This window comes from Fundicoccus ignavus, assembly GCF_009659375.1.
Taxonomy (GTDB): domain Bacteria; phylum Bacillota; class Bacilli; order Lactobacillales; family Aerococcaceae; genus Fundicoccus; species Fundicoccus ignavus.
The window spans coordinates 1-46,511 of record NZ_WJQT01000019.1 but is presented as its reverse complement, the minus strand read 5'-3'; the positions used below and the strand labels follow the sequence as shown (position 1 = coordinate 46,511).

General features: G+C 36.0%; 40 protein-coding genes, 1 riboswitch and 1 other annotated feature. Of the genes, 9 read left to right on the top strand and 31 right to left on the bottom strand.

The features are described from left to right. Positions 1-294: 294 nt before the first annotated feature. The 6 genes from GF867_RS10945 to rimM form a co-directional block, all read right to left on the bottom strand. A complete protein-coding gene (locus GF867_RS10945; RefSeq protein ID WP_153833151.1) occupies positions 295-3,576 on the bottom strand; it encodes a G5 domain-containing protein in 3,282 nt (1,093 codons plus the stop codon). Between the two features lie 295 nt (positions 3,577-3,871). Continuing rightward, the gene (locus tag GF867_RS10940; RefSeq protein ID WP_153833150.1) at positions 3,872-4,732 is read right to left on the bottom strand and encodes an Rgg/GadR/MutR family transcriptional regulator; all 861 of its coding nucleotides are present in this window, start codon (positions 4,730-4,732) and stop codon (positions 3,872-3,874) included. Next, the gene (locus GF867_RS10935) at positions 4,725-5,603 is read right to left on the bottom strand and encodes a helix-turn-helix domain-containing protein (RefSeq protein WP_153833149.1); all 879 of its coding nucleotides are present in this window, start codon (positions 5,601-5,603) and stop codon (positions 4,725-4,727) included. Before GF867_RS10935 ends, GF867_RS10940 begins: the two co-directional genes overlap by 8 nt. A 692-nt stretch (positions 5,604-6,295) precedes the next feature. After that, positions 6,296-6,643 (bottom strand): 50S ribosomal protein L19, encoded by a 348-nt coding sequence (gene rplS, locus GF867_RS10930; RefSeq protein ID WP_153833148.1) that lies wholly within the window; start codon positions 6,641-6,643, stop codon positions 6,296-6,298. Positions 6,644-6,796: 153 nt separating this feature from the next. Then, positions 6,797-7,525, bottom strand: coding sequence for a tRNA (guanosine(37)-N1)-methyltransferase TrmD (gene trmD / locus GF867_RS10925; protein ID WP_153833147.1), 729 nt, complete (start codon positions 7,523-7,525; stop codon positions 6,797-6,799). Continuing rightward, on the bottom strand, positions 7,515-8,042 hold the full coding sequence (gene rimM, locus GF867_RS10920) for a ribosome maturation factor RimM (RefSeq protein ID WP_153833146.1): 528 nt from the start codon (positions 8,040-8,042) through the stop codon (positions 7,515-7,517). The genes trmD and rimM overlap by 11 nt, the downstream gene beginning before the upstream one ends. Positions 8,043-8,210: 168 nt before the next feature. On the opposite strand from rimM, the gene GF867_RS10915 reads away from it, so the two are divergent. Continuing rightward, positions 8,211-9,236, top strand: coding sequence for a superoxide dismutase family protein (locus GF867_RS10915; protein ID WP_153833145.1), 1,026 nt, complete (start codon positions 8,211-8,213; stop codon positions 9,234-9,236). An 869-nt stretch (positions 9,237-10,105) separates the two neighbouring features. On the opposite strand, the gene GF867_RS10910 is transcribed toward GF867_RS10915, so the two are convergent. The 5 genes from GF867_RS10910 to GF867_RS10890 form a co-directional block, all read right to left on the bottom strand. Then, positions 10,106-10,279: a tautomerase family protein gene (locus GF867_RS10910; protein ID WP_153833144.1), complete on the bottom strand. Its 174-nt coding sequence runs from the start codon at positions 10,277-10,279 to the stop codon at positions 10,106-10,108. 11 nt (positions 10,280-10,290) lie between these two features. Continuing rightward, the gene (locus GF867_RS10905) at positions 10,291-11,073 is read right to left on the bottom strand and encodes a 2-keto-4-pentenoate hydratase (protein ID WP_153833143.1); all 783 of its coding nucleotides are present in this window, start codon (positions 11,071-11,073) and stop codon (positions 10,291-10,293) included. A gap of 138 nt (positions 11,074-11,211) precedes the next feature. Next, positions 11,212-12,600, bottom strand: a complete 1,389-nt coding sequence (locus GF867_RS10900; protein WP_153833142.1) for a L,D-transpeptidase family protein — start codon at positions 12,598-12,600, stop codon at positions 11,212-11,214. A gap of 138 nt (positions 12,601-12,738) precedes the next feature. After that, positions 12,739-13,461, bottom strand: coding sequence for an ABC transporter permease (locus GF867_RS10895; protein WP_153833141.1), 723 nt, complete (start codon positions 13,459-13,461; stop codon positions 12,739-12,741). Further along, on the bottom strand, positions 13,448-14,179 hold the full coding sequence (locus GF867_RS10890) for an ABC transporter ATP-binding protein (RefSeq protein WP_153833140.1): 732 nt from the start codon (positions 14,177-14,179) through the stop codon (positions 13,448-13,450). The genes GF867_RS10895 and GF867_RS10890 overlap by 14 nt, the downstream gene beginning before the upstream one ends. Before the next feature lie 260 nt (positions 14,180-14,439). Here GF867_RS10890 and GF867_RS10885 point away from each other — a divergent pair, with 260 nt between their 5' ends. Then, positions 14,440-15,384, top strand: coding sequence for an ABC transporter substrate-binding protein (locus tag GF867_RS10885; protein ID WP_153833139.1), 945 nt, complete (start codon positions 14,440-14,442; stop codon positions 15,382-15,384). A 65-nt stretch (positions 15,385-15,449) separates the two neighbouring features. On the opposite strand, the gene GF867_RS10880 is transcribed toward GF867_RS10885, so the two are convergent. From GF867_RS10880 to GF867_RS10840, 9 genes are all read right to left on the bottom strand, one after another. Next, positions 15,450-16,634, bottom strand: a complete 1,185-nt coding sequence (locus GF867_RS10880; protein WP_153833138.1) for a MalY/PatB family protein — start codon at positions 16,632-16,634, stop codon at positions 15,450-15,452. A gap of 128 nt (positions 16,635-16,762) precedes the next feature. Next, positions 16,763-17,848: a PLP-dependent transferase gene (locus GF867_RS10875; RefSeq protein ID WP_153833137.1), complete on the bottom strand. Its 1,086-nt coding sequence runs from the start codon at positions 17,846-17,848 to the stop codon at positions 16,763-16,765. A 17-nt stretch (positions 17,849-17,865) separates the two neighbouring features. Then, entirely contained in the window at positions 17,866-18,792 is a 927-nt protein-coding gene (locus tag GF867_RS10870) for a homoserine O-succinyltransferase (protein ID WP_153833136.1), read from the bottom strand. 56 nt (positions 18,793-18,848) lie between these two features. Further along, positions 18,849-19,082 (bottom strand) — a binding site (T-box leader). Positions 19,083-19,254: 172 nt separating this feature from the next. Continuing rightward, positions 19,255-19,629 carry a hypothetical protein gene (locus tag GF867_RS10865; protein ID WP_153833135.1) on the bottom strand — a complete coding sequence of 125 codons (375 nt, stop codon included), beginning with the start codon at positions 19,627-19,629 and terminating at the stop codon, positions 19,255-19,257. A 681-nt stretch (positions 19,630-20,310) separates the two neighbouring features. Continuing rightward, positions 20,311-21,420, bottom strand: a complete 1,110-nt coding sequence (locus GF867_RS10860; RefSeq protein WP_153833134.1) for a 5-methyltetrahydropteroyltriglutamate--homocysteine S-methyltransferase — start codon at positions 21,418-21,420, stop codon at positions 20,311-20,313. Between the two features lie 1,199 nt (positions 21,421-22,619). Beyond that, positions 22,620-22,892 carry a KH domain-containing protein gene (locus GF867_RS10855; RefSeq protein WP_153833133.1) on the bottom strand — a complete coding sequence of 91 codons (273 nt, stop codon included), beginning with the start codon at positions 22,890-22,892 and terminating at the stop codon, positions 22,620-22,622. A gap of 52 nt (positions 22,893-22,944) precedes the next feature. Then, positions 22,945-23,217, bottom strand: a complete 273-nt coding sequence (gene rpsP / locus GF867_RS10850) for a 30S ribosomal protein S16 (protein WP_153833132.1) — start codon at positions 23,215-23,217, stop codon at positions 22,945-22,947. 206 nt (positions 23,218-23,423) lie between these two features. Further along, positions 23,424-26,075: a magnesium-translocating P-type ATPase gene (mgtA, locus tag GF867_RS10845; RefSeq protein WP_153833131.1), complete on the bottom strand. Its 2,652-nt coding sequence runs from the start codon at positions 26,073-26,075 to the stop codon at positions 23,424-23,426. 417 nt (positions 26,076-26,492) lie between these two features. After that, positions 26,493-26,671, bottom strand: a riboswitch (M-box (ykoK) riboswitch). 182 nt (positions 26,672-26,853) lie between these two features. Further along, on the bottom strand, positions 26,854-27,624 hold the full coding sequence (locus GF867_RS10840; protein WP_153833130.1) for a MerR family transcriptional regulator: 771 nt from the start codon (positions 27,622-27,624) through the stop codon (positions 26,854-26,856). A gap of 166 nt (positions 27,625-27,790) precedes the next feature. Between GF867_RS10840 and GF867_RS10835 the strand changes: the two genes are divergently transcribed. Next, positions 27,791-28,678: an acetamidase/formamidase family protein gene (locus GF867_RS10835; protein WP_153833129.1), complete on the top strand. Its 888-nt coding sequence runs from the start codon at positions 27,791-27,793 to the stop codon at positions 28,676-28,678. A gap of 297 nt (positions 28,679-28,975) precedes the next feature. Here the strand turns inward: GF867_RS10835 and ffh are convergent, their stop codons facing one another. The 3 genes from ffh to GF867_RS10820 are packed head-to-tail and all read right to left on the bottom strand — an operon-like array spanning position 28,976 to position 31,222. Next, positions 28,976-30,460, bottom strand: a complete 1,485-nt coding sequence (ffh, locus tag GF867_RS10830) for a signal recognition particle protein (protein WP_153833128.1) — start codon at positions 30,458-30,460, stop codon at positions 28,976-28,978. A 41-nt stretch (positions 30,461-30,501) separates the two neighbouring features. Continuing rightward, positions 30,502-30,831: a YlxM family DNA-binding protein gene (gene ylxM / locus GF867_RS10825; RefSeq protein WP_153833127.1), complete on the bottom strand. Its 330-nt coding sequence runs from the start codon at positions 30,829-30,831 to the stop codon at positions 30,502-30,504. 28 nt (positions 30,832-30,859) lie between these two features. Next, entirely contained in the window at positions 30,860-31,222 is a 363-nt protein-coding gene (locus GF867_RS10820) for a metal-dependent transcriptional regulator (RefSeq protein WP_153833126.1), read from the bottom strand. Between the two features lie 177 nt (positions 31,223-31,399). Between GF867_RS10820 and GF867_RS10815 the strand changes: the two genes are divergently transcribed. The 5 genes from GF867_RS10815 (at position 31,400) to GF867_RS10795 (ending at position 35,739) form a co-directional block, all read left to right on the top strand. Next, a complete protein-coding gene (locus GF867_RS10815; protein WP_153833125.1) occupies positions 31,400-32,317 on the top strand; it encodes a metal ABC transporter solute-binding protein, Zn/Mn family in 918 nt (305 codons plus the stop codon). Between the two features lie 24 nt (positions 32,318-32,341). After that, entirely contained in the window at positions 32,342-33,094 is a 753-nt protein-coding gene (locus GF867_RS10810; protein WP_153833124.1) for a metal ABC transporter ATP-binding protein, read from the top strand. Then, positions 33,095-33,982 (top strand): metal ABC transporter permease, encoded by an 888-nt coding sequence (locus GF867_RS10805; RefSeq protein WP_153833123.1) that lies wholly within the window; start codon positions 33,095-33,097, stop codon positions 33,980-33,982. After that, positions 33,979-34,830, top strand: coding sequence for a metal ABC transporter permease (locus tag GF867_RS10800; protein WP_153833122.1), 852 nt, complete (start codon positions 33,979-33,981; stop codon positions 34,828-34,830). Before GF867_RS10805 ends, GF867_RS10800 begins: the two co-directional genes overlap by 4 nt. Before the next feature lie 429 nt (positions 34,831-35,259). Beyond that, complete coding sequence (locus GF867_RS10795) at positions 35,260-35,739, top strand: DUF2798 domain-containing protein (RefSeq protein ID WP_253940808.1); 480 nt, start codon at positions 35,260-35,262, stop codon at positions 35,737-35,739. A gap of 44 nt (positions 35,740-35,783) precedes the next feature. Here GF867_RS10795 and GF867_RS10790 read toward each other — a convergent pair whose 3' ends face one another. After that, positions 35,784-36,101, bottom strand: a complete 318-nt coding sequence (locus GF867_RS10790) for a MazG nucleotide pyrophosphohydrolase domain-containing protein (protein ID WP_153833120.1) — start codon at positions 36,099-36,101, stop codon at positions 35,784-35,786. Beyond that, positions 36,102-36,326, bottom strand: coding sequence for a YdbC family protein (locus GF867_RS10785; protein ID WP_153833119.1), 225 nt, complete (start codon positions 36,324-36,326; stop codon positions 36,102-36,104). A 226-nt stretch (positions 36,327-36,552) separates the two neighbouring features. Between GF867_RS10785 and GF867_RS10780 the strand changes: the two genes are divergently transcribed. Continuing rightward, positions 36,553-36,705, top strand: coding sequence for a hypothetical protein (locus GF867_RS10780; RefSeq protein ID WP_153833118.1), 153 nt, complete (start codon positions 36,553-36,555; stop codon positions 36,703-36,705). Between the two features lie 51 nt (positions 36,706-36,756). On the opposite strand, the gene ftsY is transcribed toward GF867_RS10780, so the two are convergent. The 6 genes from ftsY to GF867_RS10750 form a co-directional block, all read right to left on the bottom strand. Continuing rightward, positions 36,757-37,779 (bottom strand): signal recognition particle-docking protein FtsY, encoded by a 1,023-nt coding sequence (gene ftsY, locus GF867_RS10775; protein ID WP_153833117.1) that lies wholly within the window; start codon positions 37,777-37,779, stop codon positions 36,757-36,759. A gap of 21 nt (positions 37,780-37,800) precedes the next feature. After that, positions 37,801-38,610 carry a Cof-type HAD-IIB family hydrolase gene (locus GF867_RS10770; RefSeq protein WP_153833116.1) on the bottom strand — a complete coding sequence of 270 codons (810 nt, stop codon included), beginning with the start codon at positions 38,608-38,610 and terminating at the stop codon, positions 37,801-37,803. Positions 38,611-38,706: 96 nt separating this feature from the next. Next, entirely contained in the window at positions 38,707-42,249 is a 3,543-nt protein-coding gene (smc, locus tag GF867_RS10765) for a chromosome segregation protein SMC (protein ID WP_153833115.1), read from the bottom strand. Further along, complete coding sequence (gene rnc, locus GF867_RS10760; RefSeq protein WP_153833114.1) at positions 42,240-42,953, bottom strand: ribonuclease III; 714 nt, start codon at positions 42,951-42,953, stop codon at positions 42,240-42,242. The genes smc and rnc overlap by 10 nt, the downstream gene beginning before the upstream one ends. A gap of 244 nt (positions 42,954-43,197) precedes the next feature. Beyond that, on the bottom strand, positions 43,198-43,476 hold the full coding sequence (locus tag GF867_RS10755; RefSeq protein ID WP_153833113.1) for a hypothetical protein: 279 nt from the start codon (positions 43,474-43,476) through the stop codon (positions 43,198-43,200). A 236-nt stretch (positions 43,477-43,712) separates the two neighbouring features. Then, entirely contained in the window at positions 43,713-45,491 is a 1,779-nt protein-coding gene (locus GF867_RS10750) for an oligopeptide ABC transporter substrate-binding protein (protein ID WP_153833112.1), read from the bottom strand. Between the last annotated feature and the right edge of the window lie 1,020 nt (positions 45,492-46,511).

Sequence of the window (46,511 nt, the reverse complement as noted above, 5' to 3'; positions counted from 1 at the left end):
ATCCTCTAATACAATATTTGGGTCTTTAATTTCGAACAATTTTGCGATACTATGTATATATGCCAAGTGAATTCTCCTTTTGATGGTTGTGGTGACTATATTATAAAGGAAATCACTGGCTTTTTTTGTACAAAAAATTAAAAAGAGTGTCAGTGAGGATTTCCTCACCAACACTCAAAATTTTAGAACCTCTTTTTGTGTTTATATGATTCGATTTTTACTCATACCATAGACCTTAGCAACAAACCGCTCCGTAATTTTCTGAGTCACATTGTTTGTATTCATTTTATGTGATTAGTATTTCCAATAAACACCTTCACGAGCACCAACATTTGATATTGTAGGTGTACTTTGTTTCAGGTCGTAGTTAAATAATTTTTTATCTGTAACAACGCCATTTGTTTTAGTAACATGGTAAATTCGTTTTAAGATTCCATTTTCTCCTTCAAAGAACTCATTTAATTCTTCCGAAAATCTTGACATATCTAATTTCCCGATGTATCCCGCTTGAATTATATCTTCTTGAATCACCTCAAAGACTTCTATCAAATCATTTTTTTCTAAAATACTATTTAAGAGTTTTTCTTCTGGAATAAAGCCATCATTATAAATATACGGTTCGTAAATATTTCCCGATTTTATATTGTGCCACAATATTGAGCCTTCAGTAGGGATTACTTCAAATTCATAATCTTTTTCGTTAAATGTAATTTTATTGTTATCATGTAGTTCACCCGAAAAAGTTTCAGTATTTATATTATCAATCATAAATTGAATTACATAAAATTGTTGTTTTGTAAGTAAAGAATATAAATATTCTCCTTTAATACGCTTTCTAGCATCTGGTTTCTGATTTTGTTCACTACTATAATAAAAATCATTGTCTAAACTATAAGTCGAACTTTCACCAGAGATAATTTCTAATATTGCATTAATTTGTTGTCTATCAAATTCAATTAAACTGAATTTTTTTGAATTATCTTTGAAATATTTATTTAGATTGGGAATTTTCACTTCAGTAATAACATTTGCTTCATCATCCGATACTCCGTGTTCAAAACGATAAGTTATCCATTCAATATTATCTGAATCAACAAAATCATTCGATACTTTATCCGTGTTACTGCCAAAAGCGACTACATGTTTTGTAGGTTTAGAGATCTGGTCTGTACTCACAAAGTTTTCTCCGATAAGCACATCTTTATAATAAATTCTCTCATATGTATCTACCGTTCTACCTAATGTTCCTTTTTCAACAACTCTGAACTCTCCAACTGCCAAATTGGGATCATCTACAATTGTTATGAAGTTTGAAAGATAATTTTCAGCTTGACCAACTGTTAGTACTGAATCTGGCTGAATGCGAGAACCAAAAATATTTACGGTGCCGTTGCTGTATTCGAGTGATTCTATTTGTTTTTCTAGTAACAACGGACTTAATTCCACCACTCTCGTTTCACCGTAAACTATAGTTTCAGAACCAATTAATTGCTTAGAAAGTACACTGTCAATATTATTATATGAAATTTCATAAACTTTGTTTAACACAGTGTGTTTTCCTTGGTTTAAGACTATTGGTGTTGCGCTTGTAGAATCATAATTTATGATATATTCTGTTTCAATTTTAAGAACTTCATTCTCAGTATGTAGTTCTTTCCTAACAACTTCTGTACCAATTTTTCCAATTTGAATCACTTCTTTAACTGGTTCTTGTATTGTTTCACTTGAAATCAACTCTCGGTTAGCTTCTACACCTTTGTGATATGTAACTAGATAAGTGTCTCGCGCTAGACCAGTTTGACCTTGTTGAATAACAGTTTCGGATTTATCATCACCTGGATACTCTTTATATTCAGTTTCAAATTCAATTACTCGATCTAGAATTTTTGTTTCAGTCGTTACGATTGGCTTAGTTCCAACGATTTCGATATCATGAATTGCTTCCTGAGTATCTTCTTCTAAAACACTATTAGTAATATTTTCTCCCAGTTGTACTCTTTTAATCGTTTTATTATTGAAACCATCTTGCCCTTGAATAAAGTCTCCCTCATCTTCATATAACTCTGCATCATAACGTTTGATAAGGCCTCTTGTAATAACTTGGCTTTGCAAAATTACTTGTTTCTTACCAATAACTTCTTTTGTACCAACTCTAATAATTTTATCAGTAGGAGCAGTTAATTTATTTTCTGTAATTTCACTTACATTAGCAACCACATCATCAACCAAAGTAGTTGTATAAGCTTTAGAAAGTTCGCCTTCAATTCCTTCTTGCTCAACTTCTTCATAACCTGAGTCTAATGTATTATCGTAAATTTTGATAACGTCAAATGGAATACCATATAACTCAGTTGTTTCACTAACTACCGTTACTGATGCTGGTTTAATAACATTCTCGCGAGTGCTCTCTCTTTCCTTTTCAACATCCTTCATTTCGCCTGTTGGCTCAAGTTCAAACTCAATGTCAAAAATTGGTTCTCCATTTTCGTCTACGCCATTTTGAACTTTCTTCTCAACTATTTCCATAACTGGTACTTGTTCAGTATATTTTTCTGTATACGTTTCTGTTTCAACTACTTCAGCAACCTCGTCACGGCTTAACTCTATTCTCGACTCAGATTTGTAATAAATGTCACCAGCTACTTCTGTTACTTCTTCTCCTTCTTTACCACCGAAAATGTCTTCTTCAGATTGGATTGTTTCAAGAACTTCACCTACTGAATGTTCTCTAACAATCTCATCCTCAGGTACTTCTGGTGTTTCAGGCTCTTCAGGCAGCTCAGGTATTTCTGGCACTTCCGGTACTTCTGGTACTTCAGGCACCTCAGGTGTTTCAGGTACTTCTGGTGTTTCTGGTACTTCAGGCACCTCAGGTGTTTCAGGTACTTCTGGTGTTTCTGGTGTTTCTGGTGTTTCTGGTAGCTCAGGTACTTCTGGAGTTTCTGGTACAACAGGTACTTCTGGCACTACAGGCGTTATCGGTACTTCTGGTCTATTAACTGTATTATTTTGATTTAAATTTTCTGGTGTCTCTGGTGCTTCTGAAACAACTTTGTTTTGATTTTCGACAAATTCAATCATTTCTTCTACATCAAAAGTTAATTCAAGTACTTCATCGGAAAAATCAATTTTAAAGTCATTCTCAAAAGCATGTTTTAAAACTTCTAAACGCACTTCTAATAATTGTCCTACTTCTAATTCAATGTTTTCAATATCTTCGACGGTTTCTACGCCTTCGTCCAATGAATTAATACGAATAAAATCTTCAATTTCAAAATTCTCTAAAAACTCTACTAATTCTTGATCTTCTTCGTTAGTTTCGTCAAATTTGTAATCGTATTCTTTAATTAAAGTAAAAATAGCTTCAATAGTATCATCTGTATTAACTACAAATAAATGGTCATCTTCGAGCACTGATTCTAAACGTTCGATTATCGCTTCTTTCTCTAATATGAGTTCAATCGTTATGTCCTCATTTGCTTGAGCTGAAACTTCTTGAGTTACATCAGTTAAGACTGGTCCTAAAAGTAAACCAGTTGCAAGAGCTGCCACCCATTTGCCCTTAACTTTTTTCATTATTTTTTTTCCTCGTAATGCATTATGATATTCTCTACGTGTCTGAAACATTTTATCCCTCCGAATTAATCTGTTATATTTAAAACTCTTTCTTTTAATACATCGCTGACTTTTATTAAGCATCACAACATCACGATTCTCATAAATATTCGTTCATACAAACATTTAATCAATCATTATATATAATAGTCGAAAGTATTCACTTTGTCAGAAAACATTGCGTAAACGCACAATCACTTATATATCAAAAAAGAGCCACTGGAATCTCTCCCAATAGCCCTATTACTTGAATTAATTACCATTCTATTTCAGTTAAGTCGTGGATTGTTTTCAATTCATCATAGCGATTTTTTAGTCGAATCGCTAAAAAATCCGATTGAACTTTTATAAGATTTCGATAGAGACGACCTATTTTGTTAAAATTCTCTGGATTAGTCTGTACAAGATTTTGATGAAGAGCTTGACTAATTGAATAGAGCCCAAATACTGTTTGAAAGCTTTTATTTATAACTAAATCACTTAATTGCTGCAACACTTGTTGAGCTTGTTCAAACTCACCCCTTCTTAAAAACTCAAAGTGAGCCTCGTCTAAAAGGATAGTTAAATTAAGATTGCGTTCCAAATATAATGAATCCGCAGCCCTATTGTAAACACGCTTGACGACCATTTGTATGATCGAACTTTCAACTTTATCGATGATAAATGTAAATAAATACATTTCTTTATAGTCCCATTGTTCAACTTTAGACAAATAATCATACAATTTCTTTACCTGTTGTGATGCAATTTCACCACCGATTTTCAGTCTAATTCGAATTGCCATCATGCCATGGGTGTCATATTCTCGTTTGGATACTGAACTAAATTCGTCGGCTAAATCAGCCATTGCTTGCAGATCGCCTGAGTCCAACACTCTTGCCATCCGTACTTTATCCTCGTTGGTCAGAAAAATAACCTGATCAAATAGACCTACTTCTCTAAAATTCAAGTCTAATCTATCGATCATATAGATTAATTTATCTGCTGAGAGCGTTTGATTTTTTTTAATAAATCTTGAATAAGATGAATGTGAAATATAGTCGCCACAAATCTCCTGCATGGATAAACCATTTTTCTTGCGATATTCTTCAATAAGACTCCGATAATCTTTAAGCATAAAGCTCCCCCTCACTCTTGAGATGGATGCCTAGCTTGTGACAAATTCTAGTTAAGTCTCGAGCGTCTATTTCTAAGTATAAATCTAGATAGAATTCTCTCAAGTTCTCCAAGTTTTCGATCGCGGTTTGTCTATCTCCTGAGAAATATAGATGAAAATTCATATACTTTTCTCGTTGAAGTTTCCAGCCCAAATCTGTCGCATCAAGATTATGATCAATTATGATTGAATAATAAGTGCTTGCTAAAGCATCTTTATTTGCTAGTAGTGCTTTGACATACATAGCGCCTGCAAGAAAATAAAATGTCTCCATACGTACGATTTCTTTTTTTAGATTCATATTTTGCAATTGAGGTGCAATGATTTTTTCTGCTTCTTCCAGTGATATGAAGTCAAGTAAGAGTACAAAAGCAAAGTAATCATTATCCGAAAAAGTATGTATCGCAGTAAATTCTTTGATAATTTCTAATGATAATTTCGTTTTATTGCCTTTATTAGCCATTCCTTTATTCAATGCTCGTGCGACTTTCAGAAATCTCTCCTCAAAAACAGACAGCCTACTTGTTTTTTCTTTAGTTTGATACTCACTAATTAGATCCTGAATTAATTTAACTTCGCGACTATACTTTGCATGATTTAAAATCGCATAGTCGTGTTTAAGTTTAAAAAAACCTTGATAATCTTGTAAAAACATCGCTAGCGTCATATGTAAACGGCCAACTAATTTTACAAATGAATCAGAGGCGATGTTGCTCTTTCCTCTCACAAAGCGATGATAAGTTGAGTGTGACATTATCCCTTCGCATAAGGAGTCTATCGTAATATTTCGGTTGCTCCGTATTTGTTCTATCACTTCTCCTAAATTCTCCAAAGGCATCATCCCTTCCTTCACAACAGTCGTTTAATTTTGTTAAATATATATAACAATTTTAACATAACATACGGATATATATAAAGGTATTTGGTGGGAAAGTAGCATATTGATTTCATTTGTTATTCACATTATAAATATATTATCATTTAATTTGGATTGTCGTAGGAATTTATCAAAATGAACATTAACTTTAAGCGAAATTGAATGCTCTTGTCCAGATTGTTTATTGTATCAAATGTCCTGCCAACAGCTGTTATTCACGCAAGATATTGCTGTTTATGCTTATATAGTGCTTGTTTAGAGGTTGAAGTGACGTGTTGGGTGCTGACTGTGAGGATGAGATAAATTGATTTATTACTTGAGAAGTCGTAAGTTTTTTAGCCCCTTATTACAATTTAATTTACACCCTCTTTTAGCTCCATAAAAATATTCTTCTAATCCAAATGGAAATAGCGTTTATATAAAACCACAAAATCGCGATTCCCTAGGCCAGGTGAATCACGATCCTTTGTTAATCATTAGGTTCAAAAATATATTTTAACGTAAACAAAAAAGCTAGGATCAGCTCAAGAGAGCATTTCCTATCTATTTTGGTATTCAAAATGGTATTCAAAAGCGTATTCAAATAAAAAAAAGAACAAGCCAGAATCCGCTTGTGACGGTTTTCTAGCTTGTTTTTCTTGAGATAATTATCTTCCGCGTTCTTTAATTCTAGCAGCTTTACCAGAAAGAGCACGAATGTAGTATAATTTAGCACGACGTACTTTACCTTTACGTACAACTTCTAATTTAGCAACACGTGGAGTATGTACAGGGAATGTACGTTCTACACCTACGCCGTTAGAAATTTTACGAACAGTATAAGATTCGCTGATACCAGCACCACGACGTTTAATTACTAAACCTTCGAATAATTGGATACGTTCACGTTCGCCTTCCACGATCATTGCGTGTACACGAACTGTATCTCCAGGGCGGAAATCAGGAACATCGTTACGTAACTGAGCTGAAGTAATTTGATCAATTAATTTACTCATGTTTTTTTCTCCTTTCAACAAACATTCTTAAATAGATCTGCCTATTTAGCGGAATATCGTTAATTAAGGGTCTCTCGACCACTTTTACTATTATACTAGAATATTTTTACTTGTAAAGGTTTTTTACTTGATTTTTTCAAAATACTTATTAATTTATTCTGATGTTTCTTTTTTGATAGATTCTAACCATTGTAGCTCTTCTGGAGCCAAATCAGCCTTTTCCAATAAGTCTGGTCGACGCTCCCAAGTTCTACGAATTGCTTCACGTCGTTTCCAAATTTCTATATTCTCATGATGTCCACTTAAAAGAACTTCAGGAACTTCTTGACCACGAAATTCACGTGGTCGTGTATATTGGGGCTGCTCTAATAGATTATTCTGGTGGGATTCATTGACAATTGAATCTGCATTACCAACTACTTCAGGTATTAAACGCACCGTCGCATCAACCATCACCATCGTTGGTAACTCACCATTTGTTAAAACATAATCACCTAAAGAAACTTCATCCGTCACATAACTACGGACTCTCTCGTCAAACCCTTCATAATGACCACAAATAAACACTAATTGTGAAGCAGATGACCACTCTTGAGCAATTTCTTGAGAAAAAGGCACACCTGTAGGATCCATTAAAATAATACGGGCATCTTCTGCTGGTTGAATCGATTCGAGTGTTTGAACAATTGGCTGTACTTGTAACAACATACCCGCGCCTCCGCCATATGGATAATCATCAACATGACCGTGTTTATTCACCGCAAACTGACGGAAATCATGCGTTTGAAATTCAATGATGCCCTTCTCTTGAGCTGATCCCATTAAAGATTGGTTCATTGGACCAAACATATCAGGAAAGAGGGTCAACACATCAATCTTCATCGTCAATCAATCCTTCCATTAATTCAACCAACACTTCACCTTTAGTTAAATCAACTTCTTTTACCACATCTTCAATATAAGGAATTAAAGCGTCCTTTTTCTTAGCTTCACGACGCTTCACTACCCAGACATCGTTTGAACCTAAACTTAGAATTTCTTTGATTGTCCCCAAATCTTTTCCTTCAGTTGTTACTACATCTAAACCTACAATCTGATGTTGATAAAATTCATCCTCAGGTAATGCTTGTTGTTCTTTTCCATCAATCACTAACCAACCACCCTTGAAATGTTCAATTTGGTTGATGTTATGGTATTCTTCAAATCCCATTATGTAAGTACCTTTATGTAATTGAGAAGATGCGATGGTTACTTCATCTAATAATTGATCATCTTTTACAACGCTAACTTTTTGTCCTACTTTAAATCTTTCTTCTTCAAAGTCAGTTTCTGAAATTACTTTAATTTGGCCACGTACTCCAAATGTATTAACGATACGCGCAATGCGAACTTCTTTCATATATGTATGCCTCACTTTTTTCAAATTCCTTCCTAGTATACCAAATCTCTAACCCTTTCCACAACATACCAGCTATTGATTATTCAATCTTTGACTGTGTTCAATTCATTGAATGCGTTTTCGTATTTTGGTAAGATGAACTTAATATAAGAAAAGGAGTCCTTGCCTATGAAGAAAAACTTGAAAATTATGTTGCTTTCTAGCGCTGCCCTACTTTTAGTTGCTTGTGCCAACAATGAGGAACCTGCTACTTCATCAGTGAATACTGATGTTGCCGAGACACAAATTACAATCGATGAAAGTGATGTACCCGAGGAAGTTATAGAAGAAGAAGAAGAAGTTGAAGATACGACTGAAACATCTGAAGAAACTAAATCCGAAAGTTCTGAATCCGAAACTAGTGATGATGCGGAAACTAGTTCTGAGGAAGAAACTAGCGAAAGTGATGACGCGGAAACTAGTTCTGAAGAAGAAGCCAGCGAGAGTGATGACGCGGAAACTAGTTCTGAAGAAGAAGCCAATGAAAGTGATGACAGTGAATCGACTGAAGTTGCAGAAGATAAGATTGAACCTGTAGTAGTCGACATGATTAACAAAGACGGCGACAGTATGGGAACGGCTACTTTTGAAGAAGCGGCTAATGGTGTGATTTTGACCTTAGAACTTGAAGGTTTAGAGGAAGGTGAATATGGCTTCCATATCCATGAATATGGTCAAGCTACTCCCCCTACTTTCATGGATGCTCTCGGTCACTTCAATCCCACAGGTGCCGATCATGGTATTTATGCTGAGGGTGGACCTCACTTAGGTGACTTCCCTAACTTGGTAGTCGGTAAAGACGGGAAAGTGGACATTGTCCTAGTTGTTTCCAATGTATCATTAGATCCAGATGCACCTTACACTTTACGCACTGAAAATGGTACTTCATTAATTATTCATGAAGGTCCAGATGATTATGAGACACAACCAATTGGAACCTCTGGCTATGCTATGATTGGTGGTGTCATCTTTGCTCCATTAAGTGCTGAAACTGAAGAAAGCGAGCAAGTCGAGGAAAGTTCTGAAGAAAGCGAAGAGAGTAAAGAGGATAGTTCTGAGTCGAGTTCTGAAAAAGAAAGTTCATCAAGAAGTAGTTCATCTAAAGAAAGTTCTGATGATGAAGCACGAGATGATGAGTCTAGCTCTGAAGAATAATTATTACTGATATAAAATATAACGGGATTAGCAATGAGCTGTCCCGTTATTTTTTTGCTTATTGTTAAATTGGGGTATTCTATTTAAGTCCGTTCAATGTTTAAACTCAGTCTCCGAGTTTAATGATTGAAGCCCTCAATGTTCAAACTCGAACCGCGAGTTTAAACATTGAAATGGATTTCGGTTAATTTAGCCACTAAAACTGACGAAAAATCAAGTTTATAGACAAAAAGAAGAGTTAGGTATCACCTCAGAGGTGATGTTTTCCGTTCAATGTGTTAACTCAGACTCTGAGTTTGATGATTAAAGCCCTCAATGTTCAAACTCAACCCGCGAGTTTGAACATTGAAATGAATTTCGGTTGATTTAGCTACTAAAACTGACGAAAAATCAAGTTTATAGACAAAAAGAAGAGTTAGGTATCACCTCAGAGGTGATGTTTTCCGTTCAATGTTTAAACTCAGTCTCCGAGTTTGATGATTGAAGCCCTCAATGTTCAAACTCAACCCGCGAGTTTAAACATTGAAATGGAACGACTAGCTATGCAAAAAAAATCTCAAACTTATTTGCTAATTTTCTATTTTAACTACCTCGCGAAGCATAGAGTGATGTTTTTCAAAGCGGTACATAGGACAATCGGCGCAGCTGCTTTGAGTTTGAACGAAGCGAAGTAATCAGAGCCTAGTCGATTGAGCTGGTAAAGCACGAACATCAATGAGGCTTTGAGAGCGACCACCGCCTTGGAAAGCCAACACTCTAAGCGAAGCACAACTGCAATCATAATTACCTGAACTCACAATTACTTATGCTATCAACATGCAAAAAGCAGGCACCTCTTTTTAGAAGTACCTGCTTTATACTTAACTGCTTTAAATTTCAGCGCCAGAATACAAATCATGTGGCAACATGTCTTCGAAAATCACGCGAATCGCATCACGTTTAGCGAAGTCTGTTTCTTCCATCAAATCAATGATTTCTTTGGCTAATTTTGCTTTTTGTTCTTCTGTACGACCTGATTTTAGTTGGATTCTTACATATGGCATAAATACATCTCCTATTTTTCAACTTTAATTTTAATTGTTTCTAAATTCGTATAACTAATTTCTACCTCGTCACCGGGTTTAATTAAGACAGCTGATGTCATACCACCGGTCATAATAGGAACACCTGTCGGAACTGTTTTACCTTCTTTAGCTAAATGTTTCGCTAACTCCACGATAGCCAATGCTGGATGGCCTAATACTGCTTCACCTGTTCCTTCAACGACCACATCACCATTCAATTTAAAGACGGCTTTTTCAGTCACTAAGTCTAATTGCTCAACAGGATATTTTTCAACGCCGAAAACTGCCCCGCTAGCTGAAGTATTATCAGCAATGACATCGGTTAAAGTGAAGTCAAAATTTAGATAGCGACTATCAATCACTTCGGCACTACTTAAAATGTAGTCCGTATTCTCAAGCACTTCTTCTATCGTTACATCGCCTGAAATTTCATTTTTCATCACGAAGGAGATTTCTGGTTCTATTTTGGGATGAATGTAATCTGAAACTTTGACAATAAAGTTTTCCTCCAACATGTCCTTGAATACGTAGCCAACAATTGGTGAATCAACGCCCATTTGTTCCCATTTAGCCTTAGACGCCAAGCCCATTTTAGGCGCATAAATTGTATGCCCATCCGCTTCTCTTAATTTTAGCACTTCTTTTTGAATTTGATAAGCCTCTTCGACTGTTAAATTCGGCCATTTGTCGGCGGTTAACTTTACAATTTCGTGCTTATACTTTTCTCCATGATAGACATATTGAGCAGCTTCCAAAATTTCTGATTGCTTCATTCACATTCCTACTTTCTTTTAGATTTTAAAAACAATTGGCATTATTATTATAACTTATTCAAACATAAAAACACATGAAGCGCTTACAATATATTTCAAACTAAAAGCTAAGGTTTAAACCCTAGCTTTTAGTTTGTTTTAGAAAATAATAACTGGCATACCCGTTTCGACTAAATCAAACAATTTCGGCATAACATCAACAGGGATATTGATACAGCCGTTTGACCCTGCATAGGTCCAAACATTCCCGCCAAAGGTTGATTGCCACCAAGCATCATGCATTCCCATTCCTTCCCAATCAAACGGAATCCAATATTCTACAGGGGTTGAGTATTCTTTTTCAACTTGAATATTAAAGCCCTCTAGCGTCGCATCTCTTTCTTTATAAAGAATATGCCAAGCGCCAGGAATTGTTTCCATCAATGGTGGTAAACCTGTTACTACTTGTGTAGATAACATCATTTCACCGTCAATATAAACGTATAACATTTGGAAATTCAAATCAATTTCGACATGGGTATTACCGATATCATCTGCTTGGGTAATATCATTATTAAAAATATTTCCTTTATAATGTGGCTGACGTTTAACGTCTTCACCCGCATAAACTTCAGAAATCAACGCTGCCGTCTCTGCTTCATAATCAAAGGTCCAACCATAAATTTGTGGATCGATGGTCACAACACCTTGTAGCGTTGACTGAAACTGTCGGGGTTGATATAAGGATGCATATTGAGCATCTAATTCAGCTACATAAGCTTGGACACTTGCTTCATCCAAGTAAGCATCGCCATTACTATTGAAGAATATCCATTTCTCAATTTCGACAGCAGGTATCGTCACTTCCTGACCTGACATTGTATAAGTTATTTTAGTATCAGACAGGCGTTTCACTTGTTGCCATTTAGTAACAATACTTTCATCTTCTGCAGTCACTGTTGGTTGATAATAATAATCGCTTAATTCGATACTCGCTTCATTATGACTTAAAGCTTCAATAATTGCTTGACTCAATGCTGCGAGATTAATTTGGGTGCCAACTGCTTCTTCTTGAATCGTAAAGCCGGTTTCTTCTGTGTAATTAAGGCTAGCATTTTGAGTCTCGCTGCGATTTGAGTTATCAATACCAATCGTTTCTAATACAGTTGCTATTTTTGCTTCATCGACTGAAACTTCATTCAAATTTCTACCTTTGATTGGCTGATTATTGAATAGTCCACCCAACCATAAACCAGCGTTTTGTTCGGACAATGCTGTTTCTAGGTCTGCCGCAGGATCAAAGTCTGAATAAATTTGTCCTAGGGCTAACTCACCCACAATGTTACCATTTTCGAGCAATTGAACCTTGTTATTCTCGAAGTCTGATTCTAATTGTTCTTTAGCACGTTCGATAGTTAAATGACTAATATCACTGCCTGCGTATAGCGAATTAGCTTGGAAGCGCGTGCTATAAAAAAGAAAGCCCAATAAATAAATAATACCAATAGCAGCTAATCCAACAGAAATTGGTTTCGCAAATCTCTTCACTTGTTATAATCCTCCTTATTCTCATCCTAATTTTTAAATTTTATCATATATTTATGAAAATTCTGTTAAGATACAAAGAATATTATAATATGAATTTGAACGTATTACAATGCTTTATTTGTTTTATACCATATTTGATTAATGCTTAAGTTTCATCTCCAATATATCTAACGACTGGAAAAATAAATAACCTAGTAACGAAATCAACAAAATGCCAGCTAGCATCTGCGGGTAGTCCATTTTCGACCACGCACTCAGAATTAAATAACCTAGGCCATATCTAGTGCTGTAGTTTTCTGCAAAAAACAACGAAGCTAAGCCGATGCCAATACTAACACGTAAACTTGAAATGATTGCAGGTAAGATTGCAGGTATAATTAAAAATCGCAATTGATGTTTAAAATTGCTCTTATAGTTTGCCATCAATTCGAAATAATTAGGCGGGATGCTTTGAACGGCGTCTCTAATCGACACGATGACTTGAATAATAATGACAGAGAAAATTAACATGATTTTAGATGTGTTACCTAAGCCCCAGAAAATCATAAAGATTGGTAAAAAGGCCACTTTGGGTATCGGGTATAATAAATAAATAAGTGGACCAAATAATCTGTTAAAATAATTTGAAACACCCCATAAGATACCTAAAGGTACTCCAAACACTAATGCTAAACTTAAGGCGGTTAGAATTCTCAGTGCACTTGCTGCAGTATGGCGCCACATATCGAATCCAAATTCTGTCATGCGCTCAAATGTTAGCCAAGGGGTCGGTAGACTGCGGTTATCTAATAAATAACTCATCAGCCACCAGAGAATGATTAAGGAAACGAAGCCACCCAAAAATTGACTAATTCTTTTCATTCCTTTCCCCCTTTTTTAATCTTTGCTTTAATTCTAGAGAAAATTCATAAAAAGCTAAATGATCACGGCGTTTTTCTAAATGAAAAATTGGGTTATCTATCAACGTTAACGTCTCAGACTCAACAACTAATATCGTTTCACCTAAGTAAGCCGCCTCTTCTGTGTCGTGGGTCACAATAACCAGGCCATTTCGATAACGTCTTTGTGCTTGCAAGATTGTATCTTGCACATGTTCTTTCGTATCTTGGTCGAGCAAAGAAGTTGGTTCGTCTAACAACAAAAAATCCGGTTGAGTTACTAGGCCACGAGCCATCGCTACTCTTTGTTTTTGTCCCCCACTCAACTGATTGGGGTATCGTGTAGCTAAGTCAGTTAAGTTAAATTGTTCCACGCATTTTGTTATGCGAGAACGACGTTCTTTTGAGGCTACGCCTTCTATTATAAGTGGCATTTCTAAGGCTTGTTTGACTGTTTGCCAAGGAAACAGCCTCAAATCTTGAAAGACTATTTCGATTTTATCTTGATTTGTTCCTTGGTAATGGATGGTGCCTTCTGATAATTGACGTAATCCTTTGAGTATACTTAGTAAAGTACTCTTACCAATCCCAGATTTTCCCAGAATAACATAGGTGTGATTCTTTTCGATTCTAAGGTTTAATTGTTTAAAGATTGCTTCAGTATTGTAAGCAAAACTAGCATCTTTCAATTGAATGTACATGCCGAACTCACTTTCTAAAATTTAATTAGTAACTTTTTCACATAGTGTGCTATAATTAGCGCATAAAATAATTGTTAAAGGAAGAGAAACTTGCATCCTCTCATGCTTTATAGCAGATTTTATGTTTGATAGGGATTTAAATACAATAATACTATTGTAAACAAGTTCGTCAAATATTGAAAGAAATTAAGACTGTTTTTTTGCGTATTTTGCCTGGGTGGATATGGTAAAACATTATGGTAAATTGAGGAGATTAATTGATGAAAAAAAGTCTAATTTTAACTGGTTTAACTTTATTGGCACTTGGTGGTATTCTGCCTTCAACGCATTCAGTTTATGCTGAAGAATTGGTTAGTGACGTAACATTGAATGTCGGGATTCTTCCTGCTGAATCTGCTATTCCAATTATCATCGCAAAAGAAAATGGCTATTTCGAAACATTAGGCTTGGATGTTGATATTCATACATTTGCTGCCCCTACAGATCGTAATGTTGCAATTCAAGCTAAGGAATTGGATGCTACAATTGCGGATGTAATGACTGAGGCAACTTTCAAACAAAATGGCATCGACATGGTCATTACGTCAGATATTCTGGAAGATTTTAAAGTACTAGCCTCTCCTAACTCTGGTGTAACTGAAATGGAAGAATTAGCAGATAAAGACATTACATTAGTGCCTAATTTTATTTTAGAATATATTATGGATGTTTATGCGACCGAAGGTAATTTCACTTATAATATTGTTGAAATCACTTCATTTTCGGCACGGTCAGAGGCTTTATTAAATGATCAAGTAGATGCAGCAGTTTATACTGAACCTCAAGCTAGTATGTTAGTTGCTCAAGGCGCAATTAATTTAGGTAGTTCAGCTGATGCAGGTATTAAAGGTGGTACAATCCAATTTATGGCTGACCTTGTGGCAGAACGTCCACAAGATATTTCAGCTTTCTATCAAGCTTACAACCAGGCAATCGATTATATGAATGAAAACTCAGCCGCAAGCTACGCTGAAGTGTTAAGTAATTATGAGTTCCCTGAAGCTATGAGTACATATTTAGATAGTAAAGAAGTAGCTTATCCATATGCACAAGCTGTTCCACAGGACCAGTTCGATAACATTATTGAATGGACTGTTTCTAAAGGCCAAATCGACACAACCTATACGTATGACGAATTGACAAACTTTACGTTTTTAACAGAATAATTCAATCGATAAACAACACCCTCTTACGCTCAAGCGATACGTTAGAGGGTGTTCTTATATTGTGACTATATTTTTTTTGCTTCCCGGATGATGGCATCAATTGCTTGATCAACGAATTCGGGTTTTGTCGCTAAATTTAAGCGAATGTAACCTTCATAACCCTCACCAAACCATTCACCATAATCCACCGCAACACCGCAACGAGTCTGCATAAACTCTACGATATTATGGCCTTTCAAGACTGGATTTAAATTAATAAACATTAAATAGGTTCCTTGTAGGGGACTGATTGTTACATTAGGTAACGACTCCGTTAGTTTTGCTTTGGCCGTCTCATAATTATTGAAAATAATCGCCTTAACAGTTTCAAGCCACTCGGCTCCATCACGATAGGCTGCTTCAGTTGCCATCACTCCGAAGAGGTTGGCTTCAGTTTGAATCATTGTTTTCGCAAATTGGTCATAAAGTTCACGAAGTACTGGATTAGTAATCACTATATTTGAATGAGCCAAAGCAGCTAAGTTAAACGATTTAGACGCTGAATTCGCTGTTATAATCATGTCTCGGTATTGACCATTTGCTACGGTTGCAGATGGTATATGACGAACATCACCATATGTAAAATCTTGGTGAATTTCGTCTGAAATGATTAAGACATCATGCTTTTGGCAAATTTCGAATAAACGAATCAGTTCTGCTTCTGTCCAAACCCTCCCCGCTGGGTTATGCGGTGAACAATGAATAAATACTTTAACCTCCTGATCGATAATTGCTTGCTCAAAAGCTTTAAAATCAATTGAAAATTCATTGGCCTCATTTATTAACTCGACTGTTACTAATTTACGTCCAGTATCCTTCACTGCATTATGGAAAGGATAGTAAACTGGCGTTAAAATAGCCACTGCATCTGCAGGCTCTGTATAAATATGCATAAAATAATACAGCGCTTGAACAATACCCGGTGTAAATCTTAACCAGTTTTTTTCAATTGGAAAATTAAAGCGAGTGGTCATCCAATGATTATATGCTTCATAGTAAGACTCAGGGACAAACGTGTAACCGTAAACTGAATGATCGATTCTCTTTTTAAACTCAGTAGTTATCGCATCATCCACCTTAAAATCCATATCGGCCACCCATAAAGGAAGTAAATCTTTACTCTGAAAACGTTCTTCTACTAAATCCCATTTTAGAGAATTTGTACCCGTTCGTTCTGTATAATAGCGTTCAATAAAAGTTGCTTGATCCATTTAAGCACTCCTTCTGCTTGTTACATTTTTATCAATTATAGCATAACTATTTTTCCGATTGAAAGCCTTCTCCTTACCAACCACTTCCAGCCAAGATATATCTTTAAATAACGTTACACTTTATCAACTTAAGCTTTTACCGCTTGTTTAAGATCATTTATTAAATCGTCAGCTTCCTCTAAACCAATTGATAACCTTAATAAATCAGGCGTTAAACCGTAAGATTCTCGTAATTCTTTCGGTATATCCGCATGAGTTTGTGTAGTTGGATAGGTAATTAAGCTCTCAACGCCGCCTAAACTTTCGGCATACGTAAACAATGTCAATGCCTCTAAGAATGGTCCCACTTTTGCTTCAGATTGTAAACGAATGCTAATCATCGAACCACGGCCAACAAATAAAACATCTTTAATTTCTGGTAAATCTTCTAATGCAGCAGCTACTTTAATAGCTGTTGCTTCTTGTCTATCTATTCTTAGAGGTAATGTTTTAAGACTTCTCACAAATAACCAACTGTCTACTGGCGATAGTGTTGGACCCGTTGTATTCGCCAACCAAGATAAACGTTCACCCAATTCTTCATCATTCGTCACCACTACTCCAGCTAAAATATCATTGTGGCCGGTCAAATATTTAGTTCCAGAATGAACAACGATCTGTGCCCCATCTTCTAATGGACGCTGACGTAAAGGTGTCAGTAGTGTATTATCCACAATCAATTTGGCACCAGCAGTTTGAGCTAGACGCCCCACTGCCTTCAAGTCTACTTCTTGCATTAATGGATTAGTCGGCGTCTCAACGAATACAGCAGTTACCTCTGCTGTTAACTGACTTGCTAAATCGTCAAACGTATCGTAATACCAAAATTTGGCATAGCCTTTCCTTTCCAATTCGGTGAAATAACGATAAGTACCACCATACAAATCGCGAGAAACTAGAAAAACACTTCCAGGTTCAAATAATTGGAAGACTAGTTGAATTGCGCTCATGCCTGAACTTGTCGCAATAGCATGTGTCCCACCTTCTAATGTTGCTAGTCCTTCTTCTAAAACAGCACGGGTTGGGTTTTTAGTACGTGTATAATCAAAGCCGGTGCTTGATCCAAGTCCTGGATGAGCGTAAGTAGTCGATAAATGAATCGGTAAACTAATTGAACCAGTTTGCTTGTCTTGATGATTGCCTAATTGTGCTAAATAAGATGAGAGATGAACCATAAATAATTGCCTCCTTGTTATTTGAAATATAAGCTTAAATGATTGAGATTGTATAACGTATTTTGATAAGTTTCGTTCAACCAATTGTTATACAGTAGATGACCATGACTTTTCCAAGTGATATTTGGTAATCTATCGGGATCATCGTTTGGAAAATAATTTTCTGGTAATGAGATTACCTTGCCTTGTAGCACATCACGGTCATATTCTTGCTTTAATGTATCGCGATCGTATTCTAGATGGCCCAAAATAAAAACATCTCTTTGATCAAGGGTTGTTAAGATATCAGGACCAAATGTTGGATGTTCACTTAACACCACCAATTCGGATGTGACTTTTATTTTGTCGTAATCTACATTCATATGACGAGATTGTGGTACATTATAAAAATCATCAAAACCTCTTAATAATGGATGATGTGGATCTAGTGTTTTATAAGGGTAGATACCAAACAATTTGTTTTTGAGCCGTATTTTGTCAATATTATGGTCGAAATTCAAAGCGTAAAGGGCAGCCCAACAAATAAATAATCGTGAGAATACATGTTGTTGTGACCATCGCATAATATCGTCTAATTCATGAATGTAATCTATATCGAGAAAATCCAAATGTTCAACTGGCGCACCTGTTATAATCAGACCGTCATAGTATTGGTTCTTGATATCCGAAAATTCCTTATAAAACTGCTGCAAATGCTTTACAGCAGTGTTTTCACTTTGATGGCTGCTCGTGTAAAGGAAATCAACATCGATTTGTAGCGGTGTATTACTCAATAGACGTAATAATTGCAACTCTGTAATTTCTTTCTTCGGCATTAAATTCAAAATTAGAATGCGCAGTGGACGAATATCTTGTTTCATTGCGCGTGAATTTTCAATTGTATTAATCTGTTCCGCACGTAATTGTGTACGTACTGGAATATCTTCAATAATTTTTATTGGCATCTATATAACTCCTTTTTCTCTAAATAAAAAAGCCCCTCTGTCAATCCGTAGATTAACAAAGGGACGATGATGTTATCGTGGTACCACCCAAATTTATACAGAGCTTACGCTTTGTACCTTATCAGCACCTAATATCGATGCCTAGCCTTTTATCGGTAGCTGCCGCTTAAAAGGCGTGAACCTTTTAAGTGCTCAGAGCTCATCTTCACTACTTTTTGTCTGCCCCTTTCTCACCAACCGGGTTCTCTTTTCAGTCATTAAGTAGTTACTCTTCTCGTCATCACATTTATGATATATAAATTAGAAATATTAACTATTGATTGTAATCATAACGTTGATTTTTAACATTGTCAAACTTTTTTGATAAAATATTAGTTTTAGTTTGTTAATAGAAATAGGTTTTAGTTAACCCAACGCCAAGATGATACTGCTACGAAAACATTTGTGTCTGCTAATGATAAATTAGAGATTATTTGAGATTTCTTTAAGGCGATTAATTAAATTATTTTGGTATTCTTTAAATCCAAAATTCAAAGGAGGAACGTCCAATTTATAGACTTTATCCGTAGTTTTAATTTTAACCCGATGCTGAAAAAATATTCTATCAACCGTTAAGGTATTGATATCACTCAAATGTATAACAGATATTCCCTTTTCTTTGAGTTTCCAATCTTGTTCTATCATAGTAATTTGTTGATTATCAATAATCAGTAAGAAATAAGTCGGTAGTTGTGTTCTCAACAATTTTACTTTTTGTGTATACCCTACAGTAGCTAAACTGTCGGCATGAGTATCACGATAATTTTCCATTTCTTCTTTGCTAAAAGTTAATTTCATTATCCTCTCTCCTTATGTTTCCATATTAATAGAACCAAGCTCTTAAGAGTAGTAATATGCATTTTGTTTTGCGAGGTACAATTTATTAAGTTGATTTCATCAGATTTATTCCTAAAATGAACAGTAGCCCTCTCAATTAAGAGAAGGCTACCTAACTAATCAATATTATTTACTTAAAGTCTTGCTTACTATTACTAAATGTTTAATTTTTTCTCATTTAAACGATGCATCCCCAACCACTAATACATCCTTGTAACCCTATGTTACGCCAGTTTGGATAAATTTCATTAAAAGAAATTAAAATTTCGCATAAAAATATTTTTCATGTAATGATATTATACCACGCAAAGAGCGTCTCAAACGTTCTTTGCTGCAAATATAAATAATTCTTAACTATTATAATTTCCTTCAAGCTTTGCTTTCTTATTAGAAAATGGCGAAGTTAATCTAGCCGATTGAGCTGGATTAGCATGAACGCCAGTGAAGTTTTGAAATTGACCACCACCTTGGCTAAAGAAGCAGCTGGGCACAGCTAAAATAACACTGATTCATGTCTTGGTTTCGAAAAGCGGAACATGATAGCAAGCGAACCGCGTTCCAGTTTCAAAGTCTCGATCATGCTTCGAATAATAAACAGTATGTATTCAGCCTTAATTTCTGTTCCTTAAGTCAAGGAATATCCTAACCCCAAACTTCTTCTGCTACTTCTTTAAGTAAACTAATTTTCTTCCATTGGTCCTCTTCCGATAGGTTATTTCCTATTGAGTTAGAAGAGAAACCACACTGCGTTGAAATGCCTAAACGATTTAAGGGAACAAATCCAGCAGCTTCTTTAATACGAGCTTTCAATGCCTCTTTATCTTCTAATTTACCATCTTTTGATGTGGCTAAACCTAATACAACATTTTTAATTCCTGATACTTCAGCTAATGGTTCAAAACCACCCGCACGATCAGAGTCATACTCTAAGTAATAAGTATTGACATTCTCGTCCGTAAACAATGGATTTGCTACCGAATTGTAAGCACCTGAAGCAAACCAAGTAGAAGCAAAGTTACCACGACAAACGTGAGTATTAACGGTTAAACCAGCTGGTGCATTTTCAATAACACCGTTGTTTAATTTTAAGAATAACTCTTTATGTCCGTTAAGTTCTTCATCTGTATATTGTTTTCCTGTATGATCTTTTCCAGATATTATTCGTCCCCAAGTACAATCGTCGAATTGTAATGTTTTAAGTCCTGCTTCATATGCCTCATTCACAAAAGTTGAATAAGATGCAATCGTATCTTCAACTAAATCCTCCAATGAAGCGTAGTATTTCTTAGTCGCTTCAATATTAATCTCACGTAATGCTTCTTGAACAAATTGCGCTGGAGCTGGAATTGTTAATTTAACATCAACATCATCAGAAGCATGATCACGCGTAAACTTCCAATCTTCTATAAACGGATGATTCTCCCCTGATATTTTTCCTGAGAGGCGAGCAGTAATTCCATATACTTTCCCTTCAAATTTTGATCCATTTGGTTCATCTGTAATTTTATCTACTCCATCAAAACCCCAGAAAAAATCGCAATGCCATGATGCACGACGAAATTCACCGTCCGTAATTGTTTTTAAACCAACTTCTTCTTGTTTTTTAATTAAGTTGAGAATAGCCTTGTTCTCTACTTCTCGTAGTTCTGTATCCGTAATTTCACCTGCTTCATTTTTTTCGCGTGCTTCTAATAAGTAATCAGGTCTTAAGTAAGAACCTACATGGTCAAAACGATTAATTGTTTGCGTCATAATATATCATTCTCCTTAATAAATTTTATGTGAATTTTAAAAATTAAAAAACCCATCCCTTTAGCGATTAAGTTAATCACCAAAGGGACAGATTCTTTCCGTGTTACCACCCTGTTTCATGAAAGTTTCTCAACCTCCACCTTTATAAGTATTTTTATACTTTCGTCTATAATGGGACTTCCCACCTAAGCTGCTTGCACACCTCAGAAGCTCCAAGTTCATTTTCACTTAGTTTCTTTAAATCCTCTCTCAACATACAAGGATATTCTCTGATAAATTCACTTAAGCTACTCTACTCTTCAACACGCTCTATTCAAATACTAATTAAATTAATTGAATTCTAACACAAATTGTAATTATGAGTCAATCTAATTATTTTATTGTTCAATAGCATCGTTATTATTTGATTTTATATATAGTATCCATCACTAATAAAGTCAAATATAAAGACAACACTAGCTCTTTTAATTTTTCTTTTCAGACAATCTTCTCTTGCATCACTTATGCAAGTCGAACTATCCATAAACACTTGAATAACTTTTAACATTATGAGGATAAAAAATTCTAGCGCAACATTTCTTATACTAATTTAGATGCTAGAAAAGAATCTCCTAACTTCCTGCATTGGAATGCTGTGAGCAGCTCAGCGTCTTGTTTATTAAAGAGGTATAAAGGGCAATCGGCGTAACTTGCTCTGACTTTGAGTCATAGCAAATTCTTCATTAAAAACCTAGCCAATTACTTTAAAAAGTGCGAGCGCCAGCGTAGATTTAAAATGATCACCGCCTTGGAAAACAATCAGCTAAGCGAAGCACAAAACTTGGTAAATCAACATAAAACTTATAAATGCTTATATCAAAAAAACTCGGACAAGTCCAAGGATTTTAAATTCTGTTTAGCAGCATAATTTGATTATATCGTTTTACTTTTGTTGGAATATTTAACGTAGATCAGCTAATTGTTTTCCATAGCGGTACAAAGGGCAATCGGCGTAGCTTGGTGTGAATTTGAGCGCAGCGAATTAGACACAGCCTAGCCGATTGAGCTGGAAAAGCACGAACGTCAGTGAGGCTTTGAAAGCGACCTCCGCATTGGAAAACAATTAGCTGAACGTAGTATAAAGCTTGATAAATCAACATAAAACTTATAAAACCTTATATTATAAAAAAACCTACCACATGGGCAGGTTGGAAAAATATCTATTCATCTTCTGAATCATCGATTTCTTCGACTTCATCAGCAATCACAATGCGGGCACGCTTTTGATTACGAACACGAACGCTGTAAACAATCGTACGAATTGCACGAACAACGCGACCTTTTTTTCCAATTACACGCCCGATATCTTCAGGATGTAATTGTAAGTGATATTCAGTAAAGTCATCAGTATCAACGATCTCAACTGCGAATTCCTCAGGGTATTCCACCAAAGGTTCTACAATCGACTTAATTAAAGCTTCTATATTTGGCATTATAATATCATCCTTTGTTTTTTGACTAAGATAACATTTGCTTTAGGCCTTATTATTTAGCTTGTTTAGATTCATGGAATTTTTTCATGATACCTTTAGAAGATAATAAGTCACGAACTGTATCAGTTGGTTGTGCACCGTTTGATAACCATTTTAACGCTAATTCTTCTTCTAATTCTAAAGTTACAGGGTCTGTTAATGGGTTGTAAGTTCCAATTTTTTCGATGATACGGCCATCACGTGGAGCACGCGCATCAGCAACTACGATTCTGTAGAAAGGAGTTCTCTTAGCACCCATACGTTTTAAACGAATTTTAACTGCCATTTTTAATTTCACCTCCGGTTAATATCAATCACAATTACATATTCTAGCAGATTATTTTTAAGCTGTAAAGCTTTTTTCCTTTACAGATTGAAATATTTTTTAAAATATGTGCAATGCCTTAATTATTATACAGTTTTATACGTACGACGCAAGTCAAAATAATGAAAACAGCTGCTTTTTATGACCACTGTTTCTTGTCTTAATGCTTATAATAGATTACCATGCGATTTTACATACCAGTTTTTTACAACCGTTACGAGTGAGATGTATGCCACTAACGTAATGGCTAATCCAATCCAATAGTTGCCTGGCAAACTTGCTAAACCAATCGAAGTACCAAGCTCAGTAAACGGTACAATAGTCCCTACTACGATTCCTAACATTGTTACTAAGAAAAATGGTAAGGATGGGTTACTTTGAATAAATGGTAACTTTTCCGTTCTTAACGCATATAATACCATTGTTTGAGACCATAATGACATCACAAACCAACCTGCATGGAACAAAGCCATAAATAACTCTTGGCCATCTTCATTTAAACTTCCGTAATTTCCACCTAATACTTGAGGCGCCATTACAAAGAATAATAAGGCGAAAGTTGTAATATCAAAGATTGAACTTGTTGGACCAAACCAGAACATAAATTTGCCTATACTATTTGAATCCCATTTCTTAGGCTCTTCTAAGTATTCTGCGTCCATTTTGTCCCAAGGAATTGCGATACATGATACATCATAAATTAAGCCTAAGAATAATAAGTGAATCGGCATCATTGGTAAGAACGGTAAGAAAATACTTGCAATCAACACAGAGAACATGTTCCCAAAGTTTGAGCTTGTCGTCGCTTTAATATACTTCATGATATTCCCAAAAATCTTACGCCCTGATACTATACCTCTTTCTAAAACCATTAAGTCTTTTTCCAATAAAATCACATCTGCGGACTCTTTAGCGATATCAACTGCTGTATCGACGGAAATTCCAACATCCGCTGCACGCATTGCGGGTGCATCATTAATTCCATCACCAAGGAAACCCACGACATGACCATTTTCTCTTAATAAACGCGTAATCGTCGCTTTTTGACTTGGATTTAGTTTGACAAAAATTGAATGCTCTTCTATCACAACTGATAATTCTTCTTCACTTAAAAGAGCTACTTCTTCACCAGTAATGTATTTAGACGCATCAATTCCTACTTGTTTACAAACTGCTTGAGTTACGAGTGCATTATCTCCGGTTAACACTTTCACTTCGACTTGATGGGCTTTTAAAGCTTCAAGCGCTGCTTTCGTTGTTTCTTTCGGTGGATCTAAGAAAGCTAGATACCCAATTAACACCATATTGACTTCATCTTTAATTGAGAACTCATCAACAACACTTGGGTTTGTCTTCTGAGCGACCCCTACTACACGGAAACCATCATTATTTAAACGACGCACATTTTCTAACACCATCTCTTTAGCTTCTTGGGTTAAAGGCGATACTTGACCTGCGTAATCCACGTAGTCAGAGATTGCGAGCATTTCTTCAATCGCACCTTTGGTAATCATTTGAGTTTTACCATTCGTATCTTCAACGACGACACTCATACGACGACGTGCAAAATCAAATGGAATTTCATCAACTTTTTCGTAAATGATTGCATTAGTGTTCAGTTCTTCATTGGCTGCCTCAATAATTGCAACATCCATCAAGTTTTTTAAACCAGTTTGATAGTAGCTGTTTAAGTAAGCATGACGCAGTACTCTTTCATCTTCTTGCCCTTCTAAGTTCAAGTGGTATTCAAGTACTATTTTGTCCTGTGTGAGGGTTCCTGTTTTATCTGTACATAGCACATCAATCGCACCAAAGTTTTGGATTGAATTGATATTCTTAATGATAGTACCTTCCTTAGCCATTGCATTAGAACCTTTAATTAGGTTCGTTGTTACAATCATTGGTAGCATTTCCGGTGTTAGACCAACGGCTACAGATAAACCGAATAGTAACGCTTGTAACCAGTCACCTTTCGTTACACCATTAATTAACACAACTAAGGGTGCCATAATCAACATGAAACGAATTAATAAATGCGATGTTTTTTCGATGCCAATTTCAAAACTTGTCTTAGGTGCGTCTGCCGTAACTTCTTTAGCAACTTGACCAAACATTGTACTGTTTCCTGTAGCAATGACCATTCCTTCAGCGCTACCACTGATGACGTTACTGCCCATAAACGCTAAAGTTTCTAAGTTTGTTGGGCTATCGGAAGCTTCTGTGCCTAATTCTGCTTTCTTTTCAACAGGATAACTCTCCCCTGTTAGAGAAGCTTGTGAAACGAATAAGTCCTTAGATTGAATAATTCGTAAATCAGCTGGAATCATGTCTCCCGCGGATAACTTGATTAAGTCACCCATGACAATATCTTGTAATGGAATTTCTTGGTACTGACCATCACGCTTTACTGCCGTGGTAACTTTTACCATTTGTTGTAATTCTTCCGCTGCATCATTTGCCTTAACCGATTGGATTAAGCTCATCGTACCGCTAATCACAACTAACACTACAATTAACAATACAGTTACCAAACTTTTATCACCTGCATCTGCTAAGATAAACTCAGTCACAAATGAGATTGCAGCTAATGCTAATAAAATTAAGGTAAATGGTGTGAAATAGGCTTTGAGTACTGTTAACCACAATGGTGTTTTCTCACCATACTCAATTTCATTATTACCAAATTCTTTTCTAATTTCTGCTGCCGTTTCTTCGCTGAAACCTTGCATCGTTGTTTTAAATTCTTGCATAATTTCAGCTATGTTCATTTCTGCAAAGCGGTTGTAGTCCACTTTACGGTTATTATTCATTTTTGTCATATTATTTTGCCTTCTTTCCCCAGAAGTGATTTAGTAACAACAGTGCAATACCAATAAAAACAACCAACTCAATTATTAGTAATAACATGTGTTTGCCTCCTTCTATGTTTGGGCTTCAGGCAGTTAATTTTCAGGTGGTTATAAACAAATAGATAATAACTTGTTTATATTCTTTTGATTCATTTTCCGCCTAAAGCTGTGATTCTTTCGACTATTATCATCCATTTGTTTTCAACCTCCTTTTAATGCTTGAGCGACTGCTCGTAAGTAACCTAAACGACAACTTAATAGATTGTTTATTAGATCCAACTTTTTACCATATTGTTCCCTCCCATCAAACATTCATAAACTATAAAATAAAAACAAAAAATCCCCCACTAATCGTTAGTGAGGGCTCAAAAGTGCACAAAAAAAGCTTCTGTGATTTCTTCGTGGAGCTTTAGCACGTTACAACGTAAAAAATAAACAGTTGTTTATTTTTAGCTACGTTAAGAAGAGCCTTATATCGACAATTCCTGTTATACCCATTGGTGTCTCTCGACGTTTTTGGGCAGTAGCCTGTGTTTGTAGCGGAGCCTCGCCTAACAAATCATTTAAAATTTTATGTCATTACTTTACAACTCAACAGTATACAGCAGCAAATATTATTGTCAACTCGGAATTTTTTAAGTAAAGAAGTGTCCTATTTTAAACACGAAGGTATTAGGATTGTTTACGGTTCTTTTCGTTTATAGATCATCATCGAATGACATTCCTGTCTTCTTGACCAAACAGCCACCTAATTTTCCATAGCAGTATAAATACCAATCGCTTTATGTAAAAATTCAGCTGCACCTGGTGTTATCCCATCATAATAAGCCTTAAACCTTTCATCATGCACATACATCAAACTTAAATTATAATGTTTTTCAGGACTATAATGCCCTTCCGGCCACGAAAATAGTAACCATTGTCGATGTAGTTCACAGACTTCTTGAGCTAATTCACTAGCTGGATTACCACCCGATATCGCAATCGCCAACTTCTGATTGATTGATTCACCTAAATGTTGAAACTCCAACCATTGCTCTTCGGTCATGTTCGCCATTTTAGCATTTGAAGCATTAACTGTTTTTTCTCCATATTTTGCTCTAATTTCTTGACCATAGTTCTGTTCATTATCGTCAATAAGTTCTTGTTTAAAAGCCGCAAATTTTTCATTATCTGTCATTGTTCTCTCTCCTTTTAGCGCTTGAATTGAGTCATTCACAGTACTCATTAAACGTTCAATCCGCTTCTTTTCTTGAGATAGTTGAAGTAAATGATTTTCTAAAGCCTCCTGAAGATTGAAATCCTCTGCATAAATTATCGCCTTAATTTCTTCTAGATTAATTCCAATTTCACGATAGAATAGTATTTGTTGCAACAAATTGACTTCCTTCGCTCCATAAATTCGGTAACCACTTGAGTTAATTCGTTTGGGCCTCAACAACGCTATTTCATCATAATACCTCAGAGTGCGTGCACTCACTCCTGAAATTCTTGCTAACTGACTAATTGAATATTCCATTACCTCACCTCTCTTCTATAGCATAAACCTTCACGTTACGTTAAGGTCAAGCCTTAATTAGCATTTTTTCTTTAAGTTTAGTTTACCATTTCTGTGACCATTAACTTTGACTTTTGCCTAACAGCTAACCATACTAATAGTATAGTCAAATCAAGGAGGAAACTTAATGAAAATTTCGAGTGAACATGTAATTTTTACAATGGATCGTCATAATGCCCCCGCTTTAACCACTGATAATGGTGAAACCGTAATTTTTGAAACCTTAGATTGTTTTTCGAATACTGTGTTAACTGAAGATGATTTAGTGAGTTCGATTGATTTTAGTCAGGTAAATCCAGCTACCGGACCCTTGTTTATTCAAGGTGCAGAAGTTGGTGATGTTTTAAAAGTAACGATTGAAAAAATTAGCCTTGCCGATAAAGGAGCGATTGTCACCGCCCCTGGCCTTGGTCGTTTAGCACATCGCATAGAAGCTGAAGAAACCATTATTTGTCCAGTCTCAGACACACACGTTGACTACAAAGGTATTCAAATACCTTTGCGTAAAATGATTGGAGTCATCGGCACTGCTCCAGCTGGTGAAGGAATTAATACAGGAACGCCTCATGATCACGGTGGAAATCTTGATACGACACGAATGACAGAAGGCAGTATACTCTACTTACCTGTTAATGTTGAAGGGGCACTTTTAGCCTTGGGTGATCTACATGCCACGATGGGAGACGGCGAGATAATGGGAGCTGGTTTAGAAATTGCCGGCGAAGTCACAGTTAAAGTCGAAGTACTTAAAGATTTCACACTACCTTTACCTTTAATAGAAACTGATGATTTATGGATTACACTTGGATCGCGCGAAACATTGGAAGCCGCAAGCCAATTGGCGATTGACCATATGACAGACTTGATCACTCAAATTACCCATTTGACACTAAATCAAGCAGGTATGTTACTATCCTTAGCCGGTGATTTGCATACTTCACAAATCGTTAATCCAAACGTCACCGTTCGGATGGAATTAGCTAAAATATTATTAAACTCACCACTGGATGCCTAACGGAACGTCAGAAAACCTCGGATAATTCCAAGAACTTCAGCATTCTTGACTAGATAATACAGCGTCACTTTTGTTGGAATACTCAACCTAGCTCAGCAACTTGTTTTCGAAAGCTTTTTCGATTCAATCGGAAAAGCACGAACATTAGTGAGGCTTTGAAAGCGACCTCTGCCTTTGAAAACAATAAGTTGAGTGAAGTACACAGCTTAGTAAATCAACATAAAACTTATAAGCCCTTATATTACAAAAATCAGCCACCTGCTCGTCATTTTCAAAACAAGCAGGTGGCTGTTAAATTTAGCGTTTTTTCTTTTTCTTTTTCAACATACGTTGTAATTTCTTCTGTTCGTTTTCAGCTTTGATTTGTTCTGGTGTCATAAAATCGCGGTCATCCATTGCAGGCATCCCTGGCATACCAGGCATCTTACCGCCACCAGCTGCTTGTTGCATTTGGCGCATCATTTTCTTCATACCACCAGTTTTTCCATTCGACATTTGGCTCATCATATCACGTGATTGGTTGAATTGTTTGATCATTTGGTTTACTTCCGCTACCGTTTGACCACAACCTTTTGCAATACGACGACGACGACTTTGAGAAATAATATCTGGATTTTCACGTTCTTGTGGTGTCATTGACATTACAATCGCTTTAACACGACCGATATCTTTATCATCAACATTCAACTCATCCAAGCCCGGTATTTTACTCATACCTGGAATCATTTTTAGAATGTCTTTAATTGAGCCCATTTTTGTAACTTGTTCCATCTGTTCAATAAAGTCATTGAAATCAAACGTCGCATCTTTAATTTTATCAGCCATTTCAGCCGCGCGTGCTTCGTCAAAGTCTTTTTGAGCTTTTTCAATCAGCGTCATCATGTCACCCATACCTAAGATACGGCTAGACATACGTTCTGGGTAAAATGGTTCTAAAGCATCTAATTGTTCACCTTGACCCGTAAATTTAATCGGTTTATTCGTGATTGAACGAATAGATAATGCAGCACCACCACGTGTATCACCATCTAATTTAGTGATGACTACCCCGGTAATATCCAATGCTTCATTAAATGATTGTGCCACGTTGACAGCATCTTGACCAGTCATGGCATCAACTGTTAGTAAGATTTCATCAGGATCAACCGCTAACTTAATTTCACGTAATTCATTCATTAACTCTTCGTTAATATGCAAACGACCAGCCGTATCAATAATGACAACTTCATTCCCTTGCATACGTGCTTGAGTTAAAGCATCATAGGCAATATCGACTGGATTTACTTCAGTTCCACGGCTATAGACTTCAAACCCTAATTGGCGGCCAATTGTCTCCAATTGGTCAATCGCAGCTGGACGATAAACGTCAGCAGCAACAAGTAAAGGTTTTTTCTTACCATTTTCGTTAATATATTTTGCTAATTTACCAACAGTTGTTGTTTTACCAGCACCTTGTAAACCTGCCATCATGATGACGGTTGGTGGTTTTGATGAGAAGTTTAAAGGCTCTCTTTCTCCACCCATTAAAGCTGTTAATTCTTCATCAACAATTTTCAATACTTGTTGAGCTGGCGATAAAGATGTTAGTACATCTGAACCTAATGCACGCTCATTAACGCTCTTTACAAAAGTTTTAACGACTTGGAAATTGACGTCTGCTTCTAATAAAGCTAAACGAATTTCACGCATCATTTGTTTTAAATCAGCTTCAGTAATCGTTCCGCCAGTTCCGACTTGGCTAATCGCTGACTGAAGTCTTTCGGATAATCCTTCAAATGCCATTTTATTTCCCCTTTAATTTATATTAATCTTTTAAATCTAACTTATGTTAGTTCAATCTCTTTTAATTGTTGGATAAGTTCTAGTGTTTCAGCTGATAACGCTTCAACAGCAGCTAGTTGATTCAATAAATCGATACGCTGCATTCGTTTACTGTGAATCGAAAGCTTAGCCTCATAATCCTCTAATGCGTTCTCGCCACGTCTAATATTATCATGGACTGCTTGACGACTAATGTCATAATGTTCTGCAATTTCAGCTAGAGACAAGTCTTCTTCATAATATAATTCTAACATTTGTTGTTGCTTCTCTGTTAATAATGCTTGATAGCAATCAAACAATTGATTCATGCGTAGCGTTTTATGGATAGCCATAACGAACTTCCTTTCAGCATGCAATTAACTAATCCGGATACTCAATAAACGTAGCCAAACGGTCTGCTAAATCGAGTGGTGTTGAATGTTCCAAGATTTCTGCTAATTCATGCACTTCATCTTTTGTATAATTCAATTTATGTTCTAAGAAATACTCCCAGATTTCATGTTTCCGAATTAAATCCTCAGCCATTTGAACCCCACTAGGAGTCAAACTACCGCCATGATAAGGACGGTAATCAACTAAGCCCTCTTTCGCTAGTTTATGAATCATCTCACTGACAGAAGGTGGCGCAACATTGAGCCCTTGGGCAATTGTTTTATTCGAGACTGCAAGTCCTTCTCCGTGTTCATAAATAAACTTTACATAATCCTCACGGCTTTGTGACATCTCATCACCCCTTTATCGCTCATTCAATGCACCCTATATTCTACCATGTTTTGTTTATTGAAACAAATCATCCTTATTTTTTTAGGCGCGCCTATTGATTTGTATTTTGGGACAGGTTATAATGATTTCAACGAGTTTTAGGCAAACCTAAAAAATATCTAAAAAAGGAGAACACACATGAAACATATTACACAATACTTCCTTACGACACTTTTGCTTTTCACAGCAATTTTCAATATAAAACACATCGAGGCTGCTGAGCAACCCTTAGTGACGGTTACAACCAGTTTTCTAGAAGATATCGTCACACAAATTGCGGAGGATACCGTTGAAATTGCGCTAATCGTACCTGCTGGTGGTGACCCACATATTTATAATGCATCGGCTCGTGATTTACAGAATATTCTTGAAGCAGATGTGGTTTTATACCATGGCTTACATTTCGAAGCACAAATGGCTGCTATCCTTGTTGACTATGGCTTTGCTGTTACCCGAAATTTTTCAAAAGATGATTTAATTTTAGTAGCTGCAGATTCACAAGATGTTGATCCTCATTATTGGTTTAATATTGAGTTATACAAGCAATCGGTTGAGGAAGCAAGAGACATACTAATTGAAACGTTTCCCACTCAAAAAGATTTGTACACCACGAATGCGGATAATTATTTGAAACAACTTGATGAGTTAGCTAAATGGATAGAAGAACAATTGGCAGTCTTACCGATTGAACAAAGAGTTTTAGTAACGCCTCATGACGCTTTTGAATATTTCGCCCGAGCTCATGATTTTATTGTTTATGCTCCTCAAGGAATTAGTACTGAGTCTGAGGTATCCAATGAACAAATTATTCAGACAGTTCAATATATCATTGACCATCAAGTACCAGCTATTTTCTTGGATACAACGTCTAATCCACAAGCAATGGAAAAATTGCAGGAAGGTGTTCAACAAAAGAATGCCGAAGTTCAAGTGGTCGGTGGTGAGGGAATGGCTTTGTTCTCAGATTCATTAGCATCAAAAGGACAAGCAAATGATAACTATATTGATATGTACAAACACAATATCTCATTAATTGTTCAACACCTTGTTCGTTAATGAAGTCAATCAGGAGGTTTTTAAATGAAAAATGTTATTTCAATTAACGAATTGAATGTAGTCTATCAGCAAACTAATGCTTTAGAAAACATTTCGTTCAATTTACCTACGAATGCTAGAGCTGCTATTGTTGGCCCTAACGGAGCGGGTAAATCTACTTTACTTAAAGCAACCTTAAACTTAGTCAACTCAAGCAAACAAAGTATTCAACTGTTTGAACAGCCGTTAAATAAAGTCCGTCATCGAATCGCTTACGTTCCACAAACATCAGAAGTTAATTGGAACTTTCCAACAACTGTATATGATGTCGTTTTAATGGGAATTAGTGCTAAAAGATGGGGTTTCCAAGCCATTAAACCCGAACAAAAAATGCTTGCAGAAGCTGCTCTAGAAAAAATGCAATTAAATGAACTTCGTGAGCGACCGATTAATCAATTATCAGGTGGCCAAAAGCAACGTGTCTTTATTGCTCGAGCGATTGCCCAGAATGCTGATTTATATTTACTCGATGAACCTTTAGCTGGTGTTGACATCAAAAGTGAACAACTTATTATGGATCAACTACTTGAATTTCAAGCTCAAGGTAAGACAAGTATGACGGTCCATCACGACTTAAATACTGTGCCCGAATATTTCGATTCGGTTATCCTTTTAAACCGTCAGTTAATTGCAGCTGGTCCCTTAGATGAAGTCTTTACAAAAGAAAATATAGAAACAACCTATCATGGTGTCACCAGTCTAACCCACACGAGTTCGGATAGTAAGGAAGTGATTTAATTGCTTAGTCAATTTAGTTTTGATTACTTCTTTTGGATTGTGGCCCTAGGTACAATGGTACTCGGCTTCACATCAGGACTAATTGGTACAAGTTTAGTCTTAGAAAAACAAAGCCAATTAGGTGACGCAATCGGCCATGCCGTATATCCAGGTGTTATTATCACTTTTATGTTATTTCAAACACGCAATACAGCTATTTTGTTAGTAGGAGCAGTTGTGTTTGGACTCATTGCCTTCAGTATTATCCAATTGATTCGCCGTTATACTGATTTCCCTTATGAGAGCATCCTTGCCTTAGTATTATCTGCCTTCTTTAGTTTAGGTTTATTACTCTATAATGTTGTGCAAAGAAATCCACAGTTTCAAACCGTAAATTTCGCTGGCTTAAATAATTACATTATGGGGCAAGCAGCTTTCCTAATGTGGTCAGATGTCCGTCTAATCATTATCGTTTCAGTTATCGTCGTAGCGGTCTTTATGTTGTTATATCCGAAAATTAAATTGTATTTATTTGATTCAATCTTTGCGCAAACGATCGGAATTAACAGCCAATGGATCAGTCATTTATTATTATTAATGTGTTTACTAGTGATAGCCGTTGGTTTACAAGCTGTCGGCGCTAAATTAATTAGTAGCATGCTTGTTGCCCCTGCTATTGCTGCCCAACAATGGACACAATCGTATGGTAAGATGCTTGGCTTAGCTGGAGTTTTTGGGATGGTTGCTGCCTTTATTGGAACACTATTAAGTACTGCTATTTCAAATATTGCAACCGGTCCTATGATCGTCGTCGTTTTAACAGCGATTGCCCTGTTATCCTTGGTCTTTGGAACTAAAGGGATATTAGCTGACAAACTATATACATCACACAAGGAGGTAAGCAGATGATTCAAATACTTTGGGTTCTCTTAGTCGTTGCTAGTTCCTGTGGTCTGATGGGAAGTTTATTACTTCAACGAGAAAGTTTAATGGTTGCGGACGCAATTTCGCATACAATTTTACTTGGAATTGTCATTGCTTACTACTTTGTCGGAGATTTATCTTCTCCATGGTTAATTGTCGGCGCTACTTTATTTGGTGTGATCACGGTTGTTTCAATCGAAGTACTTGTCAAAACAGGTCGTATTGCCAATGATGCAGCGATTGGCTTAGTCTTTCCATTTTTCTTTGCGATTGCTGTATTAATTATTTCGAAATATTATACAAATGTTCACCTCGATATCGACATGGTGTTATTGGGGCAAGTTGAACTCTCTCCTTTAAAACGTACGGAATTATGGGGGACTCCCTTACCTACAGCATTTATTCAAGGTTCACTTGTATTGATGCTTAACTTAGGTTTTATTCTCATTACCTATCGTTCACTTAAAATAACTTTATTCGACCGCATATTCGCAGAGACCATCGGCATACGCGTTAACATACTCGATCTAATTCTAATGACACTCGTTTCTTTAACTGCGGTTACCTCTTTTGAAAGTATTGGTGCCATTTTAGTCATCGCTTTAATGGCTGCACCGGCTATGACTGCTCGATTGCTCGTACGAACCTTCCCGCAATTACTCATCGTTTCGGTATTAGTTGCGATGCTTAATAGTACGCTAGGTTACTATATTGGTTTGTATCTTGATACCTCTATCTCGTCGATGGTCGCTGTCATTTCTTTCATCAGCTTTATGCTAGTCTTTACATTTACAACAATCCGCAAACTTAAAATCAAACAAGTTAATGCGTAATTGAACGATTAAATACTTATCAATCACTGACAGTCTAGTTTGATCTAGGTCGTCAGTGATTTTTTTCAGTATAAGAAATCATAAGTTTTATGCTTCGCTCAGTTTTTTATCAAAATATCCCCTTAAAACTTCAACACATAAATTAAGACGCGAGATTATCCGAGGCTAAAAAAATTTTTTTCTTGTATTAATTCATAAATTATAAATATTAGATATTTCCCAATCAAAATAGCACAATACATTAGACCAAATTAGATTAATGAAATGAAATCGTAATCATTAAAAAATACAAAAAAATCTTTATAAATTTATTTTTTGATATGATACAATTTGATTTCAAATAAATATTGCGTACAATTAATCAGCAAACCACTTACTTTGAAGGGGTTTGCTTTTTTTGTCGAAATAGAGGAAAAAATGGAGTTTTACATGCGTTTACCTAGAAATAAGAAAGAATTTTTCTTATTCTTAGGCATTGTTTCAGTACTATCTGTATTAATCATTGCACCACTTATTACAATGTTTGAAATTGGTTCTTCAGTTAACAATTGGTTGATGAGTTTAAAAGGAGTGCCGTTTATTTGGATTGCAGTTGTTATTCTAGTCCTATTAGTTCACGGTCCAGCAGATAAACTATCAGCAAAAATTGTCGATGAAGCAGACAGCTTTAATGCTAAGATTATTGTTAATACCTTATGTAACGTTTTACTCATGTCCATTTTCATGACAGTGATTGGCTCTTGGCTTGGTCAACGCCAAATCAGTATGACACCTATTTATGAGTTTTTCCACAAATGGCCACGTAACTTTGCGATTGCTTTTGCTGTGGAAGCTTTAATCGCTCAACCAATTGCCCGTCAAGTTCTGTTCACTTTACATACCAAACAAGACTCTAAACAAGTAGCCTAAACACACAATCCCCAAGCGAATTTGCCTGGGGATTTTCTTTATTTTTACTCTTCTAAAAATTGACTTAAATTGACACGATGTTGATACTTTTCGGAAGCTTTTTGATCTTTTTCTAAAATTGTCTGCGTTAAGTCAATATCATTTACCGCTGCAATCGCAACTGCATAATGTAACACATCAGCTAATTCATAAGCTAAGGATGTTTCAGATGACACTGCTTTACGGCCTTCTATTTCATTCAAAGCTTCCGCCACCTCACCGATTTCTTCAACTAGTTTCATAAATAAACCCGATGATGACACGCTGTCTTGATATTTGTCTGCTAAATAATTTTGAAATTGAGCTAATGAAAATTCTGTCATTTAATCTAGCTCCATTCGATTCAAAGCATCACGTAAACCTTTTAATTCTTCTTGAGTAAAAGTTAACCCTTTACCCATTTTAGAATAATCTGGACTCCAATCACGTATATCATATTTCGGCTCACGCTCATTCCAACTTACTGACGTCAATTCTTTCGACCACCCTTTAGCATTTGTGGATAGTTGTGCGAGATGTTCTAAGATTTCAAATTTAAATTCTGACATTCATACCGCCTCCATTCTTTATTACTGTAGCGAATTTTTCTCAATAAAACAAGCACTTCCCCTTTACAAAAAGAACATATGTTCGTATAATGATTTTAGAAATAATTCTTTTGGAGGATTCGCCATCATGCAATATATACGTTCAAAACAATACCCTATACTGCCCAAATTTACTATGTCATACGATACCATTTGCGAGTTGCTATTTCGAGCCACTAGTCAGAATTTGAAAATCAGTATCCAACTTGAAGCGGTTGATCGTGATGGATATTACCAACCAGACATTATGGGTTACATTTATGCTTGGGACAATTTAGGTATCTATATCAATCAAGAAAAAGTTCACTTTGATGAAATAAGACATGTAGAATTTATATAAAATAAGCCATTTGATCAGGACATTCTGACCAAATGGCTTACTTTAGACTCACTAATTTTTTTCAATAGCACCTTTTACTAAATTATACATATATTGTTCAGAGTCAAATACTTGTAAATCAGTAGCTTGTTCCCCTAGACCAATATACTTAACTGGAATATCCAAATCATAGCGGATTGACAGAACCACGCCACCTTTGGCAGTTCCATCCAACTTAGTTAAGACTAAACCAGAAATATCGGTTGCTTCATTGAATTGTTTAGCTTGTATTAGCGCATTTTGTCCAGTTGTAGCGTCTAAAACGAGCAAGACCTCTTGGACACCATTGGGGTTCTCACGTTCAATAATTCGCTTAATTTTCGCCAATTCGTCCATTAAATTAATTTTTGTTTGTAAACGCCCTGCAGTATCGACTAATAAGTAATCAAATTGTTCCTCATTCGCACGCTTCACCGCATCAAATACTACCGAAGCAGGATCCCCTTGATCTTGGCCAGTCACCACAGGAATATCTAAACGTTGACCCCAAACATTCAATTGTTCGACTGCTCCCGCTCGGAATGTATCGGCCGCAGCCATTAATACTTTATGACCAGCAGCTTTTAATTGGTAACCAATTTTACCAACTGAAGTTGTTTTACCAACACCGTTCACACCTACAAACAAAATTACGGTTGGTCCATCAGGATTTTCCTTTAGCGCAACTAAATTATCGCCACCCTCACGTTCATACAATTGAACCATTTTTTCTAGCATAACACGTTTTACGTCTTCTGGTTTGTGTACGTTTTGCGATTCGATTTCATCACGAATTGCATCCGTCAATGCGAGCGTCATATTGAAACCAACATCTGCCCCAATTAATGTTTCTTCAAGGTCTTCATAGAAATCCTCATCAACTTCTCTGAATCCTGTAAATAAATTACTTAATAAATCTGTAAAATTTGTTCGTGTTTTCTCTAAGCCTTTATCATAGCTATCAAAAACGACGGCAGAACTTTCTTGTTCGATTTCTTCTTTAACGACCTTATCTTCACCGGTAAAGGCACGTTTTATTCGATCAAATAATCCCATTTAATTCACTCCTTGTTTATCTTATTTGATGTAATGTCTAATAGCTTGCGCCACACCGCTCGAGTTATTATCTTCCGTAATATAGTCAGCAGCTGCTTTAACTGAATCCACAGCATTGCCCATTGCAACACCTATTCCAGCTAATTGAATCATTGTTAAGTCGTTTTCTTGATCACCAATTGTTAGCATTTCTTCAGGATGAATATTAATGGCTTCACCCAATTTTCTTAATGTGTTCCCTTTGTTAACGCCTTTTGCCACAATCTCATATAGAAATTTACGTGACTTAAAAGTTGAATAGTTATCTTTAAAGGAATCCTCAATTAAAGCTAATTGACGATCTAAATGTTCTTCCTCGATACAAACTACCATCTTATTAATGACATGGTCTTCAGGCAAATGATAAAAATTGACTTTTTTCGCTTCTAAATTGCTGATTCGTTCTGAATAAAATGAAGCAAATCCTTCTGGATATTCTTCAGGCTCCAGAATGTATTGAGCATCAATCGCATCTAAAGGTAAATCTAGTCTTGACAACATTTCATACCAAGCAACCACATCTGATTTTGATAGCACATTTTCGACGACTACTTCCCCTGTTGCGGCACGACGTACTTGGGCCCCATTAAACGTAATGATAAAATCATCAGGTGAATTCAAGCCAATCTCTTTAACTAAATTTTTCATCGCTAAATATGGACGTCCCGTACATAAAACAACTTTTATACCCTTACTATGCGCATAATGTAAAGCTGCTTTATTCTCTTCGGTAATTATTTTATCGTCGGTTAGTAATGTATCATCTAAATCTATTGCAATTAATTTAATCATTAAAGTATCCCCTTCAATTTCAGCTTATGTCTTTTATATCATAACATGGAATCCTAATTCTTTGGCTACTGACCGACTAGCCTTAAAACGTTTATACTAGTCACTCAATTTCACTGAAGCTAACTTAGAAATTCCTGATCGCTCCATCGTTACACCATACAGAACATCTGCATGTTCCATTGTACCTTTTCGGTGAGTAATCACAATAAACTGTGTATTTTCTGTAAAGTCTTGTAGGTACTCACCATAACGATAAACGTTCGCATCATCCAGTGCTGCTTCAACCTCATCTAATATACAGAACGGAACAGGTTTAACTTCCAGAATAGCAAATAACAAAGCGATTGCTGTTAATGCTCTTTCACCACCGGATAATAAGGCTAAGTTTTGTTTTTTCTTGCCTGGCGGTTGAGCAATTATATCTACACCTGTCATTAATAAATCATTTGGGTCGGTTAATTGCAAGGAAGCATGCCCACCAGCAAAAAGTTTTCGGAAAGTCGTCTGGAATTGTTGATTAATCACGTTGAAAGTTTCTCCAAATCGCTTAATCACTTCACTATCCATTTCATCCATTGTTTCTTTAAGTTGAGACATTGCCTTCAACAAATCATCTTGTTGTTCAATTAAATGTTCATAACGTTCATTTAATACCTCATAGCCTTCAATAGCTGCAAGGTTTATTGGACCCAAACGCTCAATCTCACGTTTTAATTGTTTAACTTCTTGATTAACTTTTGTAGCAGTATCAATTGGCTCGGCAATTTTGGTCGCTGCTTCGTAAGATAATTGGTATTCTTCACTTAAATACTCTAACTGATTATCAATGAATGCTTCGAATTTTTCAATTTGTGCTTCAAATTTCGCCTGTTGTTGATACGATTGTTGTGCTGTTTGAATAATGTCTCTTTCTTTCTGCTCGTTTGCACGCGAACTTTCAATCAAGATTTGACGTCGCTCACGCATTTGCGCCAAGGTTTCTTTTTCGGTTGTTAATTGTTTAGCTAAGGTTTCAATATCAGAGACTGTTTGTTCCAAAGTCGCTGTCAATTGACCCAGATCATTAACGTCTAAATTGTGACTTGCTTCGTAACTTTCGATAAACAACGTTACTTCATTTAGTGTTTTCTTCGTGTTCACAACCTGTTGATTAATTTGTGTAGCTTGCGTTTCTTTAACCGCTAGTTCAGTCTTTAAGTCATTATATTGCTCATCTAATTCTTGAAGTTGTTTCTGACGATCTTCTTGGCTTAAGCTTAACTGGGCCAGCGCTTGATTCGTATCCTCAATCGCTTGACTGGCAGTAATAAGATTGGCTCTAGCCGTCGCAAGTTTTTCTTCCGCTTCTTTTAGTGAGACAACTGCTTGTTGTAAATCATCGTTTAAGATAATTTGTTGATTCTTTTCTTGTTTAATTGTTTGAGCTAATTGTTGAACCTGCGCTTGTTCTTGCTGCAATTGCATATCAGACTGAGTCAAGATTTCGCGTTGTTGTTCAATTTGTTGATGTAATTGTTGCTCTTTACTTTGATTTTGCTGCCAAGCAGCTTCAATATTAGCTAAAATTTCGCGAGCTTGAGCTAATTGGCTTTCAGCTTGTTTTAATTCATTCTGTCGAGCTAACATAGAATTTTGTTGTTTCTTTGCTTGTCCACCTGTGATAGAACCACCCGGCATCAAGACATCGCCATCAAGCGTGACAATCTTCACAGCGTGATTCACTTTTCGTGCTAGCTGTTGCGCATTTGAGATACTATCCATAATGATGGTCGTTCCAAGCAAATTCGCAAGTATTGCATAATTTTCTTCTGCGTACTTTATTAATTCATTTGCCACACCAACAAAACCAATATGATTCTCAGCTTGATTTAAATGTTGGAAATTAAGATAACGCGGTTTAATGTTCGTTTTTGGTAAGAATGTTGCGCGCCCTGCATGTTGTTGTTTCAAAAACTGAATCGCTGCCTTGGCAGCTTGATCATTCGTAACAACAATATGCTGTAAACTTCCACCCAAAGCTGTATCGATCGCTAACTGTAAATTAGTTGGCACTTCAATTAAATCCGCTACCGTCCCTTCGATTCCACCAATCCGTTGTGCCTGTTTCATGACAGTACGAACCCCGGCAAAATACCCAGCATAATCTTCTTGCATATGCTTTAAGTTCGCAACTTTAGAATCAATTTTCTGAGTATCACGTTCATGTTGGAATAAAGTTTGTTTCAGCTTTTCACGTTCTTGTTGAAGCAATTGATTTTCTTCTAACATTTGATTAAATTGCTTACGAAGGTCTTGCTGATTATGTTGCTTTTCTAAAAAGGCCTTCTGTTGAGTTTTAAAATCAGCCTCATCTTTTTTTAAATTCTGAGACAATTCAGCAACCTGAAGTTCCCAATGTTTAGTTCTCTCGGTTTGTTGCTCAATCGTGCTACTATATTGCGTAATTTGGTTACGTGCAGTTGTTTCTTTCTGATAGAAATCAATTAACTGCTCACGTAATTGCTCCACTTGTTGCTGATCATTCCCAACCAAAATGGCTCTTTGTTGTTCCAAATGTTTAATCACTTGTTTAATTTCAGTTAATTTATCAAGTAAAACTCTTTGTTCACTTTCAGACGCTGTCAATTCAGCTTTCAGTTGAGTTTGACGAGCCACTTGTTGCTCAAAAGCCTCATGTTTATCGTTTAGAGAGGACTGATTGTACTGAATTTGTTGTTCAGTTACTTGTTGTTTTGCTTTTAATCTTTCCAATTGCTGACTGTTTTCTTGAAATAATTCCGATCTATCATCAATCTGAAGATTAAGTTGATCCAATTCAATCGTTTCTTTTTTAATGGCTGCAGTTAAAGTTTTCTGTTCGGCATCTAAAACTTGAATTTCTTGATTCAAGTTTTTTAAGTCGATTTCAGCTTGTTGCCATTGTTGGCGGTATTGTTCGATTTGATAGCTATATAAGGAAATTTCTAGCTGTTTTAAGCGCGCATGCTTTTCCTGATAAATCAGAGCTGCTTCTCTTTGTTTAGCCAGTGGCTGCAATTGACCATCCAACTCATGAATGATATCCTTCACACGACTCAAATGATCTGTCGAGCGAACCAGCTTTCTTTCAGCTTCCACTTTTCGATACTGGTATTTCTGTACGCCGGCAGCTTCTTCAAAAATTGTTCGACGCTCTTCTGGTTTGCTTAAGAAAATTTGTTCAACCTTACCTTGCGATATAATTGAAAAGCTATTCTTTCCTAGACCTGAGTCTAACAATAAATCTACAATATCTTTTAAACGAACAGCTTCCTTATTGATAAAATATTGGCTATCACCATTTCGATTATAACTTCGCGTAATGCTAATTTCGCTGAAATCATAATCCAAATATCGATCTTCATTATTCAAGACCAATGTTACTTTAGCTAAGTTAACTGGTTTTCTTTCTTGTGTTCCGTTAAAAATTACATCTTCCATACGGCTTCCACGCAAACTTTTTGCAGACTGCTCCCCTAAAACCCAACGAATCGCTTCCGAAAGATTACTTTTTCCACTACCATTGGGGCCTACAACAGCCGTTAAACCTTTATCAAATTCGATAACTGTTTTGTCCGCAAAGGATTTAAAACCAGTCATTTCAATTCTTTCTAAGTGCATTTAATATTACCTTTCTCATCGACCAATGCATATGCTTGTTCAGCCGCTTGCATCTCTGCTTGTTTTTTACTTTTACCTGAACCTTTTGACACCAATTGGTCATTTAAATATAAGCCCATTGTGAACACTTGATTATGAGCAGGCCCTGATTGTTCAATTAATTCATAACGAATTTGAACCGCGCCTTTTTGTTGTGCTCTTTCTTGGAAGAGTGTTTTATAATCTAAATTAATTTTAGTCAAAATAGTACGATGTGGTTTCAATAATGATTCATCCAACCATGCTCTGGCAACATCCATCCCTTGATCTAAATAAACAGCTCCTAAGAAGGCTTCAAAACAGTCTGCAAGAATAGAATCACGTTCATTTCCACCACTCGCTAATTCACCTTTTCCTAAACGAATTTGACGATTGAATTGATACTTACGAGCTAAGAAGGCTAAACTTTCTTCTCTTACTAATTGTGCGCGCATTCGCGTTAATTGCCCCTCGGGTTTATCAGGATATTCATGAAACAGAAAATCACTGACAATGACTTCTAGCACTGCATCACCTAAAAACTCAAGTCGTTCATTATGCTCTAACTTTTTCGCTGCTCTTTCATTAACAAAAGACGTATGTTGAAAGGCCGTCTCTAGCAAACGAGCGTTCTTAAACTGAATTCCTGTTCTCTTCTTAATTACCTCAGTTAATGGTATTTTCATACTTTCCCTCTTTACTTTTGAATAGTTTATTTATGCAAATAAATAAACCGCTAACTTGCATATAGCACTTATTAGTATACCAAAAAAAGCGCCATTAAGTAGCATTTTTAAGCCAATTTAAATCAATTACCGAAATAAAAAGCCTCTTCAACACAAGCTTAACTGTGTTGAAGAGGAAAATTCCGAATAACTTTCTAGTCAGTACCTAGAAAGCCCGATTCATATTATAACTTTTACTATATTCCTATTCCCAAGTAATTTCACACGGGATATTTGCGATCATAAAGAATCCACGCACTTGATTGATAATCCCATCTTTTAGGATGTTTAGTTGCTCTTCATCAATTTCATTCTCTATGTCGATTCTTAGTGAATGCACATCCTCAGAACTCTCTTCATTCGGAGTAATTAAAATTGGGCTCCCTGTAATCACAGCATTTTTCAGTGCGATAATATTTATCAGTGCTGAGTCAAAAAGTTGGTTTTCACGAACTTCTTTAGAAACGTTAATATTTAAAATCATCTTTACCTCCATTAAGCCTTTAATTAAACACAATAATCAAAAGTAATAGTAGAATATAGATGATTATATGTTTATAACTATAATATACCCTTCGAAGCTTTTTTGCAATTAAATTGACTTAAAAATAAACCATTAACCAACTTTCAATATAATTTATTTAATTATTCAAAATAATATTAGCTTTCAGATAGTAAAAGAGCCTCTCAAGGAGGCTCTACTAAAGTTAAATTATAGAATTATTCTGCGATTGGTGAATCAGCAGTTAATGAAATTTGTGTCCAGTCTAAGTCTGAACCGATTTCAGAATCGTATTGAGATACACGTTTGTTCACAGCTACTAATTCATAACGGAATAAAGTAGGAACTACAGGTAACTCTTCGTGTACATAAGCTTGCCATTCATTAAATGCATTCACACGGAATTCTTCTTCGAATGAGTCATCTGAGTTAATGGCTTCTAATAAAGCATCGTTCTCGTCAGATGCAAAGCGAGGATAGTTAAATGCTGAAGTACGGCTGTATAAATTAGTTGGGTTTGGATCTCCACCAGTACCCCATGCACCTTGATAGATATCAATTGCAGGATCATCCGCTTCAACACGGTCATAGAATGAGTTAAATTCCATTAATTGTCCATCAACTAATTCTACAGAGACGCCAATTTCACCCCACATTTGGATGTAGTATTGTGCTAATGGCTCAGCAACTTCTCCACCTGACATAGAAGCGAAACCTAAAGTGAATGGTTCACCGTTTAAGTCTTCTACAAAGCCGTCGCCATCATTATCAACGAAGCCAGCTTCAGCTAAAATTTCTTTAGCTTTCTCTGGGTTATATGTATAGGCTTCTTGATCGAAGTTGTGATAGGCTTCAAAGTTAGGTGTAATTAATGAGTTAGCGTTTTGACGTAAACCAGAATAGAATTCTGCACCAACTGCATCGTTATCAATCGCATATGCCATTGCTTGACGTAATGCTTTGCTTGACGTTACTTTAGTCTCATCTGGTACAACTTCTCCAGCTTCAGCATCCCATGAACCTTGCTTGAATCCGATGTATGTATAAGCATTAGAGATTTGACCAATTACTGAGAAGTTAGTCGCATCTTTATAAGTATCGTATTGGTCAGCAGGTAATGACGCTAAGTCATAGTTACCCGCTTTTAATTCAGCAACAATTGAAGTTGCATTTACTACTTCAAGCACTAAATTGTCAATGTTTGGTTGACCTTTGTAGTAATATTCATTCGCTTCATAAGTTACAGCTTCACCCGGTGTAATTGATGTTACACGGAATGGTCCAAATCCAACAGGATTTGTACGAACTGCTTCGTGGTCTTCTAATTCAGCAACTGGAACTTCACCTAAGATATGTTCTGGTTCAATATAGCTACCCACACCACCACCAGCTTGTAACATAGAGTTATTAAAGTTAATATAAGTTACTCTCAATGTATAGTCATCAATACGCTCTAAACCAGAAATTTCTTCTGCTTCTCCTGCATGATATTCATTCATTCCAACTACGTTTTGATAGTCTTCTCCATAACGTACACCTGTATAGTCTGGGTGACCTATTACATAGTAAGGGAAAATTACATCATCAATCGTTAATGGCTCGCCATCATCCCAAGAAGTACCTTCTGGAATTGAGATTGTTACTTGTTTGTTATCCACATCAAATTCGACATCTGCAAACCCAGAGTTATCAATCGCAAAACTTGAATCATAACCGTATAAACCATCGTTAAAGAAACCGATGATGCTCGCATCTGGATTACCTGTATAAAGCATATTGTTTAATACGCCTGCAAATGGATCTCCAACTAATGCGTAACGTAATGTTCCGCCTTCAATCGCTTCACCTTCGTGAGTTACAGCTGTTTCAAAGTTTAAAACTCCATCTTCAGACTCTTCTTGTGCAGATACTAAAGTTGCAGTTGGTGCAACTAATACAGAACCTAAAGTAAAGGCTGTTGCTGCTAGTGAAAAATGTTTTCTTAATGCTTTTTTCATAAAATCCCTCCAAAATAATTAGACGTTCTGGCTTTTTTGCCATTACATAAATATATCATAACGTTTACAAAAGAATTTATCAAGAGTTTTATTAAAAAAAAATCATTTTTATGATAATTAAATGAGTGATGTTCTTATTTTATGCCATCATATTTCAAAGTTATTTGTTAACAATTTGAACTAAATGCTAATAATGGTAAGCTTTTAATCATATAAAACACACTACATTCTTTGTGATTTTTCACCATAAAGATTTCTTTAGAGAATTTTAAATACAAAGAATACGACCTTAAAATTAAATTTACTTGCAACTAGTTAATATTTTCTCATACTTTATTGCGATTATTATGAAATAAACTAGCACACATCAGCCTAAATCTGAGTTTATTATTTCTTATTTTGAGTGTCACCCTTACAGGTGCTTTTACTTTTAAAATTTAAATTCAACTCGCGAATTTAAATGTTGACATGCAATTACCAGCTATGTAATAAAATTCGACCAAATTCTTCGACAATTCTATTAGAACACCTAGCGCAGCGAAATCGCGACATGCTAATAATCTCATTGAAGTATAAAACCTTGGACGTTTCCGAAGCCATTAAGTTCCATTTAGCAGTTTTGACTAGATAATACCAAATTACTTTTATTGAAAGACTAAGCGTAGCCCAGCGACTTGTTTTCAAAGCTCGGTAAATCAACTAAAAACTTATACTATGAAAAAAACAGAGAAGCTACAACTTTTAAGCTGTAGCTTCTCTGTTTTTTGAGTTTAAAATTATGGCTGTAAAATTTTGAGTGTTGGTGACCTAAAAAGTCAAAGTGAGTCATCACTTTGGCTTTTTTTCATGGAGTCTTATAGTCGAATAATCATTAGATATTAAGCTGCGGTTACTTCATCTGAAAAGTATAAGGGGCGAATCGGTTTGTTAGATCTAGCGAGTAACTTTTGACTTAGAAAGACACGCGCACGTAAATGTTCAAAGTTTCGATAACCAAAACCACTTCGCTTGATTGTTTTA

Excerpts from the sequence above, each read along its gene's own strand:
- GF867_RS10945 (WP_153833151.1), bottom strand. The coding sequence starts at position 3,576 with ATGAAAAAAGTTAAGGGCAAATGGGTGGCAGCTCTTGCAACTGGTTTA.
- GF867_RS10940 (WP_153833150.1), bottom strand. The coding sequence starts at position 4,732 with ATGCTTAAAGATTATCGGAGTCTTATTGAAGAATATCGCAAGAAAAAT.
- rplS (WP_153833148.1), bottom strand. The coding sequence starts at position 6,643 with ATGAGTAAATTAATTGATCAAATTACTTCAGCTCAGTTACGTAACGAT.
- trmD (WP_153833147.1), bottom strand. The coding sequence starts at position 7,525 with ATGAAGATTGATGTGTTGACCCTCTTTCCTGATATGTTTGGTCCAATG.
- rimM (WP_153833146.1), bottom strand. The coding sequence starts at position 8,042 with ATGAAAGAAGTTCGCATTGCGCGTATCGTTAATACATTTGGAGTACGT.
- GF867_RS10915 (WP_153833145.1), top strand. The coding sequence starts at position 8,211 with ATGAAGAAAAACTTGAAAATTATGTTGCTTTCTAGCGCTGCCCTACTT.
- GF867_RS10910 (WP_153833144.1), bottom strand. The coding sequence starts at position 10,279 with ATGCCATATGTAAGAATCCAACTAAAATCAGGTCGTACAGAAGAACAA.
- GF867_RS10905 (WP_153833143.1), bottom strand. The coding sequence starts at position 11,073 with ATGAAGCAATCAGAAATTTTGGAAGCTGCTCAATATGTCTATCATGGA.
- GF867_RS10895 (WP_153833141.1), bottom strand. The coding sequence starts at position 13,461 with ATGAAAAGAATTAGTCAATTTTTGGGTGGCTTCGTTTCCTTAATCATT.
- GF867_RS10890 (WP_153833140.1), bottom strand. The coding sequence starts at position 14,179 with ATGTACATTCAATTGAAAGATGCTAGTTTTGCTTACAATACTGAAGCA.
- GF867_RS10885 (WP_153833139.1), top strand. The coding sequence starts at position 14,440 with ATGAAAAAAAGTCTAATTTTAACTGGTTTAACTTTATTGGCACTTGGT.
- GF867_RS10880 (WP_153833138.1), bottom strand. The coding sequence starts at position 16,634 with ATGGATCAAGCAACTTTTATTGAACGCTATTATACAGAACGAACGGGT.
- GF867_RS10875 (WP_153833137.1), bottom strand. The coding sequence starts at position 17,848 with ATGGTTCATCTCTCATCTTATTTAGCACAATTAGGCAATCATCAAGAC.
- GF867_RS10870 (WP_153833136.1), bottom strand. The coding sequence starts at position 18,792 with ATGCCAATAAAAATTATTGAAGATATTCCAGTACGTACACAATTACGT.
- GF867_RS10865 (WP_153833135.1), bottom strand. The coding sequence starts at position 19,629 with ATGAAATTAACTTTTAGCAAAGAAGAAATGGAAAATTATCGTGATACT.
- GF867_RS10860 (WP_153833134.1), bottom strand. The coding sequence starts at position 21,420 with ATGACGCAAACAATTAATCGTTTTGACCATGTAGGTTCTTACTTAAGA.
- GF867_RS10855 (WP_153833133.1), bottom strand. The coding sequence starts at position 22,892 with ATGCCAAATATAGAAGCTTTAATTAAGTCGATTGTAGAACCTTTGGTG.
- rpsP (WP_153833132.1), bottom strand. The coding sequence starts at position 23,217 with ATGGCAGTTAAAATTCGTTTAAAACGTATGGGTGCTAAGAGAACTCCT.
- mgtA (WP_153833131.1), bottom strand. The coding sequence starts at position 26,075 with ATGACAAAAATGAATAATAACCGTAAAGTGGACTACAACCGCTTTGCA.
- GF867_RS10840 (WP_153833130.1), bottom strand. The coding sequence starts at position 27,624 with ATGGAATATTCAATTAGTCAGTTAGCAAGAATTTCAGGAGTGAGTGCA.
- GF867_RS10835 (WP_153833129.1), top strand. The coding sequence starts at position 27,791 with ATGAAAATTTCGAGTGAACATGTAATTTTTACAATGGATCGTCATAAT.
- ffh (WP_153833128.1), bottom strand. The coding sequence starts at position 30,460 with ATGGCATTTGAAGGATTATCCGAAAGACTTCAGTCAGCGATTAGCCAA.
- ylxM (WP_153833127.1), bottom strand. The coding sequence starts at position 30,831 with ATGGCTATCCATAAAACGCTACGCATGAATCAATTGTTTGATTGCTAT.
- GF867_RS10820 (WP_153833126.1), bottom strand. The coding sequence starts at position 31,222 with ATGTCACAAAGCCGTGAGGATTATGTAAAGTTTATTTATGAACACGGA.
- GF867_RS10815 (WP_153833125.1), top strand. The coding sequence starts at position 31,400 with ATGAAACATATTACACAATACTTCCTTACGACACTTTTGCTTTTCACA.
- GF867_RS10810 (WP_153833124.1), top strand. The coding sequence starts at position 32,342 with ATGAAAAATGTTATTTCAATTAACGAATTGAATGTAGTCTATCAGCAA.
- GF867_RS10800 (WP_153833122.1), top strand. The coding sequence starts at position 33,979 with ATGATTCAAATACTTTGGGTTCTCTTAGTCGTTGCTAGTTCCTGTGGT.
- GF867_RS10795 (WP_253940808.1), top strand. The coding sequence starts at position 35,260 with ATGCGTTTACCTAGAAATAAGAAAGAATTTTTCTTATTCTTAGGCATT.
- GF867_RS10790 (WP_153833120.1), bottom strand. The coding sequence starts at position 36,101 with ATGACAGAATTTTCATTAGCTCAATTTCAAAATTATTTAGCAGACAAA.
- GF867_RS10785 (WP_153833119.1), bottom strand. The coding sequence starts at position 36,326 with ATGTCAGAATTTAAATTTGAAATCTTAGAACATCTCGCACAACTATCC.
- ftsY (WP_153833117.1), bottom strand. The coding sequence starts at position 37,779 with ATGGGATTATTTGATCGAATAAAACGTGCCTTTACCGGTGAAGATAAG.
- GF867_RS10770 (WP_153833116.1), bottom strand. The coding sequence starts at position 38,610 with ATGATTAAATTAATTGCAATAGATTTAGATGATACATTACTAACCGAC.
- smc (WP_153833115.1), bottom strand. The coding sequence starts at position 42,249 with ATGCACTTAGAAAGAATTGAAATGACTGGTTTTAAATCCTTTGCGGAC.
- rnc (WP_153833114.1), bottom strand. The coding sequence starts at position 42,953 with ATGAAAATACCATTAACTGAGGTAATTAAGAAGAGAACAGGAATTCAG.
- GF867_RS10755 (WP_153833113.1), bottom strand. The coding sequence starts at position 43,476 with ATGATTTTAAATATTAACGTTTCTAAAGAAGTTCGTGAAAACCAACTT.
- GF867_RS10750 (WP_153833112.1), bottom strand. The coding sequence starts at position 45,491 with ATGAAAAAAGCATTAAGAAAACATTTTTCACTAGCAGCAACAGCCTTT.